Origin of the sequence: Nesiotobacter zosterae, assembly GCF_033843645.1 — a bacterium.
GTDB classification, from domain to species: domain Bacteria; phylum Pseudomonadota; class Alphaproteobacteria; order Rhizobiales; family Stappiaceae; genus Pseudovibrio; species Pseudovibrio zosterae.
Map to the genome: position 1 here is coordinate 284770 of NZ_JAWXVZ010000001.1, position 55906 is coordinate 340675.

Below are 55906 nucleotides of genomic sequence, written 5' to 3' on the forward strand. Positions count from 1 at the left end.
TCGAGCGTCGCTTTCGCGGCTCAAAGGTGCTTTTGGCCGTCTCGCGTTTGCCGCTTATGGTTCCGTACAGTGTTGGGATCGCTCTTGCGTTGATCATGCTGGGGAACGGCGGCATCATTTCCCGTCTTGCGGCCAGCTTGGGCCTTATTTCAGATCCCGGCGCGTTCCCGGCCATCCTGCACAGCCATTGGGGCTGGGGCATCATTGCCGTTTATGTCTGGAAGCAGGTGCCGTTCATGACCATGGCCATTCTGGCTGTTCTTTTGGGGCTCGGTCAGGGCACACGGGAAGCGGCTATGGTCCTTGGGGCCCGCACGCATCAGGTATTCTGGCGAGTAACGCTCCCTCAGCTCATGCCCGGCATCGTCTCCGCCTCTCTCATCTGTTTTGCCTTCAATGTCGGCGCGTTCGAAGCCCCGTTCATCCTTGGCGGCGGCTATCCGGAAACACTTCCCGTGTTGGCATGGCGTTACTTCAACGACGCCAACTACGTCTATCAGCTGCAGGGCATGGCGGTAATTGTCTCGCTCACGCTGGTTTCCGGGGCCATTTTGGCAGGTTACCTGTTTGCCTATCGCCGCTTTGAACGCAAACGGGGGCGCCTTTGATGGCCAGCGCAAGCCTTCGCTCTCTCACCTTTGGGCAGAAGCTGCTCATTCTCGCCGTGCTTGCCTTTACCATTGGGCCGTTCGCACCGCTCATCATCCAGAGCCTTGCGTTCCGCTGGGCATGGCCAGACCTGCTGCCTTCCGTCTGGTGGCTCGAACAACGGCAGATTTCGCCGTTTCCCTTGGCGTGGGATTATGTGCTGTCGCCCACCTCAAAGGTGCTTGAAGCAACCGTGAACACCATCGGCATCGGTGTTGCTGTATCGTTGCTCTGCCTGCTCATTTGCCTGCCCGCCGCGCGGGTTCTGGCAAGAGCAAACTTCCGCGGCAAGAAGCGTCTGGAGTTCTTTCTGTCACTTCCGTTGCTGGTGCCGGAAGCCGCCATCGGCATTGCGCTTTTGATGATCTTTACGGGGTTGGGCCTATCAGGCACGTATGTTGGGGTCATCATCGTCCACCTCATTCCCACCGTGCCTTACATGGTGCGCATGCTCACCGCCGTGTATCAGGGGCTGGATCAAGGCTTTGAGGACAATGCCCGCGTCCTCGGCGCCAACGATTGGCAAGTGCTCACCCGTGTCACCTTGCCCATGCTTATGCCCGGGGTGCTTGCCGGGGCGCTCTTTACTTTCCTTGTGTCAACGAACCTGTTTTTGCTCACATTCTTCATCGGGCAGGGCAGCATCGTCACTCTGCCGACCCTTTTGTTCTCGCAGATATCTGGCGGGGCCATGGGCGCAACGGCGGCAGGCATCGCGCTGGTGGCGTCCTTGCCGGGGCTCATCCTGCTCGTGCTCTCGGACCGGTTGATCCGAGAAGAAGCTTTTGCCCTTGGAATTGGCGAATAGAGGCTGCGCTTCAGGCCCGCGCTGGGCGGTAGAAGAAGCGCTCGAACAGCTGCTCAGGCAGCAACAGCATCAAGCGGCTGATGAGGATCATCGCAATCACGGTAAACACAAATCGGCCGATCAAGACACCGGAATAGTGGCCGCCAAACGCCATCATCACCAACGGATCCTCAATCAGGCCGTGGCACAGCCCCATGAAGCTGACGGAAAGCACAACGTCCCGAGAGCTTAAATTGCCAGCTTGCGCTTCCCGAATGATCAGGCCGCCACCGTAAGAAAGGCCGAGCAATACACCAATCATGGTGACGTTGGTCGCCTTTGGGCTGATGCCCATCAAGCTCAAAAGCGGTGCAAACAAGCGGGTCAATAGGCCGGTGATGCCTGTTACTTCCAGTAGCTTCAGGAAGATGATCAACGCCAGAATGATCCAGAACAGGGAGAACAGCAAAGAAGCGCTGGACCATGCCCACTGCAACCATGTCTCGTCAGCTTGCGGCACCACTGGCAACCAGCTCAGGTCCAAGGGCTGCTGCAGCCAGTCGCCCCAAGCGTAGATAAGGTTCAGCACCACGCCGTAGGCCATGCCCACCACCAGTCTCAGGCCGGAAGAAAAGATAAAGCTTACGCCTGCTTTGCGCGAGATGCCTTGTTCAAGGGGAAGTGCGTGAGCAATCAGCACCATGGACAACAGCACTGTAACCTGCGCAACGGTCAGCTCCATTCCGGGCAGCAGGCCCATCATGGCGGCCAGCGCACCATAGTTGTTCACCAGAAGGCCCGTGGCGAACACGAGACCCGTTTCTGCTGGCAGACCGGCTATGCCCATCACGGGGCTGAGAAAGCTTGCCAGATGCTCAACAGCGCCAAACTCGATCGCAATGCGTACAAGGATCATGATTGGCACCATTACCTTCACCATATCGATGAACAGGCGAATGGCATCCTTGCCGAGCTTGAAGGCGGTGAGAATGAAAACGTTCATGGGTAAGCATCCGGCTGGAGATGACCTAAGGAAGGATGCCTAGCTGTAAAGAAGGGCAAAGAAAATCGCAAGCCGCCGGCGCTTGCGATTTTTACCGGCAAGCCGTGAGCTCACCTTAAGAACGGAGGCGCTCCGGAAGGGAACGAAGCGCCTCGCTAGGTGTTGAGATCAACTGCCGTTTTCAACGGCCAGTTTTGGGCCTACGGGTTTCGTCAGCAGGCCAAACAAGTCGCGGGGATCGGCAGGGTCGGCCACCATGTCCAGTGTGTCGAACAGGCCGGTCGCGATCGCCCGATCATGAAGGTAGCGTAGCGCCGAAAAATCTTCGGTTGCAAAGCCTACGGAATCGAACAGGGTGATTTGACGCTCATCGTCGCGGCCCTGTGCTTCGCCGCGCATCACTTGCCAAAGTTCGTTGACAGGGTAGTCCTCGTCCAGCTGCTGAATTTCACCCTCAATGCGGGTCTGTGGTGGGTATTCAACGAAGATCTTGGACTTCAGCAGCACGTCTTTGTGCAGCTCCGTCTTGCCCGGGCAGTCCCCGCCGATGGCGTTAATGTGCAGGGCGCTGCCAACCATGTTGTCGGTCAAGATGGTTGCGTTCTGTTTGTCTGCGGTCACAGTGGTGATGATGTCCACCCCTGTCACAGCTTCTTCCGGGCTGCTGCAGGCAGTAAGGGTGAAACCCCGTCCATTCAGGTTGCGGATCAGCTTTTCGGTGGCTTTCGGGTCAACATCATAGAGGCGTAGTTCGGTGATGCCGAGCAGCTCCTTGAATGCAATCGCCTGAAACTCGGACTGCGCGCCGTTGCCGATCATCGCCATACTCTTGGAGCCCGGACGCGCCAGATGTTTTGCAGCCACCGCGGAAGTTGCTGCTGTACGCAGAGCCGTCAGCACGGTCATCTCGGAAAGCATCACCGGATAGCCCGTATCGACATCGGCGAGCAAGCCGAAAGCGGTAACGGTCTGTAGGCCTTCCTTGGTGTTCTTGGGATGGCCGTTCACATACTTGAAGGTGTAAAGCTCACCATCGCTTGTTGGCATCAGTTCGATCACGCCGACCTTGGAGTGGCTAGCAACACGCGGGATCTTGTCGAACAGTTCCCAGCGCTTGAAGTCTTCTTCAACATAATCGGCCAGCCCGTGCAGGAAGTCTTCAATTCCCTGACCGCGCACAATCTCCAGAATGTTGTCGACGCTTACGAATTTCACCATGTGCGGTTGTCCCTTCTTATTAGAAATTTTCTGCGGCGCGCGTTTGCCGGTCAAGAATGCTCTTGCCGAACAAGCTGCTCACCAGATCAACCATCAAGCGGGCCGTGGTGCCGCTATGGTCGAGAAACGGGTTGAGCTCTACAAGGTCCAGTGATGAGACCAGTTTGTAATCATGCAGCAGTTCCATGATCAGGTGCGCCTCGCGGAAGGTCGCTCCCCCGGGCACAGTGGTGCCCACTGCCGGTGCAATCGCTGGATCGAGGAAGTCCACGTCCAGGCTCAGGTGCAGTTTGCCGTTGCTGGCTTTCACACGGTCAAGGAACGTGCGGAGCGGCTTGATGACGCCATTCTCGTCAATGCTGCGCATGTCATGGGCCAGAACGCCAACCTCTCGCAGGGTATCGCGCTCGGCGCGGTCAACAGAGCGCAGGCCCATCATGCATACGTTCTGCGGCTTCACCGGGTTTGCCAGTTTCGGCAGATAGGGCGTGAAATCCTTGCTTCCCGTGTAGTAGGCCGCTGGCGTGCCGTGCAGGTTGCCGCTCTCGGTGCTGTCCAGACTGTGAAAATCGGGGTGTGCATCCAGCCAGAGCACGAACTGTTCTCGCCCTTGTTCAGCCGTGTGCTGCGCCACACCTGACACCGTTCCGGCGGCCATGGAATGGTCCCCACCCAAGAAAATCGGGAGGGCCCCTTCACTCATGGCGTTGTACGCTGCTTCGTAAAGCACTTGGGTCCAGGCGCGATATTCTGCCAGATGGTGCACCTTCGGGTTCGTGTGCGAGAGTGGTTCCTGAACGGAAACACGGAGGTTTCCAAGGTCCTCAACATCAAAACCCAACGCCTGCAGATGGTTGGGCAGCTGCGCGGTACGAAAGGCATCGGGGCCCATGAGGCAGCCGCCCAAATGGGTGCCGGTCTGAATGGGGGCGCCTATCAAAAGGATCTTCTCAGACATTCAGGGTCCTCTGGATATTTTATCGTTGCGCCAATTATGCGCCTTCCAACGGCGGTAAAAAGAGATCATAATGATCACAGTGATGGCAAATATTGCCAAATTGATAAGGCTTTTTACGCATTATGGATGAGATAGATCGCCACTTGATAGCGTTACTACGTAGAAATGGGCGGGCAAGCGTGTCCGATCTGGCTATGGAGTTGAAGCTTGCGCGTGCAACCGTTCGCAGCCGCATGGAAAAGCTGCAAGAATCGGGCGAGATCCTTGGCTTCACTGTCGTTTTGAAGAATGACGTTTACGATCAGCCAGTTCGTGGCATCATGGCGGTGCAGATCGAAGGCAAGGGCATGGACAAGATCGTCGCCCGTCTCAACACAATGCCGGAAATCTCCGCCGTTCACACCACCAACGGCAATTGGGATCTCATTTTGGAGATCAACACCAAGACATTGACCATTTTGGACGATGTGTTGAAGCGCATTCGCTCGATTGATGGTGTGGCGTCCAGTGAGACCAACTTGCTGCTGACCACACGGCGCAGTTCGTTGAAAGCGTCGTCGCTTAAGTCTGACGGCTTTCATCTTACGGGTGGAGAGTAGGAAGCAAGAGACTGGGCGCGTTCTGCGGTGCGGTCCGAACGACCTTGCGGCCTCTAGAACGCAGCCCAGTAGATCAGGAAAGGTGTTGGGTACACCGCGAACGACAGCAACGGCAAAATGAAGTGCTGATTTTTCGCGATGTTCTTGCGCAGCAGGAAATAAGCGGGTGGGATCAGCAGAAACAAGACAATGCCAACCTTCACACTCTCTTCGTAGCTCGCTTTCAGGGCCTTGCTGTCAATGCGATGGAAACACGCGCAGACAACAGGGTAGGCCATAAGGAAATAGGCTGGCAGCAGGTAAACCCGGAAGTCCTCAGCCGCTGCCGGGATGATGCCGCCAAGCATCAAGGCACCCAGAGCGGAAATGACCGGGGCAAACACCATGATCCAGGCGAGCGAAGGCGCGACGTGCCGCGGGGGGCGGTTCGCCTCTTTCTCTGCTTTAGCCTCTTCATCTGCTTCGTGCAGCATATCGATGAGGCGATCTACCTCATAAACGCGGCGCCAGACAGGGCCGAGTTCACGTGACCAAACCTTCGTTGAACGGCTGATCTTTCCGGAGGTCAAGAGCTCCAGAAATTCCGGCTCCTCAAGAGGGCCGACATTTTCACCGTTTACCTTATAGAACCAACGAACAGGCCTGCCCTCGCTGGGCAAATCGTTCTCGCTCACAGGGGGCGTCCTTGCGTTCAAGGTCACCGTCCTCCTTCTCATCAGTAAGTCATGGCGATCCATTGTCGCCCGGTTCTATATTCCTACTGACGATGCACCATTTGGGAGCTTTTGCCCCATACTCTTATTATAGATCAGCACTTATATTGTGCCGCAACAGGCCACTATTTACAACTAGTTGCCAAATGATCAAGGGGGACCATCGCGCCCATGGTGCATTTCCTCAAGTTAACTACTTTTAGGATAGGCGGCTGCGAAGGCAGGATGGTGTTCAAGGGCTGAAACAATGGTGTTGATCCGAGAAAGATCACTGCGGTCCGCGCCCCAACGGTCGGCATTGTAAACTTGAGGCATCAAACAAATGTCGGCTAATGAAACAGTCTCTCCGTAACACGTAGCGCCTGTGGTGCCCAGCTGCTCCAGCAGGCCTTCGAATGCGACCAGGCCACTGCGGATCTTCTCTTTCATCCACTGAGCTTTTATTGTTTCATTACCGCCACTTACGTGCACAATGCTCTGTACGACGCCTAAGTTGCATATGGGATGGATGTCCATTGCGATGGCATAGGAGAGTTGGCGCACGCGGGCGCGTCCCAGTGCATCCTCCGGCATCAGCTTTGGTTCGGGATACTGCTCCTCCAGGTACTCGATTATGGCAAGCGACTGGGTGAAGCGCTGCCCGTCGAGCACAAGAGTAGGCACCAGTCCCTGCGGGTTGAGTGCTTTATAGGCATCACTATTTTGTTCTTTGTTCAGAAGGTTAACTTCCTCGGTTTCAAACCGCAGGCCTTTTAGGTTGAGCGCGATTCGTACCCGGTAGCTGGCCGACGAACGCCAGTAGTCGTAAAGCTTGATCTCAGACATTGTTCCCTCCCCAAATGCCATGCCTCAGACGCTCGGTTCTGTCAGCGCCATGGTCGCATCCGCTCGTTTGCGAACCCGGTCCATCAATCCTTCCAGAAGGGTGAGTTCCTCCTCCGTCAGATCAGCAATCAGCTCCTGCTCCACCTCCCGCACAAGCGGCACCAGATCTTGAAAAATGCGGTTGCCTTCTTCCGTCAGTCGAAGCACAGAGCGTCGGCGGTCATCCCCATCGATATCGCGTTTCAACAAACCCTTTTTGCGCAGCGATTGCACGGCGCGGGACACGTTCACCTTGTCCATGCTGGATTTCTCGACAATCTCGGTTGCCGAAAGCGCCCGGTTGCTGCCCAAAATGGCCATTGTGCGCCACTCTGAAACCGCAAGCCCATGCCGCTCGGTGTAAACGCGGGTGACGGCGGCGCTCACCGCGGCAGCGAACACGCGCACGCGGTACGGAAAGAAATCGCGAAGGTCAAAATCGTGCATAGGGGTCAGTTGCCTAGCTGTTGTGCCGGTCGCTTGGCGCGGCGTTTCTCTTGTTCCAAACGGCACTGCGCCGCATCTGATACTTATAATAGTAACAAGTGAAACTAAATGTCAATTTGGTCGATTCTTATACGTTTCGCTGATGCGCCCGAGGCGTTCGGCAATATTATTCGCCAAAATCAGCCGCTTCTGCGGAATGTAGACCAATATCTAATATCTCACTGACGGGTTGGCAATTGACAAAGTTTCATTTGTAACTATCCTGATGAGCAGATTTACGTTCAGGGCCAATTCTTAGGTGCCCTTTAAAAACCAAGAGCGAGTTTCTTCATGAAAAGCTGGGTTGAAAGCGCCAACCAGAGTGACTGCCACTTTCCTCTCCAAAACCTGCCGTACGGCGTTTTCTCAACGGGCGGCTCTGCGCCACGTTGCGGCGTTGCGATCGGTCAGTTTGTTTTGGATCTTGCGCTGCTGGAAGAGGCTGGGCTGATCTCAGCAGGTGGGGCGCAGCACGTGTTTAACCAGCCTGCTTTGAACCTGTTCATGGGTTTGGGCAAGACATCCTGGGATCAGGTACGTGAACGCCTCATTGCGCTGCTGAAGGAAGACGGCGACAGCGCGCTCAAGGACGATGAGGGCCTCAAGACGAAGGCGCTTGTTTCCATGGCAGATGCACAAATGCACATGCCGTTCACCGTAGGCGAGTACACCGACTTTTATGCCGGTCGCCAGCATGCGTTCAACGTGGGCACCATGTTCCGTGGTCCGGAAAACGCGCTACCACCGAACTGGCTCCACATTCCGATCGGCTACAATGGCCGCGCATCCACCGTCATCGTAAGCGGCACAGACATTACCCGCCCGCTCGGCCAGAAAAAAGCGCCAACAGACGAGGTGCCGCGCTTTGGGGCCTGTGAACGTCTCGACATTGAGCTTGAGATGGGCGCCGTCGTTGGCATGCCTAGTGAGATGGGGCGTCCTATCTCCGTGCAGGAAGCCGACGACATGATCTTCGGTTATGTGTTGCTCAATGACTGGTCGGCGCGCGACATTCAGGCTTGGGAATATCAGCCGCTCGGGCCGTTTCAGGCCAAGGCGTTTGCCACCTCCATCAGCCCTTGGGTGGTCACCAAGGCCGCACTTGAGCCGTTCCGCACATCCACGCCGACACGGGAAAAAGAGCTGCTGCCTTACCTGCGTGAACCGGGCCCCATGCTCTACGATATCGAGCTGGAGGTCCTCATGCAGCCTAAAGGTGCCGAAAAGGCAACCCGCATCGCCAAGACCAAATACAACAACATGTACTACTCCTCCGCCCAGCAGCTGGCGCACCATGCCATCAGCGGCTGCAAGATGAACACGGGTGATCTGCTCGGTTCCGGCACCATCTCCGGACCTGAGAAGACCCAATACGGTTCACTCCTCGAGCTCACATGGGGCGGCAAAGAGCCTCTTGAGCTGGAAACCGGCGAAACCCGCCGCTTCATCGAGGATGGCGACACACTCACTCTAACAGGTTGGGCGCAAGGCGACGGTTACCGCATTGGCTTTGGCGAATGCGTGGGAACCATCAAGCCAGCACCTGATTACGACCCTCGCTAAGGGGGAGGGAGACCAAATGACAAAAGCATTTGCATCAACGGGCGACATGGAACAAAAGACCATCTCCTTCACGGAGATCGGTCGCGACCTTTACGCCTTCACTGCGGAAGGTGACCCGAACACCGGCGTCATCATTGGCGACGACAGTGTTATGGTCATGGACGCGCAGGCCACCCCCGTCATGGCCCAGCTGGTAATCGACAAGATCCGCGAAGTCACCGACAAGCCGATCAAGTACGTCACGCTCAGCCATTACCATGCTGTTCGCGTGCTCGGCGCGTCCGCCTACAACGCTTCAGAAATCATTGCCTCAGAAAAGTGTCAGGCCATGATCTATGAGCGCGGTCAGGAAGACTGGGATTCAGAATACGGACGCTTCCCACGCCTGTTCGACGCTGCCGACAGCATTCCGGGCCTCACCTGGCCCACCATGACCTTCAAGGATCGCATGACCATCAACATGGGCAGCCGCCGTGTGGAACTCATGCATCTGGGTCGTGCGCACACCGCTGGCGACATTGTGGCGTGGGTGCCGGACGAAGGCGTCATGTTTACCGGGGATATCGTTGAGTACCACTCCGCGTGCTACTGCGGCGATGGCCACTTCAAGGACTGGGGCAACACGCTGGACGCCATCAAGTCCTTCAACCCGGACGCCATCGCACCCGGCCGCGGTGATGCGCTGGTTGGTGAGAAGATGGTGAACGCAGCCATCGAGAACACCCGTGACTTTGTTGAGAGCACTTACCGCCCGATCGAGCGCATTGCGGCCCGTGGGGGCACCTTGAAGGAAGCATGGGACGCCTGCCGCGCCGAATGCGATCCCAAGTTCAAGGACTACGCAATCTACGAGCACTGCCTGCCATTCAATGTGGCCCGTGCTTTCGATGAAGCGCGCGGCATCGACACACCGCGCATCTGGACCGCAGAACGGGACCGCGAGATGTGGGCACAGCTTCAGGGCTAACGCGATGAGCGCTGTTGGGAGGCAGCAATCATGACCAAGATTTTTGAAGTGCCACTTTACCCTTATGTCCGCTCTGCGGATCAGGATGCGGTTGCTCCTGTACGCCATAAGGTCGTTGTTGTCGGGGCAGGGCCAATTGGTCTTGCCGCCGCCATTGATCTGGCCATGCAGGACGTGCCTGTTGTGGTGGTGGATGACAACGACAAGGTCAGTTGGGGGTCCCGCGCCGTTTGTTATGCCAAGCGCCCGCTGGAGATTCTGGACCGCATGCAGTGCGGTGACAAGTTCGTGGACAAGGGCGTGCAGTGGAACATCGGCAAGGTGTTTTTTGATGAGCGTCAGGTCTACCAGTTCGATTTGCTGCCAGAGGATGGCCACAAGCGGCCAGCCTTTATCAACCTTCAGCAATACTATCTGGAGGAGTATCTGGTGGAGCGCGTGCAGGCGCTCAAGGCCGAAGGCAAGCCCATTGAAATTCGCGGCAACAACAAGGTTACCCAAGTAGAGCAGAAAGACGGCTTTGCGCTGGTGACGCTGGAAACACCTGAGGGTGCTTATACGGTTGAAGCCGATTGGGTCATCGCTTGTGATGGCGCAAGTTCGCCAGTGCGTCAGATGCTGGATCTGGACTTCCGTGGCCGAATCTTTGAGGACAACTTTCTCATTGCCGATGTGGTCATGAATGCGGACTTCCCAACAGAACGCTGGTTCTGGTTTGACCCGCCTTTCAACAAGGGGCAGTCAGCTCTGCTTCACAAACAGCCCGACAACGTTTGGCGCATCGATCTCCAGCTTGGCTGGGACATCGACAAGGAAGAAGAGCAGAAGCCGGAAAACGTCATTCCGCGCCTCAAGGCCATGCTTGGCGATGAGGTGGAGTTCGAGCTGGAGTGGGTGTCCATCTACACCTTCCAGTGTCGCCGCATGGAGCAGTTTCGCCACGGCTCAGTCATCTTCGCGGGCGATAGCGCCCATCAGGTTTCCCCGTTCGGGGCACGCGGGGCCAACAGCGGCCTGCAAGACACTGACAATTTGTGCTGGAAGCTGAAGCTGGTCATTGATGGCAAGGCACCGGAAAGCCTGCTCGACAGCTACGATCAGGAGCGTACGTTCGCAGCGGATGAGAACATTCTGAACTCCTCGCGTTCAACGGACTTCATCACACCCAAGTCCGACATGAGCCGCATGTTCCGTGATGCGGTGCTGGACCTTTCCGAGCACGCAGCCTTTGCCCGTCCGCTTGTCAACTCAGGCCGCTTGTCCCTGCCAAGCATCTACGATGGTTCCTCATTGAACGGCCCGGATCATCCGGACATGCCCGAGCGGTCCCGTCCGGGTGCTCCGGCAAGCGATGCACCGGTAGAAAATGGTTGGCTCATGGACCAGCTCGGCAACGGCTTCCAACTGCTGGCTGTCAATACCGATGTGCCGGAAGTGGTCGAGTTTGGCGGCCTCCAGATAACGCGGTTGGCCTACAGCGCAGAGCCCGGTTCTGCGCTTGCGAACCGTTACTTGGGTCAGGCGCCAACGGCAGTCTATCTCATGCGCCCGGACCAGCACGTAGCAGCACGTTGGGAGACCTACAATGCGGCGGAAGTCGAACAGGCGCTGCTGCGCGCCATTGGTCACTGAGGGGGAGATTTGTGATGGCTACGCTAAATACAAAGGCGAACATCAAGGATCCCGACGGCTTCTACGAGGAGCTGCTGGCCTTGCATGCCGAGAAGTCCATGGAGGAAAGCCAGGCCCTTAACGCCAAGCTGATCCTGATACTCGCCAACCACATTGGCGACCGCGACGTCCTGCGCGAAGCTTTCAAGCTTGCCAGTGATGCCTGATCAACCATCGGACCACCGCGTTCCGACAGGGTGACGAGACAAGGGAGACGAACCTATGAAAATCGAGCACATCCACCACGTTGCGTACCGCTGTAAGGACGCGAAGGAAACCGTGGAGTGGTACACCAAGAACCTCAACATGGATTTCATGCTGGCCATTGCGGAGGACAAGGTCCCTTCGACACATGAGCCGGACCCTTACATGCACATCTTCCTCGATGCAGGGCAGGGCAACGTGCTGGCGTTCTTCGAGCTGCCAACCAAGCCGGAAATGGGCCGCGATCCCAACACCCCGATTTGGGTGCAGCACATCGCCTTCAAGGTGAAAGACCGCGACACCCTGCTTCAGTTCAAGGAAAACCTGGAGAACAACGGCATCGAAGTTCTCGGCGTCACGGACCACTCCATCTTCCACAGCATCTACTTCTTCGATCCCAATGGTCACCGCATTGAGCTGGCCTGTCCGGATCCGAAAGAAGAAGAAATGCTCGCCAAGCTGGATGCCGTGAAGTGGGACATGCTGGAAGAGTGGAGCCAGACCAAGCGTGCGCCAAAGCATGCAGACTGGATGCATAAAAAAGAACTGAGCGGCGACTAAAGCCTGTTCACGCAAGGGCGGTGCCGGGAACGCCGTCCTTCACCTGCCCGCAAAGGGCACTTCAGTTTGGCCGCTTGCGCCGCTGTTCAATGGGAGGAGAAAACATGTTCTTCAAGAAAACCGCCGCCGCATTTGCGCTCGCTGGCATGCTGGCACCATTTGCCCTGTCCAGCTCCGCTTCCGCAGAAACCCGTCTGGTGCTGTCTTCCTGGCTGCCACCAAAGCACCCAATCGTGGTCAATGCCATCAAGCCTTGGGCCAAGCAGGTGAAAGAAGTAACTGATGGCCGCGTGAGCGTTCGCGTTCTGGCCAAGCCAGCAGGCGCGCCCCCAGCCCACTACGACATGGCAGTCGATGGCATCGCCGACATCACCTATGGCCTGCACTCCTTCACCAAGGACAATCGCTTTGAGCGTTCGCGCATCGGCCAGTTCTCCTTCATTGGGGATGATGCTGTGTCCGGTTCCAAGGCGTTCTGGACAGTCTACGCCGGCGATCTAGAAGCTCAGAAAGAGCATGAAGGCACCAAGCTGCTTGGCCTTTTCGTTCATGGCCCCGGCGTGCTGCACAACAACGTGCGCAAGATCGAGCAGCCATCTGATCTGGAAGGTCTGAAGATCCGCGTCCCTGGTGGCTACATCGCAGACCTCATGGGCGACATGGGCTCCAACAGCATCTTCATGTCTTCCGGCGAAGTCTATGAGAAGCTGTCTCGCGGCATCATCGACGGCGTCACCTTCACCTATGAAGCGCTCACCGCGTTCAAGCTTCTGGATCACGTGAAATACTCCATGAAGGTGCCCGGCGGGATCTACAACACCACTTGGTTCCTCGTCATGAACGACGACAAGTGGGGCGAGCTGTCGCCGGAAGATCAGGCTGCCATTGAAGCCATTTCCGGGGAAGCCTTTGCTGAAATGGTGGGGCAGGCATGGAACGATGCTGACGCCAAGGCCATCGAAGAGATCAATGCAGCAGGCATTGAAATCTACGACGCTCCTGAGGGCATGGTCACTGCTATCCGTGAAAAGGCCGCCGGTTATGAGGCCGCTTGGGCGGAAGCCGTTTCCGAAGACGGTTACGATGGCGCAGCCGCCCTCACGAAGATGCGTGAGATGACCGGAGTGGCTCAGTGAGCCGCGCCACAGCAAACGGTCAGAGTGCGCTTTCTGCGCGCTCTGTCTCCCAACTGCTCCTCAATCTGTTGGGGCTTTGCTGTGTTCTCCTGCTCATCTGCTTGACGTCGCTCACCCTCGTGGATGTGGTTGGTCGCTATTGGTTCAATGCCCCGCTGCGCGGTGCATTTGAAATCACCCAGCTTCTGCTCTGTGCGCTGGTTTTCGCTGCGCTGCCGCTCACAACACAGGCCAAGGAGCATGTGGAGGTGGATTTGATCTACGGCATGGTGCCGCCTGTCATGCAGGGTGTCATGCGTTTCACATCCGCTGCCGTGTCGACCATTGTGTTGGGCGTTCTCGCTTGGCGTCTGGCCCATCACGCCGAGCAACTGGCAGAGGACGGCACAATCACCAACGCCCTCAATATTCCTTTTGCGCCGCTGGCCTGGTTTGCCGCTGTCTGCGCGCTGCTGAGCGGCCTTTATGCCCTGCAACACCTCCTTACTGCGCTGCGCAGAGGGTACTGATCCATGTTTGAATCTCTCATCGGCTTTGCCGCCCTCCTGACCCTGATCTTTCTTCGGGTGCCCATAGCCTTTGCCATGATCGCCGTAGGCGCCTTCGGGTTTGCCAGCATGCGCGGATGGGATGCCACTTGGGCTATGATCAGCTCCATCGGGTTTGAAACCGGCTTGTCCTACTCGCTCTCGGTGGTGCCCCTGTTCATCCTCATGGGCAATCTGCTCACCATTTCCGGTGTCAGCCATGGTCTTTATGCAGCGGCAAACCGCCTGCTCGGCGGTGCCCGTGGTGGTCTGGCCATGGCTTCGGTCGTGGCATGTGGCGGCTTCAGCGCGGTCTGCGGGTCTTCGCTGGCAACAGCGGCCACCATGTCCAAGGTCGCCATGCCGTCCATGCGCAAGTATGGCTATGCGGACAGTCTCGCAGCGGGTTCCATTGCTGCCGGGGGAACACTGGGCATTCTGATCCCGCCCAGTGTCATCATGATCATCTACGGCCTCTTGACGGAGTCCGACATTGGCAAGCTGTTCATTGCGGGCGTCATTCCCGGTATTCTCGGTGTGCTGCTCTACATCGCCGCCGTTTACATCGCCACGCTCATCAAGCCCGAACTGGCCCCAAAGGCTGAAAACAACGAGCCTTTCAGCACCAAGGAAAAGTATGGCGTTCTTGCGGTTCTGGGGCTTTTCATCCTCATCATGACCGGCATCTATGGCGGGTTCTTCACGCCGACAGAAGCCGCTGGTATTGGCGCGGGCGCAGCGTTCTTCATTGCGCTGGGCATGGGCGGCCTCACGAAAGAGCGTCTGTTCAGTGCCGGGCTGGAGAGCGCGCGCACCACGGCGATGATCTTCGTCATCATCATCGGGGCGGAAGTCTTCTCCAACTTTGTGAACTTCGCAGGCCTGCCGGATTATCTGGCCGAATGGGTGCTGGATCTGGAGCTGAACGCCTACATGGTCATCTTCGCGATTGTGCTCATCTACATCGCGCTCGGTTGTGTGCTGGAAAGCCTTTCCATGATCTTGCTCACCGTGCCGGTGTTCTACCCGCTCATCATGGAACTGGACTTTGGCGTTGAAGCCTTGAGCGATCCGGAAGCCGTGCTCATCTGGTTCGCTGTCATCGTGGTCGTCGTCACGGAGATCAGCCTCATCTCACCGCCAGTGGGGCTCAACGTGTTCGTCCTGCGCAATGTGCTGCGGGATGTGCCGCTGGCCACCATCTTCAAGGGCGTTCTGCCGTTCTGGCTGTCAGATATCGTGCGCCTATTGCTGTTGATCGCCGTGCCATCCCTGTCACTCTGGCTCACCGGCGCCATGTAGCCGGACCGTCAGATGTGATCCTCCAAGTGAAAGCCCCGGAACCGACAGCCGGGGCTTTTGCTGTGCCACAAGACCGACGGTTCTTGTGAAAGATCCCTCGTTCACGGCGATTTCAGACCTTCAATCGCCCGGGCTGTGCTAGTCATCGCGCTTTCGGTCCTTGAACGGAAACCTGAATGCTCGCAGACCTTGGGCTGTACTTTGGCCTGTTCACCACCTCGTTCCTCTCTGCAACCCTGTTGCCCGGCTCGTCCGAAGCCGCGTTGGCAGCGCTTGTCCTGATCGGCAAGTCCGATCCCGTGCTGTTGCTGATCGCGGCCACAACAGGCAACGTTCTGGGCTCCCTGTTCAATTGGTACTGCGGCGGCTTTCTCATGCAGTTCATTGGCAGGCGCTGGTTTCCGGTCTCGCAGCAGCACTACGACAAGGCGGTGGGCTGGTTCGCTGCCTACGGCAAGGCATCCCTGTTGTTTTCATGGGCACCGGTGGTGGGTGATCCGCTCACTGTTGTCGCGGGCGCGCTCCGTGTCCCGCTGCTGCAGTTCCTTGTATTGGTCAGCATTGGGAAGGCTGCGCGCTATCTCTCCATCTATCTGGCATTGATCTACTGGCAATAACTCCCCTAAAGTTACCACGGAATCAGAGGGGGCTGGCAACGGCTCGGCGCCCTGATCGGGAGTTCCTGGCGTAACTTGGGAGAGGTTCCGCATGAACGCGTTTTCCGCTGTAAAGTCGTGTCGCGCCGAAAGGTTGTGGCATCGCTTCAGAAGCTACAAGGACGGCGGCGTGCTTGTCTTTGCTCAGGTGGACCCGGCTGCGCACACTCTCGAAGAAGATCTGGACGCGGCTCTTGCTTCAAATGCCGACGGGTTGGAAATCAGCCTTGCCCGACATGACGGGCTGGACTGGCGTTTGGGCCATGGCACCCAGGCACTTGTTCTGGAAGACATTCTGGCCAAGCTGGGCGAGGCAACCCTCCTTTGTCTGAAGTTGGAGGACGCAGACCTTCAGGACTACGCCGCCATTGCCGCGCAGCTGCATGATCATGGCGCAGCGCAGCAGACCATCCTTCAGGTGCGCTTGTCAGCTCGCTGCCCGCTCGCCGCTCTGGTGAAAGAGCCGTTCTTCCACAGCGTGGCAGTCATCATCGAAACGCCACTGGAAGTGCTCACCACCGAGCCGAATATGCGCCAACTGCATGTTCCTGCTCACGAAGTAGACTTCAAAAGTTTTGAAGAGTTGAACAAAGCGCTCTTCATAACCCGCGCCAAACAGGCCCGCCTCAGTGTTGATGTGACAAAATGCGCGGCAAACTTCAGCGTGCTGGATTTACAGCATGCACGTGTGATCTGGCAGAGCTTGGTTGACGCCGGTGTCACCCTGATCAAAGCGCAAAATCCAGATAACTTGTTGAAGGCGCTAGGTGACTGGGGGCTGAGGCCGGGATGAGAAAAATATAGATCTGAGAAACTTATTTTAGTCTGGGCTGAATTACTTATAGTGTGCCGCGTCTCGCTACGGGTTTAGACGATCTGCAGGAAAACATGCATGTCGTATATTGCTTAAACGCAAAACCAATCCGAGTTCATGCATAATCATGCCAGCCCTAAGCTCCAATGTGTTTCTTGCCTATACGCGTTTGAAGGATGCGATCCTGAAAGGGAAGTTCGCGCCCAATCAGCGTATGCTTGAGCAAGAAGCGGCTGACTTTTTGAAAATGAGCCGCACGCCAGTTCGTGAAGCCATGCTGTTGTTAGAAAAGGACGGGCTGATTCAGCTTCGCCCGCGCCATGGCATGCAGGTTCTGGATCTTTCGAGAGAAGATATTCGCGAGATTTATCAGATGATTGCAGCGCTGGAGCCCATTGCGGCCCGCGCTTTGGCGCAGGGAGACCATTTCCCCAGCCACATCAAGCCGCTTGAAGATGCCCTTGAAATGATGGAGCTCGCCACAGCCCAAAATCAGATGGACATCTGGGCGGCAGCAGACAGAAAATTCCACGAAAACATCGTTTCCCTCAGCGGGCATAACCGCATGAGTGCTGTTCTCACCCAGTTGTGGGACCAAAGCCATCGTGCCCGTATTGCCCTGTTGCGCGACCCGGCCAGCAAGACCGCGTCTACCGATGAGCACATCGAAATTTTCGAGGCTATCCGGTTCGGACATGGTGAGCTCGCATTCGAGCGTCATCAGGCGCATCTGGAAAACGAGTGCGCTCGCATCATGCAGATTATCGCAGGCATCGAGCTGCCAAAGGAAAACGCCGAGGCATAACCCCGGCGTTGCTCTCAACTCACTTTAATCGACCAGCCACAGGTGACCGGGCTTGCCGGTAAGATAGCCGTTTGCCAGCTGCCCTGGCAGCGGCAATGCGCGCAGACGTGCAGCGCATTCTTCGCCGTCAATCCGCCCTTCAGCCAAGTCGCGGAAGATGTTGATCACGGCCACCATGTCCAGCGAATGCGGGGACAGGCGCAGGCGTTTTACGCCCTTGTCGATCAGTTCATCCTTGGTCAGGGCCGTGGCATGCACGGTGTTGGACAGGGTCTGAATGCCGTTGGCAGCCAAAAAAATCTCGTCATCAAGAGTGGTCACATCCATACCGTCAGGGTCACGGTCGCAGATGAACTGGCAACTGTCCTTGTGCAGCTTGTGGGCGCGGGCGTGGTAGCAACGTCCGGAAACCGCCAGTGGCAATCGGCCAAATGCAAACAGCTCCATATCCAGATCTGGCACAGCCTTGGCGATCGTTTCGATGGACGTCATCGGCAGCTCCACCGGCGGGCAGACGCTTTCCATGCCCATGTTCACCAGTGTTTGTGCAGCGCCTTCATTGTAAACGTTCAGGAATGGCCCCGCTGCAAACGGTTTGCCCTTGCGCTTTGCAACGCCCGCAAAGTCGTTTACTTCAACAAGGCCGTCCCACTCGCACAGTTCCACAATCGACTTGCGATCACGCACGGTGACAGGCAGCGCCAGCGTGGAAACCACAACGGTCTTGCCTGCAGCCTGCAAGCGTTCGATGATTTCCGGAAACACCTTGTCGGAAAACGGCATGCGCTTGCCGCAGATCACTTCACCCACATAAACGCGCTCAATCTGAGCTTCATCCGCTATACGGGCATAAAAGTCGACCAGTTGCTCATTGGGCCAATTGAAGAAGTTGGGGCCGAGGGATAGTTCAACAGTGCTCATGGGTCTTACCGCCAGATTTTCTTGTATGCGCCAGTTGTTTCGCGGCCACCTTCGGTCATGGAGGCCAGCATTGCGGAAACTTCTTCCTCGGAAGTCTTGCCTTCCCGAAGACCGTCCACGGCTGTGCGGAAGGCCTTCACCACTTGAGAGATGTAGGCCTTGCCGCGTTGGCGGCCTTCAATCTTGATGGCAGTCACCCCGGCTTTGTGCAGCTTCGGCAACAAGCTCGCCGCATTCAGGCTCACTGGGTCTTCAAAAAGGTAGCTTGTTTCCCCTTCCGCTTGGAAGCGGCCCTTGCACAAGGTTGGGTAACCGGCCGTCTCGCCTTGTGTAAAGCAGTCGATGGTAAAGCCGCCCAGGCGTGCCGACAGCGTGCCGCCATTTTCTTGATAGTCCACGTCGCCCGGAGGCGAGCACACACCTGTCAGGTTTGGCGATTTGCCCGTCGCATAGGAGGACAGCGAGCAGCGTCCCTCTGTCATCACGCAGAGGCCGCCGAACACGAACACTTCCGTCTCGGTGTCAATTTCCTTGTTGAGGCGCACAATCTCTTCCACGGACATTACACGTGGCAGGACCACACGCTGAACGCCAAAGGTTTCAGCATAAAAATTGACGGACTCAGGCGTCGCTGCAGCTGCCTGTACAGAAAGGTGCAGCCTCAGGTTTGGGTGGTGGGTTGCCGCGTAGTCCAGCACTGCCAGATCCGCAACAATCATGGCGTGCGCGCCAGAAGCGGCCACAGCATCCACTGCGCGGGTCCATAGCTCGGTGTCGCCTGCGCGGGCAAAGGTGTTCACGGCAACCAGCACATTGGCGCCATGGCGGGCAGCGGTTTTAACGCCCGCGTTCAGTTCTTTTTCGGAGAAATTGAGACCGGGAAAATTACGCGCATTGGTCTCATTGCGGAACCCGCAATAGATGCTGTGCGCGCCCGCTTCAGCAGCCGCTTTCAACGCCGCTGGCGTCCCGGCCGGGCATACAAGCTCCAGAAGATGAGAGTCCTGCGTGGTTTCCAATGACATGGATCTGGTCCTTAAATGATGGGGCCCGAGAAAGGTTATGGTTTTCTGTTCTTAGGTGCTTGCCTGTGGTGCGTTCAGGTATGCGCGCATTTTGGCAAAGGTCTTGTCCGCCGTGGCGTCCAGATGCTTTCGCACCTCGCCCTTGAAACCCAACAGTTCTGCGGGGGTCAGGTCTGCTTCTTCCATGGTGTTGCGCAGGGCCAGTACCGCGTCCGTGTCGCCATCGATCACCAGATCGCGCGTAAAGAACACAGCGTCACCGTCATAGGTACCGTCCACCAGTCCCAGCAGAACGATCAGCGGTCCGGAAATGCGTGCCGTGCCTTCAGGCATATCCTTGCGGGGCAGCATTTCCACGCTCGCATGTTCGCCATTTGGAATCAGTCGAAACACATGGGGCAGGTCAATTGGGTTGATAATGAAGTGGGCGTGGCGGTACGCGTCCAGTCGGTCGAAAAGATCCGGGCGCTGATGCGCCAATCTTCTCACCGCACGGGTGAGCACAAATCCCAACGGAGGCGGCGGCACAAATCGCAGCGCGCGTTGCAGGATTGGCGGAAACATGCCGCGTTCAGGCTGAAGTGTCATGAAGAGGGCCTCCTTAAGCCCTCCATCCGTAAAAGCGGTTGTGATTACCTTCATTGATGGAAGTCAAGGACCGGTACGTCATCTGGCATCTATTGAGACTAATAAAAGTCAAAATTGCCGCACAGTTGCCCAGCGGCCCGGATCATGTATGTACAAACGCACCAAGCCCCCCTTCGACACGCTCGGAGCTTTTCTGCGTCACTTTGAAGAACAAGGTCAGGTGTGCACCGTCACCCCCGACGTTTCTTTGAATGTTGAGGCAACCGAAATCCATCGCCGTGTAATCGAGCAGGGCGGGCCCGTGCTCAAGTTCACCAGCCCGGTCGCCGTGAACGGTGCTCGCCCTTCGCTTCCTCTGGTCACCAACGTTTTTGGCACCAAGGAACGCGTCGCCGCCGGGCTCGGATGCATGCCGGAAGACCTCTCGGCGCTGGGCGAGCTGATGGCTTTCCTGCGGTCGCCAAAGCCGCCCAAGGGGCTGCGCGGCATGTGGGATGCTCTGCCCGTTGCAAAGGCTGCCCTTGCTTCACGGCCGAAGAAGGTCGGCCCGTCCCGGCAGCTTCATGATCTGCCGCTGGATCTGGAAGAACTGCCTGTGCAGACCTGCTGGCCGGACGATGCAGGACCGCTGATCACGTGGGGCATCGTCATCACCCGTCCACCGGGAGAGGATGATCCGTCAACCTACAATCTCGGAATCTACCGTGTTCAGGTGATTGATCGAGACAAGGCCATCCTGCGCTGGCTCGCCATGCGCGGCGGCGCGGCCCACCATCGTTTGTGGGCGGAACGCGGCGAACCCATGCCGGTTGCCACAGTCATCGGCGCAGACCCCGCAACAATCCTTGCGGCCGTCTTGCCGACACCTTCCGATGTTACGGAACTCACCATTGCAGGCCTTCTGTCTGGCAAACGCCCCGAGCTGGTGCCCTGCAGCACCATCCCGCTGCACGTTCCGGCCAGCAGTGAAGTTGTGATCGAAGGCTTTGCAGCGGCAACAGAGACAGCCCCTGAAGGTCCGTTTGGCGACCACACCGGCTATTACAATGAATCCGAAGAGTTTCCGCTCTACTCCATCACCAAGATCCGAGCGCGAAAGGACGCAGTTTACATGAGTACCTTCACAGGGCGCGCACCTGATGAACCCGCCGTCCTATCCGAAACCATGAACGATGTGTTCCTGCCCCTTTTGAAGCAACAGCTGCCGGAGGTCGTGGATCTGTGGCTGCCGCCGGAAGCGGCGTCCTATCGCATTGCGGTGCTTAAGATCAAGAAGAGCTACGCCGGTCAGGCCAAGCGGGTGATGATGGGCATGTGGTCCTTGCTGCCACAGTTCACCATGACCAAGATGATCATCACGGTAGATGAGGACATCGACTGCCGGAGCTGGAGCGATGTCATGTGGGCAGTCGCAACGCGCATGGACCCATCCCGCGATCTAACCGTTATTGACCGTACTGCAGTAGACACCCTGGATTTTTCATCGCCGCTCGAAGGATTAGGCGGAAAACTTGGCATTGATGCCACAAAAAAGATTGGCACTGAGACAACGCGTGACTGGGCACAGCGTATCATCATGCCAGAAGAAATGGCCCGGGCGGTGGAGAAACGTTGGGACGAATTGTTCCCAGACGGCCTGCCGGGCGTAAAAAAAGGGAGAGAATAACTTGGCCCGTAGAATTGTAGTGGGGGTCACCGGCGCGTCCGGCGCCGTTTTAGCGCTTGAAACGCTCAAGATCTTAGAGAGCATGGGCGTGGATTCGCGCCTTGTGATCAGTAAAGGCGCAGACCTGACGATCAGGCATGAGCTTGGCGAGGAAGGTGTGGAGCGTCTCAAAGAGCACGCCAGAGCCTCTTATGATGCGGACCAGATGATGGCTCCCATGGCCAGCGGTTCTTCGCCGGGCAATGGCATGATCATCGTGCCGTGTTCCATGCGCACCTTGTCGGCGGTTGCCTATGGCTTGGGGGACAGTCTGCTCACCCGTGCAGCGGACGTAACCCTCAAGGAACGCAGGCCCTTGGTGCTGGTCACCCGTGAAGCCCCGCTTCACCTGGGCCACATTGAAGCCATGGAAAAGGTCACGCGCATGGGCGGCATCATCTGCCCGCCCGTACCGCCGTTCTATTCCATGCCAGAGTCGTTAGAGAGCATGTACACGCAAATTGCCGCCCGCGCGGTGTCGACACTTGGTCTCGACCGGGTGCCCGCGCTCAAAAGCTGGGACGGCGAGTAACCCTAAGAGGAGCTGGGACCATTCAATTCATTTCGAATGGTCCCTCTCAGCACTCGTTAACAGGAGCAGGGTAGATTGGACTGCGTGCCAATTCGCGCCATCAGAAGCGCATCCAAACCGGAGGCCCCATGCTCAAGTCCCTTCTAGCATCCGCAACTTTCTGCACTGCCCTGATCGTTGCCGCATCCGCCAGCCACGCCAACATCACCGTAATGAACCTGCAGCCAAGCATCTGCGAAATTCAGGTGGTTGTTGGCCCCAATGCGCCGGAGGGAACCATCGAGACCCTTGGCCAGATGGATTCTGACGAGCGCCGTACCTTTGAAACCACCAAGCTGTGTGTGCGCCGCACCGTGGGCGAGGACACGTGTGGCGAGTACTCCGAGTGGAAATGCTGTGAGGCCGCCGAAGGCGAAGAGGGCGAGTGCCTCGTGCCGTAAGCGCAGTCTACGGCAACCCATTTTGGTTGGTTTCGACCTTGTATCAGGCTTTTCTGCGGCCCTGTCCTGTGACATGATCTCCGTTCTGTTCAGGAAATCACGTCACAGGCATCCCCATGAAAACGCTTGGTCTTCTGGGTGGCATGAGCTGGGAAAGCACTGTCACCTACTACCAACTGCTCAACCGAATGACACGAGAGCGCCTCGGCGGCCTTCACTCCGCCCGTCTGCTGCTCTGGTCCTTCGACTTTGCCGAAATCGAGGCCCATCAGGCCTCAGGTGATTGGGCCGCGGCCACCGCAATGATGGTGGATGCCGCCAAGCGGCTGGAAGACGGCGGGGCAGAAGGCCTCGTCATTTGCACCAACACTATGCACAAGATGGCCGATGATGTTCAGGCCGCCCTCTCAATTCCCTTGATCCATATTGCAGAGGCAACCGGAGCGGCCTTGTCTGAGGCGGGCTGCAAGCGCCCTTTGCTGTTGGCCACCCGCTACACCATGGAGCAGGCGTTCTATCGTGGGCGTTTGGAAACCCACTTCGATCTGCAGCCCATGGTGCCCGACCAAGCTGGGCGAGATTTGGTCCACACCATCATCTACGAGGAGCTGTGCCGGGGCATTGTCTCTGACGCCTCGCGTCAGGCTTATCTTGGTGTGGTCGCAGAAGCCGAACAACAGGGCGCAGATTCTGTCATTTTTGGCTGTACGGAGGTTGGTCTTCTGCTGTCGCAGCACCACCTCAATCTTCGCGCGTTCGACACCACGGTGCTTCACGCGCAAGCCGCACTCGATTTTGCTTTAAGTTGATACCAAAAGTTCAAGAGGGGGAGAATATTTTGAAGAAACTCATTCTAGCTTTGTCCGTTGCGACGGCGCTTGGTTTTACGGCCACATCTGGCCTCAATGCGCAGCAAGCAGCAGATGCTGTTGCGCCGGAAGCCGCCAGTGGCACCACTGAAAAGCCCTTGGTTCGGGCAGATGAGTTCATGGTCGCAGCTGCCAATCCTTATGCGGTTCAGGCGGGCTATGATGTGCTCGCCGCCGGTGGCAATGCCATTGACGCCATGGTCGCTGTCCAGTTGGTTCTGGGCTTGGTCGAGCCTCAGTCTTCCGGCATCGGCGGCGGCGGTTTTCTGGTCTATTTTGATGGTGAAAACAAACGCCTGACCACTTTTGATGGCCGCGAAACCGCGCCGCGTGCCGCGACCCCGCAGCTCTTCCAAACGGAGGAGGGGGAACCACTTCGTTTTTATGATGCCGTGGTAGGTGGGCGTTCGGTTGGCACGCCGGGCACAGTGCGCCTTCTTTTTGACAGCCACCAGCAATACGGCAAGCTGCCTTGGGCCGATCTTGTTGCGCCAGCCATCAAGCTTGCCACCGAAGGCTTTGAGGTTTCTGCGCGTCTCAACGCATTGATCACCCGCGATCAGGAGCGCTTGAGCCGCTTTGAGGCAACCCGAGATTACTTTCTACCCGGTGGCGCGCCGCTTGAGGTGGGCACATTGTTGAAGAACCCGGAATATGCGCAAACGCTCACCGCAATAGCTGAAGGCGGGGCGGACGCGTTCTATTCCGGCCCAATTGCCGCAGCCATCGTTGAGACTGTCCAGAACGCGGAAGGCAATCCGGGTCTGCTTTCGCTGGAAGACTTGGCAACCTATCAGGTCAAGGAGCGTGCCCCGGTCTGCGCGGAATATCGGGCCTATGAAGTGTGCGGCATGGGGCCACCGTCTTCTGGCGCGCTCACGGTTGGCCAGATCCTTGGAATGGTCAACACCTTCGACTTTTCCAAGCTTGATCCGTCTGATCCAGAGGCGTGGCGCATCATCGGCGATGCGTCTCGTCTCGCGTTCGCCGACCGTGGTCGCTACATGGCCGACAGCGATTTTGTGCCTGTCCCGTCAAAGGGATTGGTGGATCCGGCCTATCTTGCTCAGCGGGCAGAACTGCTGGATCGTGACAGCGCTCTGCCAGACAACGAGGTGATGCCGGGCACGCCAAGTTGGGATCATGCCCTGCTTCTGGCAGATGACGAAAGCATTGAACTTCCTTCCACCACCCACTTTTCCATTGTGGATGGCGAAGGCAACGCTGTTTCCATGACATCTTCTGTCGAGAACGGGTTTGGTTCCCGGCTTATGGCCGGTGGGTTCATCCTCAACAACCAGCTGACGGATTTCTCCTTCCGCACTCATCAGGATGGTTTCCCGATTGCAAACCGGGTTGAGCCGGGCAAGCGGCCACGCTCCTCCATGTCGCCGACCATCGTGATGCACGATGGGGAGCCGTACATGGTCATCGGTTCGCCAGGCGGCAGCCGCATCATCGGCTATGTGGCCAAGACCATCATCGCCCATGTGGACTGGGGCTTGAACGTGCAACAGGCCATAGAGATGCCCCATGCGCTGAACCGCTTTGGCACCTATGACTTTGAGCAAGGCACCGCTGCAGAAGAACTGGCGCCGCAGCTGGAGGCGCTCGGCTTCAAGGTCAATCTGCGTGATCTGAACTCTGGTCTTCATGCCATCGTTTTGACCGAGGACGGATTGCAGGGTGGCGCTGACCCGCGCCGTGAAGGCATTGTGCTCGGCAAGTAAGCGCTGGAACGAGAAAAAAGCGTCGGGGATTGCATCACCCCCGACGCTTTTTTATGCGCAAATCGGATTATTTCGCTGCGCAGCAACCTGCGTCAGCATCCAAAAACCGTCATGACGGTTTTTGGTAGACTTTTTTGCCACCCACGTAGGTTGCTTCAATCGCGCGGTCATCGCCCAGAATCATCTGGATGAACAGCGCTTCCGTCAGGTCGTTGGCATAGCTCATGCGATGCTGGATGAGCGGGGTGGACTGCGGATCCACGATGGTAATGTCCGCCTCAAGGCCCGGCAAAATGTTGCCGATCTTGTCTTCCAGATAGAGCGTTTTGGCTGAACCCACCGTTGCCAGATAGTAGGCCTGAGCCGGGTGCAGGGAGTAGCCGCGCAACTGGGCAATCTCATAGGCCGTGCGCATGGTGGACAGCATGGAGAAGCTGGACCCGCCGCCAACATCCGTTGCAAGGCCAACACGGAATGGCAGCTTGCCAAAGTGGGCTTCTTCAACATCAAAGAGCCCTGAGCCAATGAATGTGTTGGAGGTTGGGCAATGGGCCACTGCCGTGCCGGTCTCGCTGATGATCGCGCGCTCCCGGTCATTCAAATGAATGCCGTGCCCCAGCACGCTGCCTTTGCCCAGCAGGCCGTAGTGCTCATAAACCCCAACATAGTCAGGATGTTCTGGGTAGAGTTCCTTCACCCACGCAATTTCCTTCAGGTTTTCTGAAGTGTGGGTCTGCACCAGTGTGCCCGGATGCTCTTTCCAAAGTACGCCCGCCGCTTCCAGCTGCTCGGGGGTAGAGGTCGGTGCAAACCGCGGCGTGATCGAGTAGAGGGCGCGGCCCTTGCCATGCCAGGTCTCGATCAGTTTTTTGGAATCGTCGTAGCCCTTTTGTGCCGTGTCCCGCAGCGTATCAGGGGCGTGTCGGTCCATCAGCACCTTGCCTGCCACAATCCGCATGTCATAGGCGGACGCGCGTTCAAACAGCGCTTCGGCAGATTCAGGATGCACCGTGCAGTAAACCGATGCACTGGTGATGCCGTTTCTGAAGCTCTCGTTGAGGTAGACCTCTGCGGCGTTCAGGGCATAGTCCTTGTCGTGAAACTTGGATTCAGCCGGGAAGGTGTATTTGTTCAGCCACTCGATAAGCTGTGTGCCGTAGGAAGAAATGACCTCAGACTGCGGATAGTGGGCATGGCAGTCGATGAAGCCGGGCAGGATGAACTTGCCGCGATAGTCTTCGATAACTGCTCCTTCTGGCAGGGCAGAGATCATGTCTTCGGCTTGGCCAACACTATGAATAATGCCGTCAACAATCACCACAAGGCCGTCAGACCAGTCGGTAATCGCGGCCTCGGGGGCCTCGGTAAAGGGATCGCCGCTGAACTGCAAGACATGGCCGCGCAAGGCGCGCACCGTGCTGGGGGAGCCGGTCATGAGATGTCCTTTGTTTTATTGTGCTTAGTGGGCAATACAGTAGCCCACGGGCACATTCAAGCACCAGAGACAACCGCCTCAATTTGCTGCAGAAACAGGTTCAGTCACGACAAATTTTGTGCGCCAAAGCCTGAATTCGGCTCAGGCTGTTGGTTCCAGTGAAATCTCGATCATGAGATCACCGGCAATGTTCTCCAGCGCAGAGGAAAGCTGTCCCGCATCGACGTGGGGCGGCAGGATCACCTCAGCCGTAGCCTTGAACATCAGCTCTCCACTCATGGAGCCGGGCTCCACAATGGATTCCAGCGTCTCAATGTTCACGCCAAGTTCCGCAAACACCGCCGAAACCCGGCTCACCATGCCGGGCTGTTCCTGCCCGATCAGCGAGACCACCGCATGTGTTCCGTCAGGTTTGGTTCCTGCCGTCGCATCGTGAAATGTGATCGTGAGCCCTTGGTCGGCGAGTGACGCAATATCGTCGATCAGCGCCTTTTCTTTGTCGCCAGCCACCGCAACGCGCAGGATGCCGGCAAAGTGTCCTCCCAGCCGCGACAGGGAGCTGTCGATCCAGCTTGCTCCATGATTTGCGATTTTGCCGGATAGCAGGCCCACCAGGCCGGGGCGATCATCAGCGATAATGGTAAGGATCAATTCCTTTGTCATAAATTACCTCCCAGCAGATTGGTGCAGCAGCGCTGCGCAATGCTTTGAATTGTCATGACTATAGCAGCATTCTTGTAAGCTGCTTAAAGAAAACCGGGGGGCAGTATCCTCCCCGGATATGGCAAGAATTGTTCCTTGCCTGCTTAACCAATCTCCACTAGCGTAACCTTTAAAGGACGGCGTCCCGTGATGGACTGAAAGAGAATCTGATTGCGGCCGACCCACCTCGGGGGCCAACGTCAGAGCTGTCTGAGCTGCGTGCGCTGGCCTTGGCGTGCGTTCCCAGATCTTTTTCGAACAATCACTCTGGCGTCTCCATTGGATCAGCGGGCACCTATCCAGCCTTGCCAATTCGGGGAGAAACTATGAGATTTCTTTGTGGTGCCATTCTGGCCTCATGCTTTTCTGCTTCCTCAGCCCTTGCTCACCCCGGACATCTGGGGGAACTTGCGGGCCACAGTCATTGGGTTGGCGTTGGTGCCCTTGTTCTGGCCGGTCTTGTGGCGGCCATTGCAATGAAGACCAAGAAGAAGAAAACCGAGGAACAGCAACAGCCTCAAGACGCTGAAGCCGCCGACGCAGATGTGGCGGAGAAGGCATGATGGCCAAGACCGACGCGAAAATTGGTGTGATGATCTGCGGTCATGGCAGTCGCAATCGCGCCGCTGTGGGCGAGTTTGCTCAGCTGGCCGAGGGGTTGCGCACACGCTTCACTGATTGGCCTGTTGACTATGGCTATCTGGAGTTTGCCAACCCGGTCATTCACAGCGGGCTGGACAATCTGCGTCAGGCAGGCGCCACGCGCATTCTGGCTGTGCCCGGCATGTTGTTTGCTGCTGGTCATGCCAAGAACGACATTCCCTCCGTCTTGAATACCTATCAGGCGCAACACCCTGAAATCACGATCGAATATGGCCGTGAACTCGCCGTGGACACCCGCATGGTCCGTGCCGCAGGGGCGCGTGTTACCGAGGCGCTGGAAACCGCAGAAACCGAAGTTCCGCGCGAAGAAACCCTTTTGGTCGTCGTTGGCCGTGGAGCTTCTGACCCGGATGCCAACTCCAATGTCGCAAAGATCACCCGTCTGTTATGGGAGGGCATGGGCTTTGGTTGGGCGGAAACAGCTTATTCTGGCGTTACGTTCCCGCTGGTGGAGCCTGCTTTGGAGCATGCCGTCAAGCTTGGCTACAAGCGCATCGTCGTGTTCCCGTATTTCCTTTTCAACGGCGTTTTGGTGCAGCGCATCTACAACTACACAGATGAAGTTGCCGCCCGCTATCCGGAGATCGAGTTTCTAAAGGCCGGATACCTGAACGATCATCCGCTGGTCATCGACACCATGCAGGAGCGGGTCATGGAGATTCTTGAAGGCAAGAACACCATGAACTGCCAGCTCTGCAAGTATCGCGAGCAGGTGCTGGGTTTCGAGGCGGAAATCGGCCTGCCTCAGGAAAGCCACCACCACCACGTGGAAGGTCTTGGGGAAGAAGCTGAGTGCAAGCTCTGTGATGAGATCTGCACAGGTGCCTGTGACAGGAAGGGGGCCGACAAGCTAGGCCATGGCCATGGTCACGATCATGCTCACGGGCACGGTCATCATCATCACCATGCACACGATCACGATCACCACCACGGCCATGATCACAGCCACGATCACGGGCATCACCACCACCCTTATCCCCATCGGGACCACCCATTGGGGCCGAAATCCATGTTGAAGGGCCCGCGGTAGCATGGCCGGGTCTGGCAAGCGCACCTATGTGAGCGATCCAACGCAAATATACCGGGATTCTTTCAAAATCGTGCGTCGGGAAACGCAACTGGATCACCTCCCGGAAAGCCTCCACAAAACGGCTATCCGGTTGGTTCATGCCTGTGGCATGCCGGAGATTGTGAAGGATCTGGAGGCCTCACCGGATGTGGCGCAGCGTGCTGCTGCCGCGCTGGCGGCAGGTGCGCCAATTCTCACGGATGTGGAGATGGTGGCTCACGGCGTTATCCGTCGTCATTTACCTAAAGAAAACAAGGTGTTGTGCACCCTGTCCGATCCGCGTGTGCCAGAGCTTGCCGAGCGGATCTGCAACACCCGATCAGCTGCCGCAGTCGAGCTTTGGAAAGACCATCTAGAAGGAGCCGTCGTCGCCATTGGCAATGCGCCGACCGCCTTGTTCCATTTGTTGGATTTGTTGGAGGAGGGATGGCCGAAACCCGCAGTAATCCTCGGGTTTCCCGTTGGCTTCGTGGGGGCAAGTGAGTCCAAACAGGCCTTGATTGAGCAGGAAATGGGACTTCCGTTTTTAACACTCAAAGGCCGAAAAGGGGGCTCGGCCTTGGCAGCCGCAGCTGTAAATGGCTTGGCTGCAGGCCTGCGCGAGGAAGAAGATGGCTGAAGCACTCAGCGCCCCTTGGCTCACCATTATCGGCATTGGTGAAGACGGCGAGGACGGGTTATCCCCTCTCGCAAAGGCTGCATTGCGCCAGGCCGATGTTATTTACGGCGGAGAGCGCCATCACGTGCTGACCCCCTCGGGCATGGGGGAGCGGCGAGTTTGGCCTTCACCATTTTCCAAGAGTTTTGAAGAGCTTGAGGCCTTGCGAGGCCGTTCGGTTGTGGTGCTGGCCTCGGGTGACCCCATGTGGTTTGGCGCGGGGTCCACGCTGCTGCCTCGGTTTGCGCGCGAAGAAGTTATCCTCCTGCCCGGTCTTTCTGCTTTCACACTTGCCGCGGCCCGTATGGGCTGGCCCCTGCAGAAGGTGGAAACCATCAGCTTGCACGGCCGCCCCCTGGATACCCTTCGACTGTTCCTTTATCCGGGCGCAAAAATCTTGGCCCTGACCAGCGACGGCACCACACCGAACAAGATCGCCGACATTCTTGCTGATGAAGGGTATGGCGCTAGCAGATTGATAGTGCTGGAAAATTTGGGATCTTCCGGAGAGCGGGTGATCGGAGGAGAGGCGGAACAGTTCAACATGCAGGTTGCGGATCTGAACACAGTTGCCATTGAAGTCTTGCCGATTGCCAACACACCGCTACGACCGCGCACACCGGGTCTTCCAGATGAGGCGTTCCGTCATGATGGCAAACTGACAAAGCGGGAAGTCCGATCCGTAACCCTTTCAAAACTATGTGTAATTCCGGGACAATTGCTGTGGGATGTGGGTGCGGGCTGCGGCTCTGTCGCCATTGAGTGGTTGCGTGCAGCACACAATGCAAAGGCCATCGCCATCGAGCCGAATGACCAACGTGCCGTCATGATGATGGCAAACGCCGCCAGCTTGGGCGTTCCTCAGCTCGATCTCCGTCAAGTTACTGCGCCAGAAGGACTTTCCGACCTTCCCGACCCAGACGCAATCTTTATTGGCGGTGGCCTCACAGCTCCTGGCATGGTGCAAACCTGCCATGAAAGGCTGAAGTCTGGCGGGCGTTTGGTTGCCAATGCTGTAACCCTGGAAGGGGAGGCCGTGCTCATGGCGTCTTGGCAGAAGTACGGCGGTGACCTGACCCGAATGGCAGTTTCAAGAATAGCGCCGGTTGGTGCTTTCTCAGGCTGGAAGCCAATGATGCAAGTTACACAATGGAGCATGGTGAAGGCATGAGCGGAACCCTTTATGGCGTCGGCCTCGGGCCCGGTGACCCGGAGCTCGTCACCCTGAAAGCCCATCACCTTATCACGCAGGCCCGCGTCATCGCCTACCCGAAAGCGGAGGGCGCGCCCAGCTTCGCACGCGCAATCGCTGAAGCCTACATTGCTGAAAACGCAATGGAAATACCGATTGAAATGCCCATGCGTGCAGATCGCGTTCCAGCTAGGGAGGTCTATGACAGGGCCTCCGCGCAAATCAGCGAGGTGCTTCGCGGGGGCAGTGATGTGGTGGTTTTGTGTGAGGGAGACCCATTCCTGTTTGGCTCCTTCATGTATTTGTATGAACGCCTTAGCGCTGAGTTTCAGGTTGTTGTGGTGCCGGGCGTTTCCTCGGTCACCGCATGCGCAGCCGCTTTGGGACGCCCGCTGTCTGCCCGCAACGACACCCTCACGGTCTTGCCCGCAACGCTTTCGGATGAAGAGTTGGAACAACACCTGCTGAACAGCAGTTCGCTCGCCATCATGAAGGTAGGACGTCATCTGAGCAGAATTAAAGCGTTGCTGGAAAAGAACAATCTGGTCGATCATGCCGGTTATGTAGAACGTGCCAGCCTTGCTGAGCAAAAGGTGATGCCGTTGACAGAACAGGCCGAAGACAATGCACCCTATTTCTCTATGGTGTTGGTTTATAAGGGAGAAGAGGCGTGGATGCTTCCCCGGCAATCGTCCTGATCAATCCGATCGGTCTCAAATGCGCCCAAAAAATTCAGGCGAGTTTGACCGGAGCACAGCTCCATATCCTTGCTGAAAAATGCAGCCCGACCAAGGGGATTGCGAGCATGGAGTTCAGCGATGTGGGCAAGCACCTGCGTACTCTGTTCGCAGCGGGCACTCCCATTATCGGTGTGTGTGCTTCAGGCATTTTAATCCGCTTGCTTGCGCCTGTTTTGGGCCAAAAAGCCGAGGAGCCGCCCGTACTTGCCGTCTCCGAAGATGGTGCCAGCGTTGTTCCGCTTCTTGGCGGCCACAGGGGTGCCAATCGGTTAGCGCGCACAATTGCGGGTCTCACGGGCGGGCATGCCGCCATCACCACCGCTGGTGAAACTGCGCTGGGCGTTGCACTGGATGAACCGCCTCCGGGATGGGAGCTGGCCAACCCACAACATGCCAAGGGCTTCATGGCGAAACTTCTCGCAGGGCAGGCGGTGCGCCTTGAAGGCGAAGCTGACTGGCTGGCGGAAAGCGCGATTGCGTTCAGCAGCAATGCGGATCTCAGCATCATAGTTGGCAGTGCACCGTGCCTAGCGACGCCTCAAACCCTTGTGTATCATAGGAAAACTCATGTGGTGGGGCTTGGAAGTGCCCGCGGTTGCAGCTTTGATGAACTGAAAAAGCTGGTTGATGACACTTTGAAAGAGGCAGAAATCGCTGTCGGAGCCGTTGCCGCCTTTACCAGTCTGGACCTAAAGGCCGACGAACCGGCCATGAACCAGTTGGCCGCCCACTACGGCAAGCCGTTCCGTGTCTTTTCGAAGGAGGAACTGCTGGCTCAGGCAGGGCGTTTGCAAAATCCCTCCGACGTGGTGAGGAATGAAGTGGGGGTGCCGGGTGTTTGCGAAGGGGCCGCACTGTCCGCTGTTGGAACAGAAGGCCGCCTTGTTGTAGCGAAACGCAAGTCTGCCAATGCCACAGTTGCAATCGCCGAAGCCCCTGAAACATTGGATCCAAACAGCTTCGGTCGCGCCCGAGGCCGTCTGCTGGTTGTAGGGATTGGCCCCGGCTGCGAGGAGTGGCGCACGCCGGAAGTCAGCAGGTTCCTGCAAGAAGCCGAAGAAGTAGTGGGCTACAGCCTCTATCTTGACTTGGTCGCATCGCTCATAACCAGCAAAACGCGTCACGCATTTCCGCTTGGTGCAGAAGAAGACCGGGTGCGTTTTGCTCTGGAAAGGGCAGCGACGGGCAAGACAGTTGCGTTGGTATGCTCCGGCGACAGCGGCATCTACGCCATGGGAGCGCTGGTCTACGAACTTCTTGATCGTAAAGAGAAAAATGGCGGTGTCAGTGATGCCGCGCGGCGGGTTGAAGTCACGTCCTCGCCCGGTGTATCTGCCATGGTCGCGCTCAGCAACCGCTGTGGTGCTCCGCTCGGCCATGATTTCTGCGCCATTTCCCTATCGGATTTGCTGACGCCTTGGGAAACCATCGTACAGCGTATCGAAGGGGCCGCACTCGCCGACTTCACAATCGGTTTTTACAATCCGGTGTCAAAGCGGCGTCGAACCCAGCTCGCCTATGCCAAAGATGTTCTGTTGAAGCATCGACCAGCGGATACGCCTGTCGTTTTGGGCGCCAACATTGGCCGCACGGAAGAGAAGATCATCACGACCACCCTCGGAGCACTTGAGGTCGATGACGTCGACATGCTCACAACGGTGCTGGTGGGAAGCAGTCAGACCCGCAGAGGGGGAGATGGTGTGTCCAGAGACTTTGTCTACACGCCACGGGGCTATTCAAAAAAGATTGATGCGGGCAAGCTGCCGAACTCGGAGGATGCAGCGTGACGGTTTACTTTATCGGCGCAGGGCCCGGTGATCCTGATCTCATCACGGTAAAGGGGCTGCGGCTCATCAAGCAATGTCCAGTAAACCTCTATGCCGGGTCTTTGGTGCCAGCGGCAATTGTGGCTGCAGCACCGCCTGATGCGCTGGTGATCGACACAGCGTCACTGACACTGGATGAAATCATTGCGCATATTGTGGAGGCCCATGCGCAAAAAAAAGATGTAGCGCGCGTACATTCCGGAGACCCGTCAATCTATGGCGCGACGGCGGAGCAGATGCGCCGTTTGGATCAGTTGAACATCCCCTATGAAGTCGTGCCCGGCGTTCCGGCATTTGCGGCAGCAGCGGCAGCACTGAAAACCGAGCTCACACTTCCAGAGGTCGCGCAGACGGTGATTGTCACGCGCACCTCCATGAAATCCTCAGGCATGCCTGAGGGGGAGGATCTGGAGACGCTCGGGAGAAGCGGCGCAACCCTTGCGATCCATCTAAGTATCAGGAACATATCGGAAATTCAGCGTACACTGTCCCTGCTTTATGGTGAGGACTGCCCGGTGGTCGTGGCCTATCGCGTGGGCTGGCCAGACGAAACTTTCGTGCGCGGTACACTGGCCACCATCCGGGACCAGGTCCGCAAACAGAAGATTACCCGCACGGCCCTGATCTTCGTCGGCCCGGCTCTAAGCAAGGCGCAGGACTTCAGGGACAGCGCGCTATATGACGCCGAGCATGTGCATGTGCTCCGCCCAAAGCGCAAGGTCGCTGAGGGCTGAGCTGGCTTTATTGCCAGTGGCTTGCCGACTACCAGTCGGCCCCGCGCTCGCTGATCACATGCGCGAAGGACCCCGCAACACGGTTTCTGACAAGCCCGATGTTTCCAAGTGGATGACGCTCAGAGTCGGCAGAAGAAAACAGAGGGGCGGCCTCTCCTTCACGCAAGATAGTGGCATAGTGAAACTCGTGGGCAGACAGATGCGTTTTCCATGGCATCAGCGCATCAGCAGCAGGCAGCAGGTGCAGCCTGCGATAGCCAAGATGCAGCTTGCGTTCAGCAAAACTTGTTTCAAGCGGCAGGAACCCAAGCATGGGATGGCTGATGCCATCAGCACCTGTTACAGCGTCTCCCAGCACCATGTAGCCGCCGCACTCGCCGTAAATCAGGGCATTGCGGTCTTTGGCAGCAGTCATTTTGGCTTTGAACTCAGCCGCTTGCGAAAGTGTCTCCAGATGCAGTTCAGGATAACCGCCGGGCAGGAAAACCGCATCGGCGTTCGCCGCCGGGCCCTCGTTGTTCAAAGGTGAGAATAGCTGTATTTCCGCGCCCAAATCCTGCCAGTCCTGCAACATGTGCGGATAGCTGAAAGCAAAGGCGAGATCATGAGCAACGGCAATGCGCTGCCCCAAGGGCGCAAGCTTGTTTGAAACGCTGGCCTTCTTGTGTTCCTGCTCTGGAATGCAAAGCGGGCGGCCAATGCGTTGAAGAACTGAAAGGTCCATCTGTTCCTCTGCAACGCGGCCCGCTGCAACGAGAAAATCTTCAAGATCAGTCCGTTCCTGCGCCTGAACGAGGCCAAGGTGACGGTCTTCCAGTTTGATTTCCGCATCCCGGTAGACAACACCGAGCACAGGCACGGAGTTGATCTGCAATGCCCGGCGTAACAGCGTTGCATGGCGCGGGGAGCCAACCCGATTAAGTATGACCCCCGCAATTTTCGGAGACTTTCGGAAGGTGCAGAAGCCATGCACGAGCGCTGCAACTGATTGGGCCTGCTTGGCACAGTCGACGACCAGCACCACTGGCAGGCCGAGCTGCGCGGCTAGGTCAGCAGCAGAACCTGTGTCGTCTGCCGCGCCATCAAACAAACCCATCGCAGCTTCAACGATCAGCAGTTCCTTGCCATGGGTGTGTTGAGCAACCAGCGAAGAAATGCGCACCGGCGTCATGCCCCACGCATCCAGATTTATGCACTCTGCACCGGAAGCGGCGCTGTGAAATGCCGGATCGATGTAGTCCGGGCCAGACTTGGCGGAAACAACGGAAACGCCTCGGTCACGAAATGCGCGCAACAGAGCCAGGGTGATGGTCGTCTTGCCTGCGCCGGAGGAGGGGGCAGCGACAACAAAACCGCGAGCGATAGTCATGGGATGCTAAGCCTTCTTGCTTGCCTCAAAAGTGCTGCGAAGTCCCAGAGGGTCTCCACAAAGAATGCGTCCATGGGCTTGACCCAGCCAGTCAAGTCCAGCGCGAAGCCGTACCACGTCACCAATCACCACCAATGCCGGCGGCTTGAGGTCGTGGGCGTCGGCATCTCGCTTGCAGTTAGCAAGGGTCGTCTCCAGAACTTGCTGTGTGTTCAGCGTGGCATTGCTGACCAGGGCCACAGGTTCGTCCGGGTGTCGACCGGCTGCTAGCAACTTCTGAGATATAGCCTGCAAGTGTTTCATCGCCATGTACATCACGATCACCGGAGAGCTTTTTGCAAGCGAGGTCCAGTCAATGGCGTCAGGGGTGAGGCCCGTCTGGTCGTGCCCAGTCAGGAATGTAACGGCTTGGTTCACATCCCGGTGGGTGGTCGGTATGCCAGCATAGGCCAGACCGCCAACACCGGCGGTAATGCCAGGCACAATCCGAAACTGAATGCCCGCCGCTACCAGCGTTAGGGCTTCCTCACCTCCGCGGCCAAACACAAATGGATCTCCGCCTTTAAGGCGCAAAACGCGTTTGCCTGCACGGGCAAGCTCGATCAGTCGCAAGGAAATGTCGCGCTGTTGGGGGGAGGGCTTGCCGCCGCGTTTCCCAGCGTACTCCGCCATCGTTCCCGGTCTTGCGAAGGAGAGAATGCGCTCGTCCACCAATGCGTCATAGACGATGACGTCCGCATGCCTGAGCGCATGGAGCGCCAAAAGCGACAACAGGCCAGGATCACCCGGTCCAGCACCCGTGAGCCAAACAGTGCCGTGCTGAAACTCTGGAAACTCGTAGCTGGGCAGGGGGAGCGGGGTCTCGCTGTTCATGCGTGGAAGATTAGACCTTGCGTCACCTTTAGCCAACTAGCATAAACGCACAGACACCTGTTTTTCTAAGGGGAAGATGGCAGAGCACGGGCCCAAGACATTGCGGCGAGGATGGACAACCGGCGCCTGCGCGGCAGCAGCGGCGAAGGCGGCCTATCATGCTTTGCTCCATGATGAGTTTCTGGATCCGGTGGTGATCACGCTGCCGCGGGGAGAAACGCCCGCTTTCCCTCTGGCACAGGAAGCATTGCAACCCGATCAAGCATCCTGCGGAATTATCAAGGATGCGGGGGATGATCCAGATGTCACCCATGGGGCACTGGTGATTGCCAGTGTGCGCAAAGCCTCATTTGGCGCGGGCGTCAGTTTTAAAGCTGGCAAAGGGGTGGGCACCATCACCAAGCCGGGCCTGCCGCTCCCTCCGGGCGAACCTGCGATTAATCCAAAGCCAAGGCAGATTATCAGTGAGGCGCTTCAAGAGGTGGCCGCTGCGGCTGGCGTTTCGGCAGATGTGGAGGTGGAAATCTCCATTCCCGGCGGCGAGCTTTTGGCGGAAAAGACGCTCAATGGTCGCTTGGGGATTGTTGGTGGCCTCTCTGTCCTTGGTACGACGGGTATAGTGCGACCGTTTTCCTGCGCAGCGTGGATTGCCTCAATCCATCGTGGCGTGGATGTCGCTCGGGCCCAAGGTCTGACCCATGTTGCAGCCGCGACAGGTGCCACTTCAGAAAATGTTCTGCGTTCAATCTATCCCGCTTTGCCCGAAAGCGCTTATCTGGACATGGGAGACTTTGCCGGCGGGCTGCTCAAGTATTTGCGCCATCATCCGGTGGAACGGCTCAGCCTTGCGGGCGGCGTTGCCAAGCTGACCAAGCTGGCCCAAGGCGCGCTTGATCTGCATTCTGCACGCAGTCAGGTGGATTTTCGAGCGCTGGCGCAGCTGATGGCTGCATCTGGGGCCTCTGCGGAGCTGGTGGCCCGGACGCAGGATGCCAACACGGTCAAGGAAGTCAGCGACTTTGCGCATCAAAATGGTGTTGAGTTAGGCGCTGTGATTGCGCGTCAGGCAAAGCGGGCGGTGCATCACGTTTTGCGCAGTGACCATGTGAGCGTGGAAGTCATTGTGGTGGACCGGGACGGCACTCGATTGGGCTTTGCCGGTTGGGATGACGCGCCATGAAGACTGGTAAAAACAGACTGCTCCTTCTTGCAGGCACCCGGGATGCCCGCGTGCTCGCCGAGAAACTGGCGGGGGTTGACGGTCTGGAGGTGATCGCTTCCTTGGCAGGCGTGACCAGCAAACCGAAGTCTTATGCGGTGCCCGTTCGGCGCGGCGGCTTTGGGGGAGCGGAAGGCCTTGCAGAGTTCCTACGGCTGGAGCAGATCACCTGCATCGTTGATGCAACGCATCCATTTGCACGGGAGATAAGCGCCAACGCGGTGAAGGCCGCCGATCTGACGCAGGTTCCGTTGCTTCGGGTGAGGCGGCCTGCTTGGCAAAAGAAGCCCGGCGATGACTGGCGGTGCTTTGACCAGCTTGAAAAGGCCGTTGCAGCTCTGCCGCAGGCAGCGCGCGTTTTCGCGGCCATCGGCCGGAAAGAGCTTCAGCTTCTTCAAACGCGGCCGGACCTTTGGCTGCTCACGCGCATGGTTGAGGCACCAACCCAAGGCTCAATGCCGTTCGCGGGGGAGACTGTTTTGGGGTATCCACGCTGTTCGGTTCAGCAAGAGGCCGAGCTTCTCAAAGCCTATGGCATTCAATGCCTTCTTGCCAAAAACAGCGGGGGCTCCGCAGCTTATGCCAAGATTGAAGCGGCGCGTAACGGCGGGCTGCCGGTCTACCTTGTAAACCAGCCCACTTTGCCACCAGTTAAGGAAGCGGCGAGCACTTCCGAAGCGTTCAACTGGGTGATGCGGGTGTGTTTTTAACGGCCCCGGTGCCAGTGGTCATGCGCTCAAATACGCCGTCTTTCAACACGTACTTGTGGTAAAGCGCGCCGGCAATGTGCAGGACGATTGCAACGGACACCATGATGCCTAGTGCCGTGTGGAATGAGAACAAGATCTCCGCCAGAGCCTGATCCTTGGCCACAATTGGCGGCAGTATAAACAGATTGAACACCGATATCGGCGCACCGAACGCCGACGTGGCAACCCAGCCCAGCAGCGGACTGACAAGAAGCACCATATACAAAAACCACTGGGTGGCATGGGCAAGGGTACGCTGCCAGATTGCTATGGAGGAGGGAAGCGGCGGCGGAGGTACCTTGTATCGATAAAGCAGGCGCATCGCGGTGATTACAAACAGCACAACACCCATGGAACGGTGGTAGTCGAACAAGGTGTTTTGCAGATTTCCCGGCCCAATGTTGATCATCACAATGCCCGCGGGCACCATGGTAAGCATACCCGCAGCAGTGATCCAATGAAACGCCCGTGCTGTAACAGAATAAACCTGTGGTGGCTGCATTTGGCTCCCCTGATATTGAGTGGCTACTGATCTACCGGGTTTATGAAACTCGACAGTAATTGCATGATCATATACCACTACGGTATCGTAACGTCATTGGACTTGTGTATTCAGGTTTATCAAGGGAACGAGCGATGAATATTGAACCGTCGGTGCCCAAGACAATCGCCGGCTTGATGAACTGCGCTGAATGGCAAGCTGTTCTTGATGCTTGGAAACGCGGAACCGCGCCCGACGCCGAAGGCTATGTGCAGGCTTTCTCACCCTTGTGCGCACCTGAGAGACAAACTTTCGTTGGCCAGCTTGGTCAGTCAATAGATGGCCGGATCGCCACAGCTACTGGCGACTCCTTTTATATCAACTGTCAGGAAGCGCTCGATCATCTGCATTGCTTGCGGGCGCTGTGCGATGCCGTGGTTGTCGGCGTGGGTACCGTTGTTGCGGATAACCCGCAGCTTACGGTGCGCAGGGTGCCGGGCGAAAGCGCAAGCCGTGTGATTATTGACCCAAACGGGCGCATCCCAAAAGATGCCTGCCTTTTACACGATGAGGCCGCACCAACCATTGTTCTAACCCGCGATCGCGTGACGCTGGACTTGCCAGCGCATGTGGAAGTGCGCCGCCTTCCTGAGGCCGATGATGGTCGCCTGTGCTGTCATGCCATTGCGGAAGCTCTTTCCGACTTCAAGAGAATACTGATTGAGGGGGGCGCGTGCACGGTGTCCAGGTTTATCGATTGCGGATTGCTGGACCGTCTTCATGTGATGGTCGCACCGCTTATCATTGGTGCCGGGCCAACGGGTATTCAATTGCCCCCGCTTGATAAGCTGTCAGAGGCTCATCGGCCAATGGCTGCAATGCACCAGCTGGGGACGGATTGGCTGCTGGATTTGGATTTAAAGCAAGAGCTGCCTCACTAGTCACGAGGCAGTGCAACAAAATCCGTATGCCCAACGGTCACTTCGGCTGAGGAGTTTTGGCTGAGAGACAGCCGTTCCTGTTTCCAGTCGTCTGCCAGCGCCTTTGGAATGCCAATCTCCACCGCCGCCTGTGCCCAGCCACGAATGAGGTCACGCAGCAAGCTACTGTATCTGTTGCCCAAAACCCAGTTTGAGGGAGCAGTGTGAACCTCATACCCAGCATCTCGGAAAACTTGGGCACACACTTGCGCAGCTGCGGGGCCCAATGCCAGACCAAATCCCTTGTCGGTCTTTTGATGCATGTTCACCGCATCCATGATTACCCCATCGTGGCGATGTGGATGCGAAAAGGATACTTCGCCGTTGTAGGTGAGGGTTGCCAAAAAGGGCTGCCGCCCATCTGTGACCGCCTTCACAAATCGCGTCACCCAATTGCGGCTGACCAGATCCAAAAATGCAGTCGTGACAATGCCGTGCGCGCCATCGAAATGCGCGAAAGAACGCTGAGCGCTGAGATCGGCCAACTGTGGCACGATCGTAATTTCGCTTGGTGTGTTCGGGGGGCGAATTTCATTGAGCAGATCTTGGTCGTGATCCAGCAGGGTCCAGTGCTGAGGCCCCTCCAACTTGTCGTGGAGTAGCGCAAGATTAGCGCCGGTACCCGTTGCGATATCGACCAGTCGAACCGGTGAGCTTCCCTCTCGCACCCCTTCAAGGTAGTCCAGAAAGATCTTTTCAATCTTTGTGTCTCGTGCGGAGCGATCAGCTTCTCGTCTTAAATCCAGCCAATCGGCAGCAAAGGCTGTCATAAAAGCGCCTCCAGCGTGTTAGAGAACAATGCGCCCTGCGTTGGCCACGAGGGTAGATTGCGACCGGCCTCCGCCGAGTATTTTGCAGTAACCTTGCGCGTAGACGGGTCGTTTATCATAAGAGAAAGAGCTTGACTAAAGCTTTCCACGTCACCTTCCTTGCAAAACAACGCTGCTTTTTCTGGAACTGTATCTCGAACAGCCCCGCGACCACTCGCGACGATGGGCAGGCCGGTCATCAACGCTTCAGCGAAGGCCATGCCATATCCCTCGTAGTAACTGGCAAGTGCAAACACATCAGCATGCGCGTATATCTGGGCAAGAGCAGTTTCAGATACGGCGCCATGCAATGTCACACGTGTCTCCAGCCCCTCCCTTTCGATCATCTGTTTTATTTGCGCTGCGTAGGCAAGATCGCAGCGCGTATCGCCGACCAAATCCAAATGCCAATTCAGCTCTTTGAGCTGTCCAAGCGCGCGGACAAGAACATCCTGCCCCTTTCTCGGGATGATGGAGCCAACGCTGAGTATGCGAACCACATCAGTGCCGTGTTGCTCTGCGCCCGTCGGCGCAACTTCAGGGAGGCGCTCAGTTCCAGGCAAAATGGACCGCATGAGCGCAGCGGGCAGGTCAAACTCTTCGCGGAGCTGCACCAGTGTTGCCGGGCTGGTGGTAATGATCCTGCTCACATATTGAAGCGCCTCACGTTCGCGCTGGAAGAAAGCTGCCGACAAATCTTCCGACAGCCCATCCTCTTTGAACAAAGGGTGATGCACCAGTGCGACAAGTTTCAGACGGTCTTTTTGCTCTTTTGCGACTTCTGGCAGGACGCCGAACGCCAACCCGTCACAAACAACAAGCTCGCCATCAGGAAAGGCGCGAAATTGCGCTTGGGCATCCAGTCTGGCAATGCCGCCACACAGCGGGAACTCGTCTGAAAGGCTCACCACGTTCACCGTCCAGCCAAGCTGTCTCAGCTCGCTGATGATACGCCGATCATAACGATATCCGCCGGTAGGGCGCTCCAGATTGCCGGGTATGACGAAGCTTAGCCTGCGATTTTTACTCATTATGCACTTCGGAAGCGGTTAGCGGAGCTTCGAAGCTGGCGCTTGCCACATCAGATTCTGTTAGGGTGACACGGATACGGTCAAGCTCTTCCGGGCCGCGCGCCAGCTTGTGCAAGTAGACTGCATCACAAACGCGCTGGAAAATGTAGCCGCACATGTATTCGGTTGTTGTGACAAGTCCTTGAAACTGCGGCAAGTCATCAAGATTTTGGTAGTTGATTGGCTCCAGAACGCTATCCAGGACTTCCATTGCGCGCCCCATGTCGACCACGAGCCCGTTTTCATCTAGCTTTTCGGCGAAAAAGGACACCGAAACACCATAGGTGGCGCCGTGAAGCCCTTGCGCTTTTCCAAAGACCTCTCGCGGCAAAGTGTGAGCGATCATGATGCGGTTCTTCACTTCAACTGAATACATGGCGTGTGTCTCCTGCGGGCTCAGTAGGAAAGGGGTTGGCAAAGGCCGGATTGCTTCCCTGTAAAAATCTCGGGAAGCGCTTCTGCGGCTTGTTTGAAAGGAATTGCGCGCGCCAACAAGCAATCCAAAGCAGGATCGCGCAGTAGGCGCAGAGCGGCCTCCAGACGTTGGCGGTGTGTGTGGCTTGGCCGCATCGAGGGGGCGACGGTGCCAACTTGAGAACTGATCAGCTGCAACCGCTTGGAATGAAACCCGCCGCCAAGGCCGATGCCAACTTCGCGGTCGCCGTACCAGGAAACTTCAATCACTCGCCCTTCATGGCGGGCAAGGGCAAAGGCTGTGTCGAGGCCCTCTGGCGTCGCGCTGCAATGAAAGACAATATCAAATTCGGTCGCAGGGGGCGGCGTCTGCGAAAACGTGCACCCAAGCTGTTCTGCAATCTCACGTCGATTCGGCTGAGGGTCGATCAAGGTTACGTCCACTTCAGGAATGCGCGCACACAGGTAACCAATCAGGCAGCCGAGGGTACCGGCACCGACCACGCAAACACGATGGGCTGGCAAAACGCCCCCATCCCAAATGGCATTTAACGCGGTTTCCATGTTCGCAGCCAAAATGGCACGCTGCGGATCAAGCCCTGTGGGCAGCTCCACGAGATCTTTCGGGTCAATGTTGAAGGCATCTTGATGCGGATGAAGCGCGAAGCAGAGCCGGTCGTCTGTTTCGCGGCGCACCACGGTGCTGTAGCCATACTTGACCGGGAACGGAAATTCCCCGTGTTGATGGGGTGCCCGCATCCTAAAAAATTCGGAGGGTGGAACAGCGCCAGAGAACACCAAAGCTTCTGTGCCGCGGCTTATGCCACTAAAAAGTGTCGTGACGCGCACTTCAGGTTCCTTTGGTTTAGAGAGAAATTCCTCCCTAATCTCAATTGTTTGCGGTGCCGTATACCAAAGAGCTTGCGCTGTCGTTGCCATGAACGCACTTTCTGTGCCATTGGTTTTTCAAAAATATACCCTAGAGAAACCTAAGAAAGCCAAACTATAGAAACATCATATAAGATCGACATCTCCAATAAACAGGGAATCGTCGGTCGAATAAAGACCTAACACAGCAGATGGAGTTTTCTCTCCCGCTCTCAATCGAGGAAGTTTGACTGTGCATCTCAGTTCTTCGCCTGCGTTGACGTATCGTCGTATTTCTTTTGGCCTTTTAGTGATCCTCAGCTTGATTGGGCTGGTGAGCCTTATGGTGCTTGCTTTGTCACCTGGGGGCTTCAACTTCCTTAAGGTACTGTTGCTGATCTTCTTTTCGATCACACTTCCATGGTTGGTGGTTGGGTTTTGGCACGCCATCATCGGGCTCGCCATCATGCTGTTTTCGCGAGATGCAGCAGCACTGACGTGCCCTCTCGACCCGGACAACGACAGGGACCCGCTCCCCAAGCGAGCGACAGCGCTGCTCTCCTGCATTCGCAATGAGAACGTTGGTGAGGTCGAGCGCAAACTTGACGCCATGCTCTCCGGGTTGGCCAGCCTGAAGGCCCTAGACGGCTTTCAGCTGTATGTTTTGAGCGATACCAACGACGCCGAAATTGCTCAGGAGGAAGAACAGGCCTTTTCCGCACTGAGGGCGCGTTGGCAACACGAAGTCGAGGTCATTTACCGCCGTCGCGAGAACAATGTGGGTTACAAGTCCGGAAACATTGCGGACTTTTGCGCGCGGTGGGGTGCAAGCCATACCTATGGCATCACACTGGATGCTGACAGCTATCTCTCAGCCGAAACGCTGGTTGCTCTCGTGCGGAAGATGGAAGCAAACCCGCAACTTGGCATCTTGCAGACCCTAGCAGTGGGACTTCCCAGCAAGGCGCTGTTTGCCCGCGTGTTTCAGTGGGGCATGCGCTTGGGCATGCGCTCCTACACCTTGGCTGCAGCTTGGTGGCAGGCAGATACGGGCCCCTACTGGGGACACAACGCAATCCTGCGGTTGCTGCCCTTTCGGGAGCACTGCATGCTGCCCCAGCTCTCTGGAAAAGGGCCTCTTTCGGGTCATATCCTGAGCCACGATCAGGTCGAGGCCGCTTTCATGCGCCGCGCAGGGTTTGAAGTCCGCGTCTGGCCTGTTGAAGATGGCAGCTACGAGGAAAACCCACCTAACCTCATCGAGTTTGTTAGGCGCGATTTGCGCTGGTGCCACGGCAATCTGCAGTATCTGAAACTGCTTGCAACGCCGGGACTGCATTTCATCAGCCGCATTCAGTTGGTGCTCGCAATTCTGATGTTTGTTGGCTCAGTAGCGTGGATGGCTTTCATTGGCGTATCTGTCTATGCCTCATTGCTGGCCGATCCAGGCGCAATTCAGTTTGATGCCAACTACGGCTTCCCGTTGTTCTTGACGGTGATGACCATGGTGTTTTCTCCGAAGCTGTCGTCGCTCGCTTATGTGCTGCTTAGCAGCCAGCGGCGTGCGGGATTTGGCGGAACTCTCCGCATCTTTGTCAGTGCCATATGCGAGATCCTCTTCACAGTTTTGCTGGCGCCAATCATGGCAATCACCCACACACTCTTCATTGCCATGTTGTTTATGGGTGCGAAGGTCGGGTGGCGGCGTCAGGAACGCCTGCCGAAAGGTGTGAGCTGGGAAATGGCGATCCGCAAATACTGGCCGCAATTCGTGTTCGGGTGCTTGGGGCTATGGTGGGCGAGCCTATTTCCGTTGAGCATGTGGTGGCTGTTTGCGCCGCTTGTCGCTGGACCGCTGATGGTTATTCCGTTCACGGTGATGACTTCATTGCCATATCTGGGGCAGGTCGCCGATCACTATGGTTTTTGGCGCCTGCCGGAAGAACGGCAGGCGCCAAAGGAGTTTCTTTTCTTGGAAGACGGCGCTTTGGCTACTCGCGAGCTCACAGCAACAGACCCTGCTGTCTTGCCACGGTAGGCAGCAAAGCAGGGCCTTTGTATTGCTTGTTGGATGGCGTGTGAGGTGTGGGCTACTTCGCGTTGTGCGCAGGCGCCCGCCAGGGGTGCTTCTTGTACCAACTCACCGTGTAGGCCACGGCAATGAGGCCTGCAAAGCCTGCTAGATTGATAAAGAGTTCCGTTAGGGCTGTCTTTCCACCCAGGACTTCGTTTCGAACGATTGCCAAAGTCTGCGCAATCACGAGGCTGGCGAGGAAAACGGCAAGTGATTGCTGGCCGACCTTCTGAATTACAGTTACGACCTTGCCCCAGATGCCTGAAGAAAGCAGGTATTTGCCGCCTTCACCAACTGCGGTCCACGCCAGATACGCCAACGCCAGGAAGTGCAGGTAGCGGAAAATGCCGAACTCGGTTTTAGCGGTCAGGACCTTAATGTCCCGTGCCATCTCAAGGAACACCGGCGCAACCTGAAACACGCGGAAATACGAGAACGGCACAGACGCCAGCACGATAATGGCCGCTATAACAAGGAGCGACTTTTTTACGGGCGGGCGAGGAATCCAGCCACGCATCAAGGCAAATCCAGTAAAAAACAGAAGCTGCCAGCCGAAAGGATTGAAGAACCATCGACGGTCAGACCAAGGTTCCGCTGGCAAGTCCAGATAACGGAAGTTTGCAGCCAACCATAAAGCGATTGCCAGACCGGCAACGGCCGTGCGCCCACCAGTTTTGTAGGCCAAGAGCATTACCGGCATGAGGGCCAGTATGACCAGATACATGGGCAGAATGTCGAAGTAGTTCGGCACGTAGGTGAGCGTCAAGATGCCCGGAATGTTGAAGATCGGATCTTCAAACAAGTGCCAGAGGTTCAGACCGCCAACATAGTCGCGTTCAACCATGCCATGGATTTGCAAAAAGGCGAGCCACCCCGCGAGAAACAGAAGCAGTGTGACGTGGGCCCAATAGACTTGCCAGACCCGAAAGGAAACGCGAGCGGTTCCCATCCACCAGCCACGGTCCTCAAAGATTTTCCCAAAGGCAATTGCAGAAGCCATGCCGGAACAGAAAACGAATATTTCTGTGGCATCGGAAAACCCAAATCGGGCAGGAATCCAGAGTGTCCACGTGTTACCCGGTGTATGGGACACGAAAATGATGAACATGGCGATGCCACGAAAGAAGTCGAGACGCGGATCGCGTGGTCGCAGCGCACCGGCAGCGATCACAGAGCTAGGTTGGTGCTTGTTCAAGGGCCTAAATCTTCAATTTGGGTATATGGAAATACACTTACAAGCTACGCCAAGTCATCGGTTAAATAAACCCGAGGTTAACCGAGGTTTGCACGTAATGCCTCGTTCTGCATGACAGTCGCAGCGGCTGTCATCTTTTCCACCTGTTGTGCACGGACCTTTGCAAAGGCATCAGGTGCGCTGCGTAAGGTGGTTCGTTCCGTTATCATGCGCTGGGCGTCCTCAGGCATCCCGGCACGCAGCGCTGCTTCAATTGTAAGCCGCTCGAATACATCCCGCTGAGCATGGCTGCCACCGATCTCGTTGAGGTTTGGTCGCGCCTGTTGCAGATGCTTCAAGGCAGAGAAGTAGTTGCCTTTTCTGAATTCAGAAAGGCCTTCGGCAGCAGCGACGCCGCTGTTGTTGGTGATCAGTGAGATGTCTCCGGAAAGTGCAGATGCGGTTTCACGCATGCGGGCGACCATGCTTTCAGCTTCACGCCAACGGTTCCCCTGCAACAGGGACATCATGTAGTGAAGGTCTGCAAAGACGTTGCAGCCGTCGTCTATACGATTGCTCGAGAGGTTGGCAAGCTCCTCCCAGCGGCCACCCACATTTATCCCCTCAAGCTCAAGGCGCATCAGCATTGAGGCTGCATTGGAGATATCGCGGTAATCATCTGAGCGTTCCTTGCGGATCTTGTCGTCGTAAAGTTCCAGAACCCGGTCAACATTGCCCTTGTCCAGATGCATCAATGCCAGATGCCACCAGACATGAAAGCCAAAGTTGTTGCAGTGAGACCAGCTTTGGGGCTGGGTGTCGAGCCAGCGAATGCCCGTATCGCTTTCACCGCACATATCGTAGACGTGGGCGACAGCATGGAGGCCCCACGCATCATCAGGACGTAGCTCCACAGCCTGCCTGCCATGTGTTTCCGCCAGCTTGTAGTCGCCGGTTTCCTCAAGTGAAAAAGCATAGCACCCCTTGATGTAACCAAGGGCCACATGCTGTTCACTGTAAGCATCAAAAACGGCCTCTATGGACCGTCGCATTTCCACGCCCTGTCCAAGCACGAAGCGAAGGGCATGAACCAGCTTCAGGAGTAACGCATCCTCCGGCCACTCTTTCAAGGCGGCATCCATCAAATCAGCCGCACGGCTGGGCCATCCCTCACACCACAGCCGCAAGCCCTTGATGTAGGCCGCCTCGCGTGCGGTGACGGGGGTTTCAAGGCTGCTTTTCTCAGCGATGCTCAGGGCGTCCTGTGCAACTGATACAAGTTCCTTGCGCCCCAGAAGCAAGTTGAACAACCCGCGGGAAGCCTGCGCCATTGCGAAATCCGGCGCGGCGTTCAAGGTTGCTGTCAAATGAACCGGCGTATGGGCCCCGTGAGCCAAGAAGGCGATGATGGTCTTATTCCACGGTTCCAGTGCGGCAGCATTAGAGAGGGTCACATCGTAACCGAATTGATCTGTCATGCGCATGAGTGCCCTCAATCAAACAGGAAAAGGGGTAGCAGCAGTCATCCCAGTCCCTGCAAAAACCGGGCACGCCTGCGACTACGGATTACGTACGAGGATAACCTTCTCGGAACCGCCTATGACAAGCAAAACACAAATTGTTGTTGGTTTCGTGTTTTATCTGAGCCTAATTCAAGGTTCCTGACAACTCTGAAATCTCCTGTACAAGAACGGTGAATTCCGGAGCAAATTGCTGATATTGCTAGTGAAAAGTTGTTTGTAAACCCGCGCATCATGGTGCCCTTTTTGTCAAGCTGCCACTTGGCGTGATCACTTTTTTGACCAAGAATTCATTTGGCCTGTTACTGAAGCTTTTACTGTGCTGAACTGCTTTCAAGAAATATAAAGCAGCGGAAAGCTGAATGGCACTTGCGCAAACGGGAAAGTCTTCCCAAAAGAAACCTCAGGCCCAGTGGGCTGTTGTTGGGGCGGGCCTCATCGGAATACTTCTTGTCGGCCTCGCTTCTGCTATGCATGGCGGCTCCCGACTGTTCTGGGTGACACTTATTGGCGGCATCGCAGGCGTGTCCCTCTACCATGCCAGTTTTGGTTTTACCGGGGCCTGGCGGCGCGCCATTGAAGAGCGGCGCGGGGCTGGTCTGAGGGCGCAGTTCTTGCTCCTGTTTTCTGTCTGTGTTGTGAGCTACCCGTTGCTTGAGTATGGCAACTACATTGGTCTGGGCACGTCAGGATTTGTGTTTCCGTTCGGCGTTGCAGCTGCCTTTGGCGCTTTCATGTTCGGGGTTGGCATGCAGATCGCGGGCGGGTGCGCTTCTGGCACGTTGTTTACGGTTGGGGGCGGATCCACGCGTATGATCATCACTCTCACCTTCTTCATCGTGGGCTCTGTTCTCGCTACCGCTCACTTGCCCGCGTGGAGCGGTCTGCCCGCGCTCCCTGCAATTTCACTGGTAGAAATGCTTGGGGCAGCTTGGGCGCTCATTCTGACCACTCTCCTTCTTGCGGCGCTCACCTTGGTCTCCGTGCTGCGAGAACGCAGGCACCATGGTTTTCTTGAGGACGATCCGCGAGACTTGTCGCTGCTGCGCGGGCCTTGGTCCAAGTCGTTTGGCGCAGGAATGCTGGCGTTCGTGTGTATTGCGACCTTCATCACAGTGGGAAGGCCGTGGGGTGTGACCTCCGGCTTTGCGCTGTGGGGCGCGAAGCTGTTTTATGCCCTAGGTGTTCCTGTTGATACCTGGAGTTATTGGCAGCACCAAATGGGCGCGGTAAACAGTTCGGTCCTTCAGGACACTACGTCGGTGATGAACTTCAGCATCATGCTCGGGGCACTTGTTGCCTCGGGGCTTGCTGGTCTTTTTGCACCTGTTTATCGGCTGAGTGCCAAAGAAGTCACTTCGGCCATCATTGGCGGCCTTCTGCTTGGCTACGGGGCCAGACTGGCTTTCGGGTGCAATATTGGTGCGTTTTTGGGTGGAGTGACCAGCGGATCTATTCATGGTTGGCTGTGGCTTGTCTTCGCATTCTCTGGTGCGTGGGTGGTCAGCCGAAGTCGGTTGTTGAGTTACTTGCGATGAGATTCCGACAGGGAGGAAGTTGATGTTCATGAAAAGACTGATTTCGTTTGGGCTCGCACTGATGCTGAGCGCTATTGTAGCTCATGCCTCAGAGGGCTTTGAGGCACCGGAAGGCTGGCGTGTCATCGGGACTGAGAAGAGCTATCCGGATCTGGTAGCCGCACTGCGGGCGGCGGTCAAAAAGCAAGAAATGGGGTTGGTCACGCAGGCCAGCGCAACGGTGGGCGCAAAGAGCCAAGGCATCACAATCCCGGGCAATACGGTCATTGGCGTTTATCGAAACGACTTTGCACGGCGGATGCTGGAGGCCTCTATTCCGGCGGGCATCGAAGCGCCCATCCGGTTTTATGTGACCGAAAACACAGACAAGACCGCGACGCTCTCATGGAAGACGCCAAGCTTTCTGTTTGAGCCGTACTTTGACGACGGTGGCGATGCGCTGATCGGCCTTGCCGAGGAACTCGACGCCATTTTCCAGCGCATCGCGGATCGTGCAACGGGTAATTTATAGATCAGATCTTGCCATCGTAAGCCCGGCGATCAACCCGGCAAGCAAGGATCGTGAAGGTGTCGCGGCCGAGAGCCGCTTTTGCCTCACGCTCCAAGCTTTGGGTGTCTGCCACCCAAACGCCATGACCACCATAGGCTTTGGCAATTGCTGGAAAATCGGTCTCTTCAAAGTCTACGCCAAGGTTTGGGCGCTGTGTGTTGCGTTGTTTCAGCTCGATGAGAGCAAGGCTGCGGTCGACCAGAACGCAGATGATCACGGGTATCTTTTGATCACGCAAGGTTGAGAGTTCGCCAAGGCCCATTTCCAGCCCAGCGTCACCAACAAAAACAACCACGGGTGTCGTTGGGGAGGCGAACTTGTAGCCCGCCCCAAGCGGAAGGGCGCAAGCCATCGTGCACAGCGCTGAGCTTTGAAGCATGCGCCGCGGCAACGGGCTTTCCCAGATCTGGCTGACCAAAATGCGGTGGGCCCCACTGTCTGCAGTGGCAACGGTAGAAGCAGGTAGCGCTTTTCGAAGACCATGAAACACTGAGGCCGGCCCCCAACCTTCAGCTTCCGCGGCAAACAGAGTTGAGAGCTTCGCCTTGGTGGCCAAAAGCGCTTCTGAAGACCATTTGCGCTGCGGCTCCAACACATCCGTCAGCGCCGCGATCGTCGCCTTGACGTCACCAACCAAGCTGTGGGTGACCCGATGCATCCCGTGATCGCGCAGGACCGGCGAGATGTCGATGCAGTGAGCAGCGTCATTCCATGGCATTCGCCAGTTCACCCGCATTTCGATGGGGTCATAGCCAAGCAGAAGGACCACATCAGCGGCCTTCAGTGCAGGCAATAACACCTCATCAGCTTTTGGGGACAGGCCTGCCCCGCCCCATGAGTTTTCACTGGCCTCATCAATCAGGCCCTTGCCCTTGTATGAAGTGATCAGTGGGACTTGGAGCTTAGCGCAGAGAGCCTGGATTTCTGGCGCGGCGTGTGCGTTCACCGCATCTACGCCAGCGATGGCAACTGGTTGTCTGGCGTTTGCGATGATTTGTGCCACTTCGCCGAGGGCGGCAGGGGTTGGAATACTGGGTGCTGGAAGCGGGATGCGGGTTGGCTCCAGCGTTTCGTCCTGTTCTTTCTCGGCAACAGAAATTGGCACGTCGATATGGACGGGGCCGGGCTGGCCCGACATGGCAACGGCAAGGGCCTTGTCCATCATGGCATTCAACGCGCCGGGTTCGGCGCGGAAGCTGGCTTTCACGATGGGGCGCAGCATCGCTTGATGATCAAATACCTGATGGGTGTAGGTTTCTGCCTCCGCGCCATCAACCCGGCCAGTCAGAAACACCAAGGGCACACGATCCTGAAACGCATTGGCCACGGTGTTCACCGCGTTGGCCACGCCGGGACCAAGTGTTGCGAGCAGAACAACCGGGGCGTCGTGCCCTTGGTTTGCAAGGGCGTGCCATGCGCCTTCTGCCATGAAGCCGCCCGCATTTTCATGCTTGACGAGCGCGAACCGAATGCCAGCCTTGTCGAGGCCGTCCATAAGGGCGAGAACCTCGCCCCCCGGAATGCCGAAGGCGAATTTGCAGCCTGCTGCTGCCAGTTTGTGTGCGATAACTTCTGCGCCCCGCATCAGGTGGATGCCCCCAAGTCTATGGTGTTGTCTTCTGCAAGCTTGCTGATTGTGTCGTCGTCCAGATCAAGGAAACCGGCAAGGATTTCTTTGGTATGTGCGCCAAGCGTCGGTGGTGCCTGCCGGTAGGTCACGGGAGTGCGGCTCAGCTTCATTGGGCTGCCGATAAGATCCACAGTGCCGGTGTTGGAGGTGGGATGTTCCAGCGTGACTTTCATCTCGCGGTGTTGGACTTGCGGATTGTCGAAAACCTGCTTGAGGTCGTTTACGGGCCCACACGGAACGCCGACGGCCTCCAGCTCCGAAATCCAGTCTTCGCAGCTTTTGAATACCGTCTGCTGCCGAATAAGGGGGATCAGCTCTTTCCGATTGCGCACTCTGTCCGCGTTTGTGACGAAGCGTGGATCCTCAGCCAACTCCGGCGCGTTTGCTACCTCACAAAAGCGCTGAAACTGCGCATCATTGCCCGCGGCCAGAATGAACTGGCCATCGGAAGCCGGAAACGTCTCGTAGGGCACGATGGTTGGGTGTGCATTCCCAAGGCGGCCCGGCACCTCGCCTGAGACAAGATACGCAACGCCTTGATTGATCAGCCAAGCCACTTGCGCGTCCAGAAGCGAAATGTCGATGTATTGCCCCTTGCCGGAACTGGTGCGCTCCACGGTGGCTGCCAAGATGGCATTTGCCGCGTACATGCCGCAAATGACATCAGACACGCCAACGCCAACCTTTGTTGGAATGCCGCCATTTTCATCTGTTTCACCGGTTAGAGACATGATGCCACCCATCCCTTGCACGATGAAATCATAGCCTGCACGCTGGGCATATGGACCAGTTTGTCCGAAGCCGGTAATGGAGCAGTAGATCAGGCGGGGGTTCAAGGCGCTGAGCTCTTCATAGCCAAGACCTTTGCGGTCAAGATCACCAACCTTGAAGTTCTCAATCAGGACATCTGCTTTTTCCGCAAGCCGTTTGATAAGCGCGGCGCCTGCCGGTTGCGAAAGGTCTATGGCAACCGAATGCTTGTTCCTGTTGGCGGACAAGTAGTAGGCGCTCTCGCGGGTCTCTTTTCCCTCCTTGTCTTTCAGAAAAGGAGGCCCCCAGCCGCGGGTGTCATCTCCCCGGTCAACACGCTCGATCTTGATAATGGTTGCACCAAGATCGCCAAGTATTTGCGTGCAAGTTGGGCCAGCAAGGATGCGCGAGAGATCGAGAACAATCAATCCGTTAAGAGGGCCTTTGCCCTGAGGAGTGTCAGTGGTGGCAGTCAACGCGATCGGTTCCGTCTTTGGCAGGGGGCGGCGCGTCTTGCGCAGCCTCTAGGTGAACATACTAGCTGAAGTGAAGGAGAGCGGAAGGGGCTACCAGCCATTGGCAGCTGCAAGTTTTTGCCAGGCGCGCTCCACCCACTCCGCGCGGAAGGTGTGGCCACCGTCATGAAGGCAGATCTCCAAATAGGCCTCGTGCTGTTGCCAATCGTTGCAGGTCAAGCGCCCGTCCTGATCTTCGTTCATCGGAGCTTGTGGCAGCTGCGCTCGAGCCTTCCATAGATCAAGGCTCTTGAACACATCGGATTGATGCCACTTGCCGCCAATCCTTCGCCCTTCCAATGGCACTGTCCTGTCTTTGGTCCCATGGATATGGGTGAGGAACGTCAGGTCCGAGGGGCAGGTTTGCGGCATTGGATCCCAGAACGCCCCGGCTATGGGGGCAAAGCCATCAAACGCCGCGCCTCGGTAGCATGCCAGATACCAGACCATGGAGCCTCCCATGGAAAAGCCTGTAACCAGGGTGCGTTCGAGATTGATTTCAGGCCTTTTTTTCAAGTCGCTGAGGATCTCATCAAAGAACTGGAACTCGTCTCGGTGTTGAGAAGGAGAACTGGGGTAGGACCAAGTCTCCCCAAGGCCTTGGGGAACAACAAGCGCGAGACCATGCGTGTCTGCCGTGGCAACAAGGCCGGGGTTTTCAATGGCCTTTGAAGCCTTGCCTTTCCAGCCGTGAAGATAGAACAGAGTCCCCTTCGGCTCTTCACCGGGGGAGAGTTGGGGTAACTTGAACCAATACGCGCCGGAAGGAACGGTGCAAGGAGCGCTCTGACCGCAAGCTTCCGTTGACGAGGCATATGCGCCCCTCAAATTGCCGGGGCTTGCCACGACAAGTCCAAGGGCGGATAAACCAAGCAGCAATCGGGCTACACGCATGAAGATCTCCAGAACACTCACCGCGGCAACGCTACAAAAAATCCGCGGCGGATGTGATCGCTTCTGATCACAATTTCGGGAGGTGCGAGATAGGGTGCTGCTCCAGCTCATCTTCTTAGCGGATGAAATTTTTAGACCAATCGGCATTCTTGGGGACCAACTGGCGCTGGAGCAGCTTCCCTTTATACCTGACCTAACGTTTTCAAATGACTAATACCAAGTTCCCTCGGTTGGGATGTTCAGTGTGGTGCCGCAGTGCTTGCAGTGGACCGCGTCCGGGTCATGGCGGCTCAGGCCGCACGTGGTGCATGTGAACTTTACCTTCGCGGGGCGAAAAATCGTCTGCACCAACCGCAGGAACAGGGCCACTCCGAAGATCATGATCAGGATCGTCAGGAACCTGCCCATGGTATCTGACATGGTGATGTCGCCAAAGCCTGTGGTTGTGAGTGTAGTTACGGTGAAATACAGGGCATCCATGAAATTGTTTATGGACGGGTTCAGGTGTCCTTCGAGTACATAAACAACTGCGGATACCACGAACACGAACACAATCAGATTGATCCCGGAATGGATGATCTCCTCGTTGCGTCTGAACCATTTCGAAGCATCACGCAGTTCCCGCAGTACATGATAGGAGCGCAGCAATCGCAGCATGCGCATGACTCTGAGGAAGCCGAGGTTATCGATGAATGCCGAGGCAAAAAGGGAAAAAATGACAATCACGTCTGTGATCGATGTAATGCTGCTGGCCTCCCGCCATGGTCGCATGGCGATAAACAGCCTGACTAGATAGTCGGTCAGCAGCACGATGCCGATAGCGTAGTCCAGCGTATGGTTCTGCATTTCAACGCCGATTGTGGCGGCGAACATGAAGTATCCGATTGTGATTACATCAAATATTATGAGAGCAATGCGCCAGTAATGGGAATAGGGTTCACTTCCGTAATACAGTGTCCTCAATCGGGCGCGCAGCGTTGCAAGTGAGCTTTCCTTTTTCTCTTCTGCTGTGCCGTTGCGTTCTCGGTTCACTCGAAAGCCTCATTTTTTGCTTCACACGCCATAATTGCTGTCATAATGTCATCCAAACGATGAATGCACCAGTTACAGCTGTAAACGAACTGAAATGCTACTAGGTTTTTCGTTGTTGTACTTAGGTACATTTACACCGTCTAAGGGGTTTATCGATCGATCTTTGAGGAATAGTGTACCAGACAACTGCTCATGTGATGTTCGTCACGCGGCAGCTGTTCTTGTTGATGTAGTACGTCGCCTTAGACAATCGATCCAACCATAAGGCTGGCTGTTTTGTGCAGCCACCTCCTCAGGCAGCTGTTTTTACTGACAAACATTCACTTCAAAGCCAATTGTTGGCTTACAGTTCAGCGTCGACCATAAGTGCGAGTGCCACTATGAAAACTACAGAGCTTAAACAAGTCTCTCCAAAATTTTCCATTAGACAGAACTTGGTTTCACTGGCATTTGCCACCGTGATTGGCCTCGGCGTTATGTCCTCACCCGTCGCCGCTCAGCAAGGCGAAGCTCCCAAACCGGCTGTCGTTGTTGAGCCAGTAACGACTCAGGTTGTGGAGGAGGAACGTATTTTTGCCGGGCGCACAGAAGCGATCAGCCGCGTGGATCTTATCGCGCGTGTAGGCGGTTTCCTGGAACCACTGAAATTTAAAGAGGGGCAGTCAGTCAAAAAAGGCGACGTGCTCTTTGTTATCCGTCAGGACCCTTATCAGTTTGCGGTGGAACAGGCGCAGGCCAATCTGGAAAGCGCGCAGGCACAAGTTGATCTGGCAAAGCTGGACTTCGATCGGAAACAGCGCTTGGTGGACCGCGATACCGTTGCAGTCTCCGAGCTGGATGTTGCCCGCGCCAATCTGAAAGAGGCTGAAGCTGCGCGCTCCTTGCGTGAAGCAGATCTGGAACTTGCCAAGTTGGATCTGAGCTACACAGAGGTTCTAGCGCCTACAGATGGCATCATCGGGTCGGCAACCTTTAAAGAGGGGGCCTATGTCACAGCTGCGAGCGGTACGCTGGCAACCGTTACCAGCATGGACCCTATCCGTGTCACTTTCCCTGTGCCGCAAGATTTGATCATCCGTTCGCAACG

Annotated in this window: 57 protein-coding genes (2 of these 57 running past the window's edge); 33 read left to right on the top strand and 24 right to left on the bottom strand. The window is 56.8% G+C overall.

What is annotated here, in order from left to right; all coding sequences use genetic code 11:
- On the top strand, positions 1–608 hold the 3' portion of the coding sequence (locus tag Q3Y58_RS01350; protein WP_319620680.1) for an ABC transporter permease. Its footprint begins 298 nt before the window's first position; only the last 608 of its 906 coding nucleotides appear in the window; its start codon lies beyond the left edge, outside the window; it ends in the stop codon at positions 606–608.
- On the top strand, positions 608–1456 hold the full coding sequence (locus tag Q3Y58_RS01355; RefSeq protein WP_274217995.1) for an ABC transporter permease: 849 nt from the start codon (positions 608–610) through the stop codon (positions 1454–1456). The genes Q3Y58_RS01350 and Q3Y58_RS01355 overlap by 1 nt, the downstream gene beginning before the upstream one ends.
- A 10-nt stretch (positions 1457–1466) precedes the next feature.
- Here the strand turns inward: Q3Y58_RS01355 and Q3Y58_RS01360 are convergent, their stop codons facing one another.
- The 3 genes from Q3Y58_RS01360 to rocF form a co-directional block, all read right to left on the bottom strand.
- Positions 1467–2438, bottom strand: coding sequence for a nucleoside recognition protein (locus tag Q3Y58_RS01360; protein ID WP_319620681.1), 972 nt, complete (start codon positions 2436–2438; stop codon positions 1467–1469).
- Between the two features lie 168 nt (positions 2439–2606).
- Entirely contained in the window at positions 2607–3656 is a 1050-nt protein-coding gene (locus tag Q3Y58_RS01365) for an ornithine cyclodeaminase (RefSeq protein WP_319620682.1), read from the bottom strand.
- A gap of 19 nt (positions 3657–3675) precedes the next feature.
- The gene (rocF, locus tag Q3Y58_RS01370; protein WP_319620683.1) at positions 3676–4614 is read right to left on the bottom strand and encodes an arginase; all 939 of its coding nucleotides are present in this window, start codon (positions 4612–4614) and stop codon (positions 3676–3678) included.
- Between the two features lie 122 nt (positions 4615–4736).
- Between rocF and Q3Y58_RS01375 the strand changes: the two genes are divergently transcribed.
- The gene (locus tag Q3Y58_RS01375; RefSeq protein ID WP_274217999.1) at positions 4737–5213 is read left to right on the top strand and encodes an Lrp/AsnC family transcriptional regulator; all 477 of its coding nucleotides are present in this window, start codon (positions 4737–4739) and stop codon (positions 5211–5213) included.
- Between the two features lie 53 nt (positions 5214–5266).
- Here Q3Y58_RS01375 and Q3Y58_RS01380 read toward each other — a convergent pair whose 3' ends face one another.
- The 3 genes from Q3Y58_RS01380 to Q3Y58_RS01390 all read right to left on the bottom strand — a co-directional run bounded on the left by Q3Y58_RS01380 (position 5267) and on the right by Q3Y58_RS01390 (position 7237).
- Positions 5267–5887, bottom strand: a complete 621-nt coding sequence (locus Q3Y58_RS01380; protein WP_319620684.1) for a GYF domain-containing protein — start codon at positions 5885–5887, stop codon at positions 5267–5269.
- Between the two features lie 228 nt (positions 5888–6115).
- Positions 6116–6751: a maleylacetoacetate isomerase gene (gene maiA / locus Q3Y58_RS01385; RefSeq protein WP_319620685.1), complete on the bottom strand. Its 636-nt coding sequence runs from the start codon at positions 6749–6751 to the stop codon at positions 6116–6118.
- Positions 6752–6775: 24 nt separating this feature from the next.
- Complete coding sequence (locus Q3Y58_RS01390) at positions 6776–7237, bottom strand: MarR family winged helix-turn-helix transcriptional regulator (RefSeq protein WP_274218002.1); 462 nt, start codon at positions 7235–7237, stop codon at positions 6776–6778.
- Between the two features lie 330 nt (positions 7238–7567).
- Between Q3Y58_RS01390 and fahA the strand changes: the two genes are divergently transcribed.
- The 11 genes from fahA (at position 7568) to Q3Y58_RS01445 (ending at position 17482) form a co-directional block, all read left to right on the top strand.
- Entirely contained in the window at positions 7568–8839 is a 1272-nt protein-coding gene (gene fahA, locus Q3Y58_RS01395; RefSeq protein ID WP_319620686.1) for a fumarylacetoacetase, read from the top strand.
- Between the two features lie 16 nt (positions 8840–8855).
- Entirely contained in the window at positions 8856–9806 is a 951-nt protein-coding gene (locus Q3Y58_RS01400; RefSeq protein ID WP_274218004.1) for an MBL fold metallo-hydrolase, read from the top strand.
- A gap of 30 nt (positions 9807–9836) precedes the next feature.
- Entirely contained in the window at positions 9837–11438 is a 1602-nt protein-coding gene (locus tag Q3Y58_RS01405) for an FAD-dependent oxidoreductase (RefSeq protein WP_319620687.1), read from the top strand.
- A 14-nt stretch (positions 11439–11452) separates the two neighbouring features.
- The gene (locus Q3Y58_RS01410) at positions 11453–11644 is read left to right on the top strand and encodes a DUF2783 domain-containing protein (protein WP_274218006.1); all 192 of its coding nucleotides are present in this window, start codon (positions 11453–11455) and stop codon (positions 11642–11644) included.
- A gap of 55 nt (positions 11645–11699) precedes the next feature.
- The gene (locus Q3Y58_RS01415) at positions 11700–12242 is read left to right on the top strand and encodes a VOC family protein (protein ID WP_274218007.1); all 543 of its coding nucleotides are present in this window, start codon (positions 11700–11702) and stop codon (positions 12240–12242) included.
- Between the two features lie 104 nt (positions 12243–12346).
- On the top strand, positions 12347–13378 hold the full coding sequence (locus Q3Y58_RS01420; protein ID WP_319620689.1) for a TRAP transporter substrate-binding protein: 1032 nt from the start codon (positions 12347–12349) through the stop codon (positions 13376–13378).
- Positions 13375–13887 carry a TRAP transporter small permease gene (locus tag Q3Y58_RS01425; protein ID WP_319620690.1) on the top strand — a complete coding sequence of 171 codons (513 nt, stop codon included), beginning with the start codon at positions 13375–13377 and terminating at the stop codon, positions 13885–13887. The genes Q3Y58_RS01420 and Q3Y58_RS01425 overlap by 4 nt, the downstream gene beginning before the upstream one ends.
- 3 nt (positions 13888–13890) lie before the next feature.
- Positions 13891–15207, top strand: coding sequence for a TRAP transporter large permease (locus Q3Y58_RS01430; RefSeq protein ID WP_319620692.1), 1317 nt, complete (start codon positions 13891–13893; stop codon positions 15205–15207).
- Between the two features lie 176 nt (positions 15208–15383).
- Entirely contained in the window at positions 15384–15824 is a 441-nt protein-coding gene (locus Q3Y58_RS01435) for a YqaA family protein (RefSeq protein ID WP_274218011.1), read from the top strand.
- A 91-nt stretch (positions 15825–15915) separates the two neighbouring features.
- Positions 15916–16656, top strand: coding sequence for a hypothetical protein (locus Q3Y58_RS01440; protein ID WP_319620693.1), 741 nt, complete (start codon positions 15916–15918; stop codon positions 16654–16656).
- 148 nt (positions 16657–16804) lie between these two features.
- Positions 16805–17482 carry a GntR family transcriptional regulator gene (locus Q3Y58_RS01445; protein ID WP_319620694.1) on the top strand — a complete coding sequence of 226 codons (678 nt, stop codon included), beginning with the start codon at positions 16805–16807 and terminating at the stop codon, positions 17480–17482.
- 24 nt (positions 17483–17506) lie between these two features.
- Here the strand turns inward: Q3Y58_RS01445 and ubiV are convergent, their stop codons facing one another.
- From ubiV to ubiT, 3 genes are read right to left on the bottom strand one after another with little or no spacing between them, the layout of a single operon-like run.
- Positions 17507–18403, bottom strand: a complete 897-nt coding sequence (gene ubiV / locus Q3Y58_RS01450; protein WP_319620695.1) for a ubiquinone anaerobic biosynthesis protein UbiV — start codon at positions 18401–18403, stop codon at positions 17507–17509.
- A gap of 5 nt (positions 18404–18408) precedes the next feature.
- Positions 18409–19428: a ubiquinone anaerobic biosynthesis protein UbiU gene (gene ubiU / locus Q3Y58_RS01455; protein ID WP_274218015.1), complete on the bottom strand. Its 1020-nt coding sequence runs from the start codon at positions 19426–19428 to the stop codon at positions 18409–18411.
- A 51-nt stretch (positions 19429–19479) separates the two neighbouring features.
- Entirely contained in the window at positions 19480–20016 is a 537-nt protein-coding gene (ubiT, locus tag Q3Y58_RS01460; protein WP_274218016.1) for a ubiquinone anaerobic biosynthesis accessory factor UbiT, read from the bottom strand.
- A 148-nt stretch (positions 20017–20164) separates the two neighbouring features.
- On the opposite strand from ubiT, the gene Q3Y58_RS01465 reads away from it, so the two are divergent.
- The 5 genes from Q3Y58_RS01465 to ggt all read left to right on the top strand — a co-directional run bounded on the left by Q3Y58_RS01465 (position 20165) and on the right by ggt (position 25292).
- Positions 20165–21682 (top strand): UbiD family decarboxylase, encoded by a 1518-nt coding sequence (locus tag Q3Y58_RS01465; protein ID WP_319620696.1) that lies wholly within the window; start codon positions 20165–20167, stop codon positions 21680–21682.
- A 1-nt stretch (position 21683) separates the two neighbouring features.
- Positions 21684–22253 (top strand): UbiX family flavin prenyltransferase, encoded by a 570-nt coding sequence (locus Q3Y58_RS01470; protein ID WP_319620697.1) that lies wholly within the window; start codon positions 21684–21686, stop codon positions 22251–22253.
- Positions 22254–22381: 128 nt separating this feature from the next.
- The gene (locus Q3Y58_RS01475) at positions 22382–22693 is read left to right on the top strand and encodes a hypothetical protein (protein ID WP_319620698.1); all 312 of its coding nucleotides are present in this window, start codon (positions 22382–22384) and stop codon (positions 22691–22693) included.
- Between the two features lie 116 nt (positions 22694–22809).
- The gene (locus Q3Y58_RS01480) at positions 22810–23502 is read left to right on the top strand and encodes an aspartate/glutamate racemase family protein (protein WP_274218020.1); all 693 of its coding nucleotides are present in this window, start codon (positions 22810–22812) and stop codon (positions 23500–23502) included.
- Positions 23503–23531: 29 nt separating this feature from the next.
- Positions 23532–25292 carry a gamma-glutamyltransferase gene (ggt, locus tag Q3Y58_RS01485; RefSeq protein WP_413697769.1) on the top strand — a complete coding sequence of 587 codons (1761 nt, stop codon included), beginning with the start codon at positions 23532–23534 and terminating at the stop codon, positions 25290–25292.
- A 109-nt stretch (positions 25293–25401) separates the two neighbouring features.
- Here ggt and guaD read toward each other — a convergent pair whose 3' ends face one another.
- The gene (gene guaD, locus Q3Y58_RS01490; RefSeq protein WP_319620699.1) at positions 25402–26727 is read right to left on the bottom strand and encodes a guanine deaminase; all 1326 of its coding nucleotides are present in this window, start codon (positions 26725–26727) and stop codon (positions 25402–25404) included.
- A gap of 141 nt (positions 26728–26868) precedes the next feature.
- Positions 26869–27390 carry a glycine cleavage system transcriptional repressor gene (locus Q3Y58_RS01495; RefSeq protein WP_274218023.1) on the bottom strand — a complete coding sequence of 174 codons (522 nt, stop codon included), beginning with the start codon at positions 27388–27390 and terminating at the stop codon, positions 26869–26871.
- 365 nt (positions 27391–27755) lie between these two features.
- Here Q3Y58_RS01495 and Q3Y58_RS01500 point away from each other — a divergent pair, with 365 nt between their 5' ends.
- Genes Q3Y58_RS01500 through cobM form a run of 7 tightly spaced genes read left to right on the top strand, consistent with a single transcriptional unit; the run spans position 27756 to position 34311 of the window.
- Positions 27756–27992, top strand: a complete 237-nt coding sequence (locus Q3Y58_RS01500) for a DUF6732 family protein (protein WP_274218024.1) — start codon at positions 27756–27758, stop codon at positions 27990–27992.
- Positions 27989–29122 (top strand): sirohydrochlorin chelatase, encoded by a 1134-nt coding sequence (locus Q3Y58_RS01505; RefSeq protein ID WP_319620700.1) that lies wholly within the window; start codon positions 27989–27991, stop codon positions 29120–29122. The genes Q3Y58_RS01500 and Q3Y58_RS01505 overlap by 4 nt, the downstream gene beginning before the upstream one ends.
- A 1-nt stretch (position 29123) precedes the next feature.
- Complete coding sequence (locus tag Q3Y58_RS01510; RefSeq protein WP_319620702.1) at positions 29124–29780, top strand: precorrin-8X methylmutase; 657 nt, start codon at positions 29124–29126, stop codon at positions 29778–29780.
- Positions 29773–30990, top strand: coding sequence for a precorrin-6y C5,15-methyltransferase (decarboxylating) subunit CbiE (cbiE, locus tag Q3Y58_RS01515; RefSeq protein WP_319620703.1), 1218 nt, complete (start codon positions 29773–29775; stop codon positions 30988–30990). The genes Q3Y58_RS01510 and cbiE overlap by 8 nt, the downstream gene beginning before the upstream one ends.
- Complete coding sequence (cobI, locus tag Q3Y58_RS01520) at positions 30987–31709, top strand: precorrin-2 C(20)-methyltransferase (RefSeq protein WP_319620704.1); 723 nt, start codon at positions 30987–30989, stop codon at positions 31707–31709. The genes cbiE and cobI overlap by 4 nt, the downstream gene beginning before the upstream one ends.
- Complete coding sequence (cobJ, locus tag Q3Y58_RS01525; RefSeq protein WP_319620705.1) at positions 31682–33538, top strand: precorrin-3B C(17)-methyltransferase; 1857 nt, start codon at positions 31682–31684, stop codon at positions 33536–33538. Before cobI ends, cobJ begins: the two co-directional genes overlap by 28 nt.
- A complete protein-coding gene (cobM, locus tag Q3Y58_RS01530; RefSeq protein ID WP_319620706.1) occupies positions 33535–34311 on the top strand; it encodes a precorrin-4 C(11)-methyltransferase in 777 nt (258 codons plus the stop codon). The genes cobJ and cobM overlap by 4 nt, the downstream gene beginning before the upstream one ends.
- Before the next feature lie 28 nt (positions 34312–34339).
- Here the strand turns inward: cobM and Q3Y58_RS01535 are convergent, their stop codons facing one another.
- Positions 34340–35680, bottom strand: coding sequence for a cobyrinate a,c-diamide synthase (locus Q3Y58_RS01535; protein ID WP_319620707.1), 1341 nt, complete (start codon positions 35678–35680; stop codon positions 34340–34342).
- A gap of 6 nt (positions 35681–35686) precedes the next feature.
- The gene (gene cobA, locus Q3Y58_RS01540; protein WP_319620708.1) at positions 35687–36553 is read right to left on the bottom strand and encodes a uroporphyrinogen-III C-methyltransferase; all 867 of its coding nucleotides are present in this window, start codon (positions 36551–36553) and stop codon (positions 35687–35689) included.
- 76 nt (positions 36554–36629) lie between these two features.
- Between cobA and Q3Y58_RS01545 the strand changes: the two genes are divergently transcribed.
- Both Q3Y58_RS01545 and Q3Y58_RS01550 read left to right on the top strand, forming a co-directional pair.
- Positions 36630–37733, top strand: a complete 1104-nt coding sequence (locus Q3Y58_RS01545; protein WP_319620710.1) for a cobalt-precorrin-5B (C(1))-methyltransferase — start codon at positions 36630–36632, stop codon at positions 37731–37733.
- Positions 37730–38482, top strand: coding sequence for a cobalt-precorrin-6A reductase (locus Q3Y58_RS01550; RefSeq protein WP_319620712.1), 753 nt, complete (start codon positions 37730–37732; stop codon positions 38480–38482). The genes Q3Y58_RS01545 and Q3Y58_RS01550 overlap by 4 nt, the downstream gene beginning before the upstream one ends.
- Here the strand turns inward: Q3Y58_RS01550 and Q3Y58_RS01555 are convergent.
- Positions 38454–39023 (bottom strand): cytochrome b, encoded by a 570-nt coding sequence (locus tag Q3Y58_RS01555; protein ID WP_274218035.1) that lies wholly within the window; start codon positions 39021–39023, stop codon positions 38454–38456. The two genes, Q3Y58_RS01550 and Q3Y58_RS01555, sit on opposite strands and share 29 nt — an antisense overlap.
- Before the next feature lie 134 nt (positions 39024–39157).
- Here Q3Y58_RS01555 and Q3Y58_RS01560 point away from each other — a divergent pair, with 134 nt between their 5' ends.
- Positions 39158–39943, top strand: coding sequence for a RibD family protein (locus Q3Y58_RS01560; protein WP_319620714.1), 786 nt, complete (start codon positions 39158–39160; stop codon positions 39941–39943).
- On the opposite strand, the gene Q3Y58_RS01565 is transcribed toward Q3Y58_RS01560, so the two are convergent.
- Genes Q3Y58_RS01565 through Q3Y58_RS01580 form a run of 4 tightly spaced genes read right to left on the bottom strand, consistent with a single transcriptional unit; the run spans position 39940 to position 43034 of the window.
- The gene (locus Q3Y58_RS01565; protein WP_319620715.1) at positions 39940–40752 is read right to left on the bottom strand and encodes a glycosyl transferase family 1; all 813 of its coding nucleotides are present in this window, start codon (positions 40750–40752) and stop codon (positions 39940–39942) included. The genes Q3Y58_RS01560 and Q3Y58_RS01565 overlap by 4 nt on opposite strands.
- Complete coding sequence (locus tag Q3Y58_RS01570; protein ID WP_319620716.1) at positions 40749–41822, bottom strand: glycosyltransferase family 4 protein; 1074 nt, start codon at positions 41820–41822, stop codon at positions 40749–40751. The genes Q3Y58_RS01565 and Q3Y58_RS01570 overlap by 4 nt, the downstream gene beginning before the upstream one ends.
- On the bottom strand, positions 41815–42237 hold the full coding sequence (locus Q3Y58_RS01575; RefSeq protein WP_319620717.1) for a 6-pyruvoyl trahydropterin synthase family protein: 423 nt from the start codon (positions 42235–42237) through the stop codon (positions 41815–41817). The genes Q3Y58_RS01570 and Q3Y58_RS01575 overlap by 8 nt, the downstream gene beginning before the upstream one ends.
- Before the next feature lie 20 nt (positions 42238–42257).
- Positions 42258–43034: a zinc-dependent alcohol dehydrogenase gene (locus Q3Y58_RS01580; RefSeq protein ID WP_319620718.1), complete on the bottom strand. Its 777-nt coding sequence runs from the start codon at positions 43032–43034 to the stop codon at positions 42258–42260.
- 361 nt (positions 43035–43395) lie between these two features.
- Between Q3Y58_RS01580 and mdoH the strand changes: the two genes are divergently transcribed.
- The gene (gene mdoH / locus Q3Y58_RS01585; RefSeq protein WP_274218041.1) at positions 43396–45180 is read left to right on the top strand and encodes a glucans biosynthesis glucosyltransferase MdoH; all 1785 of its coding nucleotides are present in this window, start codon (positions 43396–43398) and stop codon (positions 45178–45180) included.
- Positions 45181–45232: 52 nt separating this feature from the next.
- Here the strand turns inward: mdoH and Q3Y58_RS01590 are convergent, their stop codons facing one another.
- Both Q3Y58_RS01590 and Q3Y58_RS01595 read right to left on the bottom strand, forming a co-directional pair.
- Positions 45233–46411 carry an OpgC family protein gene (locus Q3Y58_RS01590; RefSeq protein WP_319620719.1) on the bottom strand — a complete coding sequence of 393 codons (1179 nt, stop codon included), beginning with the start codon at positions 46409–46411 and terminating at the stop codon, positions 45233–45235.
- A gap of 77 nt (positions 46412–46488) precedes the next feature.
- Entirely contained in the window at positions 46489–47868 is a 1380-nt protein-coding gene (locus Q3Y58_RS01595; RefSeq protein ID WP_319620720.1) for a tetratricopeptide repeat protein, read from the bottom strand.
- A gap of 404 nt (positions 47869–48272) precedes the next feature.
- Here Q3Y58_RS01595 and Q3Y58_RS01600 point away from each other — a divergent pair, with 404 nt between their 5' ends.
- Both Q3Y58_RS01600 and Q3Y58_RS01605 read left to right on the top strand, forming a co-directional pair.
- Positions 48273–49448: a YeeE/YedE family protein gene (locus Q3Y58_RS01600; protein ID WP_319620721.1), complete on the top strand. Its 1176-nt coding sequence runs from the start codon at positions 48273–48275 to the stop codon at positions 49446–49448.
- 22 nt (positions 49449–49470) lie between these two features.
- Positions 49471–49959, top strand: coding sequence for a DUF302 domain-containing protein (locus Q3Y58_RS01605; protein ID WP_319620722.1), 489 nt, complete (start codon positions 49471–49473; stop codon positions 49957–49959).
- A gap of 1 nt (position 49960) precedes the next feature.
- Here Q3Y58_RS01605 and Q3Y58_RS01610 read toward each other — a convergent pair whose 3' ends face one another.
- From Q3Y58_RS01610 to Q3Y58_RS01625, 4 genes are all read right to left on the bottom strand, one after another.
- Positions 49961–51583, bottom strand: a complete 1623-nt coding sequence (locus Q3Y58_RS01610; RefSeq protein ID WP_319620723.1) for a thiamine pyrophosphate-binding protein — start codon at positions 51581–51583, stop codon at positions 49961–49963.
- Positions 51583–52854, bottom strand: coding sequence for a CaiB/BaiF CoA transferase family protein (locus Q3Y58_RS01615; protein ID WP_319620724.1), 1272 nt, complete (start codon positions 52852–52854; stop codon positions 51583–51585). Before Q3Y58_RS01615 ends, Q3Y58_RS01610 begins: the two co-directional genes overlap by 1 nt.
- 90 nt (positions 52855–52944) lie before the next feature.
- The gene (locus Q3Y58_RS01620; protein WP_319620725.1) at positions 52945–53787 is read right to left on the bottom strand and encodes a CE1 family esterase; all 843 of its coding nucleotides are present in this window, start codon (positions 53785–53787) and stop codon (positions 52945–52947) included.
- A 210-nt stretch (positions 53788–53997) separates the two neighbouring features.
- Entirely contained in the window at positions 53998–54819 is an 822-nt protein-coding gene (locus tag Q3Y58_RS01625; protein WP_319620726.1) for a potassium channel family protein, read from the bottom strand.
- 380 nt (positions 54820–55199) lie between these two features.
- On the opposite strand from Q3Y58_RS01625, the gene Q3Y58_RS01630 reads away from it, so the two are divergent.
- Positions 55200–55906 carry the 5' portion of an efflux RND transporter periplasmic adaptor subunit gene (locus Q3Y58_RS01630; protein ID WP_319620727.1) on the top strand. The gene runs 445 nt beyond the window's last position, so 707 of the gene's 1152 nt are visible here — the first part of the coding sequence; the start codon lies at positions 55200–55202; the stop codon falls past the right edge of the window.

Coding starts and splice junctions, on each gene's coding strand:
- Q3Y58_RS01355 (WP_274217995.1), top strand. CDS start 608: ATGGCCAGCGCAAGCCTTCGCTCTCTCACCTTTGGGCAGAAGCTGCTC.
- Q3Y58_RS01360 (WP_319620681.1), bottom strand. CDS start 2,438: ATGAACGTTTTCATTCTCACCGCCTTCAAGCTCGGCAAGGATGCCATT.
- Q3Y58_RS01365 (WP_319620682.1), bottom strand. CDS start 3,656: ATGGTGAAATTCGTAAGCGTCGACAACATTCTGGAGATTGTGCGCGGT.
- rocF (WP_319620683.1), bottom strand. CDS start 4,614: ATGTCTGAGAAGATCCTTTTGATAGGCGCCCCCATTCAGACCGGCACC.
- Q3Y58_RS01375 (WP_274217999.1), top strand. CDS start 4,737: ATGGATGAGATAGATCGCCACTTGATAGCGTTACTACGTAGAAATGGG.
- maiA (WP_319620685.1), bottom strand. CDS start 6,751: ATGTCTGAGATCAAGCTTTACGACTACTGGCGTTCGTCGGCCAGCTAC.
- Q3Y58_RS01390 (WP_274218002.1), bottom strand. CDS start 7,237: ATGCACGATTTTGACCTTCGCGATTTCTTTCCGTACCGCGTGCGCGTG.
- fahA (WP_319620686.1), top strand. CDS start 7,568: ATGAAAAGCTGGGTTGAAAGCGCCAACCAGAGTGACTGCCACTTTCCT.
- Q3Y58_RS01400 (WP_274218004.1), top strand. CDS start 8,856: ATGACAAAAGCATTTGCATCAACGGGCGACATGGAACAAAAGACCATC.
- Q3Y58_RS01405 (WP_319620687.1), top strand. CDS start 9,837: ATGACCAAGATTTTTGAAGTGCCACTTTACCCTTATGTCCGCTCTGCG.
- Q3Y58_RS01410 (WP_274218006.1), top strand. CDS start 11,453: ATGGCTACGCTAAATACAAAGGCGAACATCAAGGATCCCGACGGCTTC.
- Q3Y58_RS01415 (WP_274218007.1), top strand. CDS start 11,700: ATGAAAATCGAGCACATCCACCACGTTGCGTACCGCTGTAAGGACGCG.
- Q3Y58_RS01420 (WP_319620689.1), top strand. CDS start 12,347: ATGTTCTTCAAGAAAACCGCCGCCGCATTTGCGCTCGCTGGCATGCTG.
- Q3Y58_RS01430 (WP_319620692.1), top strand. CDS start 13,891: ATGTTTGAATCTCTCATCGGCTTTGCCGCCCTCCTGACCCTGATCTTT.
- Q3Y58_RS01435 (WP_274218011.1), top strand. CDS start 15,384: ATGCTCGCAGACCTTGGGCTGTACTTTGGCCTGTTCACCACCTCGTTC.
- Q3Y58_RS01440 (WP_319620693.1), top strand. CDS start 15,916: ATGAACGCGTTTTCCGCTGTAAAGTCGTGTCGCGCCGAAAGGTTGTGG.
- Q3Y58_RS01445 (WP_319620694.1), top strand. CDS start 16,805: ATGCCAGCCCTAAGCTCCAATGTGTTTCTTGCCTATACGCGTTTGAAG.
- ubiV (WP_319620695.1), bottom strand. CDS start 18,403: ATGAGCACTGTTGAACTATCCCTCGGCCCCAACTTCTTCAATTGGCCC.
- ubiU (WP_274218015.1), bottom strand. CDS start 19,428: ATGTCATTGGAAACCACGCAGGACTCTCATCTTCTGGAGCTTGTATGC.
- ubiT (WP_274218016.1), bottom strand. CDS start 20,016: ATGACACTTCAGCCTGAACGCGGCATGTTTCCGCCAATCCTGCAACGC.
- Q3Y58_RS01465 (WP_319620696.1), top strand. CDS start 20,165: ATGTACAAACGCACCAAGCCCCCCTTCGACACGCTCGGAGCTTTTCTG.
- Q3Y58_RS01475 (WP_319620698.1), top strand. CDS start 22,382: ATGCTCAAGTCCCTTCTAGCATCCGCAACTTTCTGCACTGCCCTGATC.
- Q3Y58_RS01480 (WP_274218020.1), top strand. CDS start 22,810: ATGAAAACGCTTGGTCTTCTGGGTGGCATGAGCTGGGAAAGCACTGTC.
- guaD (WP_319620699.1), bottom strand. CDS start 26,727: ATGACCGGCTCCCCCAGCACGGTGCGCGCCTTGCGCGGCCATGTCTTG.
- Q3Y58_RS01495 (WP_274218023.1), bottom strand. CDS start 27,390: ATGACAAAGGAATTGATCCTTACCATTATCGCTGATGATCGCCCCGGC.
- Q3Y58_RS01500 (WP_274218024.1), top strand. CDS start 27,756: ATGAGATTTCTTTGTGGTGCCATTCTGGCCTCATGCTTTTCTGCTTCC.
- Q3Y58_RS01505 (WP_319620700.1), top strand. CDS start 27,989: ATGATGGCCAAGACCGACGCGAAAATTGGTGTGATGATCTGCGGTCAT.
- Q3Y58_RS01510 (WP_319620702.1), top strand. CDS start 29,124: ATGGCCGGGTCTGGCAAGCGCACCTATGTGAGCGATCCAACGCAAATA.
- cbiE (WP_319620703.1), top strand. CDS start 29,773: ATGGCTGAAGCACTCAGCGCCCCTTGGCTCACCATTATCGGCATTGGT.
- cobI (WP_319620704.1), top strand. CDS start 30,987: ATGAGCGGAACCCTTTATGGCGTCGGCCTCGGGCCCGGTGACCCGGAG.
- Q3Y58_RS01535 (WP_319620707.1), bottom strand. CDS start 35,680: ATGACTATCGCTCGCGGTTTTGTTGTCGCTGCCCCCTCCTCCGGCGCA.
- cobA (WP_319620708.1), bottom strand. CDS start 36,553: ATGAACAGCGAGACCCCGCTCCCCCTGCCCAGCTACGAGTTTCCAGAG.
- Q3Y58_RS01545 (WP_319620710.1), top strand. CDS start 36,630: ATGGCAGAGCACGGGCCCAAGACATTGCGGCGAGGATGGACAACCGGC.
- Q3Y58_RS01550 (WP_319620712.1), top strand. CDS start 37,730: ATGAAGACTGGTAAAAACAGACTGCTCCTTCTTGCAGGCACCCGGGAT.
- Q3Y58_RS01555 (WP_274218035.1), bottom strand. CDS start 39,023: ATGCAGCCACCACAGGTTTATTCTGTTACAGCACGGGCGTTTCATTGG.
- Q3Y58_RS01560 (WP_319620714.1), top strand. CDS start 39,158: ATGAATATTGAACCGTCGGTGCCCAAGACAATCGCCGGCTTGATGAAC.
- Q3Y58_RS01565 (WP_319620715.1), bottom strand. CDS start 40,752: ATGACAGCCTTTGCTGCCGATTGGCTGGATTTAAGACGAGAAGCTGAT.
- Q3Y58_RS01570 (WP_319620716.1), bottom strand. CDS start 41,822: ATGAGTAAAAATCGCAGGCTAAGCTTCGTCATACCCGGCAATCTGGAG.
- Q3Y58_RS01575 (WP_319620717.1), bottom strand. CDS start 42,237: ATGTATTCAGTTGAAGTGAAGAACCGCATCATGATCGCTCACACTTTG.
- Q3Y58_RS01580 (WP_319620718.1), bottom strand. CDS start 43,034: ATGCGGGCACCCCATCAACACGGGGAATTTCCGTTCCCGGTCAAGTAT.
- Q3Y58_RS01595 (WP_319620720.1), bottom strand. CDS start 47,868: ATGACAGATCAATTCGGTTACGATGTGACCCTCTCTAATGCTGCCGCA.
- Q3Y58_RS01600 (WP_319620721.1), top strand. CDS start 48,273: ATGGCACTTGCGCAAACGGGAAAGTCTTCCCAAAAGAAACCTCAGGCC.
- Q3Y58_RS01605 (WP_319620722.1), top strand. CDS start 49,471: ATGTTCATGAAAAGACTGATTTCGTTTGGGCTCGCACTGATGCTGAGC.
- Q3Y58_RS01610 (WP_319620723.1), bottom strand. CDS start 51,583: ATGCGGGGCGCAGAAGTTATCGCACACAAACTGGCAGCAGCAGGCTGC.
- Q3Y58_RS01620 (WP_319620725.1), bottom strand. CDS start 53,787: ATGCGTGTAGCCCGATTGCTGCTTGGTTTATCCGCCCTTGGACTTGTC.